39 protein-coding genes (2 of these 39 cut by a window edge) are annotated in these 57,671 nt (G+C 74.1%); 23 read left to right on the top strand and 16 right to left on the bottom strand.

Annotated features, from left to right (window positions below):
• Positions 1–494, bottom strand: partial view of an adenosylmethionine--8-amino-7-oxononanoate transaminase gene (locus tag ACTWP5_RS13550; RefSeq protein ID WP_443221148.1) — the 5' end (the start) only. 865 nt of this gene lie to the left of the window's left edge; the window shows 494 of its 1,359 coding nt (coding positions 1–494); it begins with the start codon at positions 492–494; the stop codon falls past the left edge of the window.
• Positions 487–1,575: a biotin synthase BioB gene (gene bioB, locus ACTWP5_RS13555; protein WP_443221149.1), complete on the bottom strand. Its 1,089-nt coding sequence runs from the start codon at positions 1,573–1,575 to the stop codon at positions 487–489. Before bioB ends, ACTWP5_RS13550 begins: the two co-directional genes overlap by 8 nt.
• A gap of 136 nt (positions 1,576–1,711) precedes the next feature.
• On the opposite strand from bioB, the gene ACTWP5_RS13560 reads away from it, so the two are divergent.
• Positions 1,712–2,941, top strand: a complete 1,230-nt coding sequence (locus ACTWP5_RS13560) for an 8-amino-7-oxononanoate synthase (protein ID WP_443221150.1) — start codon at positions 1,712–1,714, stop codon at positions 2,939–2,941.
• A gap of 96 nt (positions 2,942–3,037) precedes the next feature.
• On the opposite strand, the gene ACTWP5_RS13565 is transcribed toward ACTWP5_RS13560, so the two are convergent.
• Positions 3,038–4,066, bottom strand: coding sequence for a GlxA family transcriptional regulator (locus tag ACTWP5_RS13565; protein WP_443221151.1), 1,029 nt, complete (start codon positions 4,064–4,066; stop codon positions 3,038–3,040).
• 70 nt (positions 4,067–4,136) lie between these two features.
• Here ACTWP5_RS13565 and ACTWP5_RS13570 point away from each other — a divergent pair, with 70 nt between their 5' ends.
• Positions 4,137–5,612, top strand: coding sequence for an APC family permease (locus ACTWP5_RS13570; RefSeq protein WP_443221152.1), 1,476 nt, complete (start codon positions 4,137–4,139; stop codon positions 5,610–5,612).
• A 68-nt stretch (positions 5,613–5,680) separates the two neighbouring features.
• On the opposite strand, the gene ACTWP5_RS13575 is transcribed toward ACTWP5_RS13570, so the two are convergent.
• Positions 5,681–6,574, bottom strand: a complete 894-nt coding sequence (locus ACTWP5_RS13575; RefSeq protein ID WP_443221153.1) for an LLM class F420-dependent oxidoreductase — start codon at positions 6,572–6,574, stop codon at positions 5,681–5,683.
• A 104-nt stretch (positions 6,575–6,678) separates the two neighbouring features.
• Positions 6,679–7,698 (bottom strand): non-homologous end-joining DNA ligase, encoded by a 1,020-nt coding sequence (gene ligD, locus ACTWP5_RS13580; RefSeq protein WP_443221154.1) that lies wholly within the window; start codon positions 7,696–7,698, stop codon positions 6,679–6,681.
• A 64-nt stretch (positions 7,699–7,762) separates the two neighbouring features.
• On the opposite strand from ligD, the gene ACTWP5_RS13585 reads away from it, so the two are divergent.
• Complete coding sequence (locus ACTWP5_RS13585) at positions 7,763–8,848, top strand: ATP-dependent DNA ligase (protein WP_443221155.1); 1,086 nt, start codon at positions 7,763–7,765, stop codon at positions 8,846–8,848.
• Here the strand turns inward: ACTWP5_RS13585 and ACTWP5_RS13590 are convergent.
• Positions 8,814–9,257: an HIT family protein gene (locus tag ACTWP5_RS13590; protein ID WP_443221156.1), complete on the bottom strand. Its 444-nt coding sequence runs from the start codon at positions 9,255–9,257 to the stop codon at positions 8,814–8,816. The genes ACTWP5_RS13585 and ACTWP5_RS13590 overlap by 35 nt on opposite strands.
• A 54-nt stretch (positions 9,258–9,311) precedes the next feature.
• Between ACTWP5_RS13590 and ACTWP5_RS13595 the strand changes: the two genes are divergently transcribed.
• The 3 genes from ACTWP5_RS13595 (at position 9,312) to ACTWP5_RS13605 (ending at position 11,921) form a co-directional block, all read left to right on the top strand.
• Entirely contained in the window at positions 9,312–10,445 is a 1,134-nt protein-coding gene (locus ACTWP5_RS13595; protein ID WP_443221157.1) for an NAD(P)-binding domain-containing protein, read from the top strand.
• 77 nt (positions 10,446–10,522) lie between these two features.
• On the top strand, positions 10,523–11,356 hold the full coding sequence (locus tag ACTWP5_RS13600; protein WP_443221158.1) for an SAM-dependent methyltransferase: 834 nt from the start codon (positions 10,523–10,525) through the stop codon (positions 11,354–11,356).
• Positions 11,357–11,384: 28 nt separating this feature from the next.
• Positions 11,385–11,921, top strand: a complete 537-nt coding sequence (locus tag ACTWP5_RS13605) for an NUDIX domain-containing protein (RefSeq protein WP_443221159.1) — start codon at positions 11,385–11,387, stop codon at positions 11,919–11,921.
• A gap of 21 nt (positions 11,922–11,942) precedes the next feature.
• Here the strand turns inward: ACTWP5_RS13605 and ACTWP5_RS13610 are convergent, their stop codons facing one another.
• The 4 genes from ACTWP5_RS13610 to ACTWP5_RS13625 form a co-directional block, all read right to left on the bottom strand.
• On the bottom strand, positions 11,943–13,088 hold the full coding sequence (locus tag ACTWP5_RS13610; RefSeq protein ID WP_443221160.1) for a type III polyketide synthase: 1,146 nt from the start codon (positions 13,086–13,088) through the stop codon (positions 11,943–11,945).
• Positions 13,089–13,329: 241 nt separating this feature from the next.
• Positions 13,330–14,535 carry a cytochrome P450 gene (locus ACTWP5_RS13615; protein ID WP_443221161.1) on the bottom strand — a complete coding sequence of 402 codons (1,206 nt, stop codon included), beginning with the start codon at positions 14,533–14,535 and terminating at the stop codon, positions 13,330–13,332.
• Positions 14,536–14,739: 204 nt separating this feature from the next.
• Positions 14,740–16,023 (bottom strand): ROK family transcriptional regulator, encoded by a 1,284-nt coding sequence (locus ACTWP5_RS13620; protein ID WP_443221162.1) that lies wholly within the window; start codon positions 16,021–16,023, stop codon positions 14,740–14,742.
• Between the two features lie 123 nt (positions 16,024–16,146).
• On the bottom strand, positions 16,147–18,321 hold the full coding sequence (locus tag ACTWP5_RS13625) for an alpha-galactosidase (protein WP_443221163.1): 2,175 nt from the start codon (positions 18,319–18,321) through the stop codon (positions 16,147–16,149).
• A gap of 115 nt (positions 18,322–18,436) precedes the next feature.
• Here ACTWP5_RS13625 and ACTWP5_RS13630 point away from each other — a divergent pair, with 115 nt between their 5' ends.
• Complete coding sequence (locus ACTWP5_RS13630; protein ID WP_443221164.1) at positions 18,437–20,959, top strand: glycoside hydrolase family 2 protein; 2,523 nt, start codon at positions 18,437–18,439, stop codon at positions 20,957–20,959.
• Positions 20,956–21,885 carry a LacI family DNA-binding transcriptional regulator gene (locus ACTWP5_RS13635; RefSeq protein WP_443221165.1) on the top strand — a complete coding sequence of 310 codons (930 nt, stop codon included), beginning with the start codon at positions 20,956–20,958 and terminating at the stop codon, positions 21,883–21,885. Before ACTWP5_RS13630 ends, ACTWP5_RS13635 begins: the two co-directional genes overlap by 4 nt.
• Before the next feature lie 133 nt (positions 21,886–22,018).
• Here ACTWP5_RS13635 and ACTWP5_RS13640 read toward each other — a convergent pair whose 3' ends face one another.
• Complete coding sequence (locus ACTWP5_RS13640) at positions 22,019–23,296, bottom strand: ATP-grasp domain-containing protein (RefSeq protein WP_443221166.1); 1,278 nt, start codon at positions 23,294–23,296, stop codon at positions 22,019–22,021.
• Positions 23,297–23,341: 45 nt separating this feature from the next.
• Positions 23,342–24,832: an MFS transporter gene (locus ACTWP5_RS13645; protein ID WP_443221167.1), complete on the bottom strand. Its 1,491-nt coding sequence runs from the start codon at positions 24,830–24,832 to the stop codon at positions 23,342–23,344.
• Between the two features lie 100 nt (positions 24,833–24,932).
• Here ACTWP5_RS13645 and ACTWP5_RS13650 point away from each other — a divergent pair, with 100 nt between their 5' ends.
• Positions 24,933–25,334 carry a tetratricopeptide repeat protein gene (locus tag ACTWP5_RS13650; RefSeq protein WP_443221168.1) on the top strand — a complete coding sequence of 134 codons (402 nt, stop codon included), beginning with the start codon at positions 24,933–24,935 and terminating at the stop codon, positions 25,332–25,334.
• A gap of 94 nt (positions 25,335–25,428) precedes the next feature.
• On the opposite strand, the gene ACTWP5_RS13655 is transcribed toward ACTWP5_RS13650, so the two are convergent.
• Entirely contained in the window at positions 25,429–27,291 is a 1,863-nt protein-coding gene (locus tag ACTWP5_RS13655) for a transketolase (protein ID WP_443221169.1), read from the bottom strand.
• Between the two features lie 311 nt (positions 27,292–27,602).
• Here ACTWP5_RS13655 and ACTWP5_RS13660 point away from each other — a divergent pair, with 311 nt between their 5' ends.
• The 4 genes from ACTWP5_RS13660 to ACTWP5_RS13675 all read left to right on the top strand — a co-directional run bounded on the left by ACTWP5_RS13660 (position 27,603) and on the right by ACTWP5_RS13675 (position 32,890).
• Positions 27,603–29,006: an arylsulfotransferase family protein gene (locus ACTWP5_RS13660; RefSeq protein WP_443221170.1), complete on the top strand. Its 1,404-nt coding sequence runs from the start codon at positions 27,603–27,605 to the stop codon at positions 29,004–29,006.
• A gap of 578 nt (positions 29,007–29,584) precedes the next feature.
• On the top strand, positions 29,585–31,141 hold the full coding sequence (locus tag ACTWP5_RS13665; protein ID WP_443221171.1) for an arylsulfotransferase family protein: 1,557 nt from the start codon (positions 29,585–29,587) through the stop codon (positions 31,139–31,141).
• Between the two features lie 14 nt (positions 31,142–31,155).
• Entirely contained in the window at positions 31,156–32,196 is a 1,041-nt protein-coding gene (locus tag ACTWP5_RS13670; protein WP_443221172.1) for a type III polyketide synthase, read from the top strand.
• Between the two features lie 52 nt (positions 32,197–32,248).
• A complete protein-coding gene (locus tag ACTWP5_RS13675; protein WP_443221173.1) occupies positions 32,249–32,890 on the top strand; it encodes a sulfotransferase family protein in 642 nt (213 codons plus the stop codon).
• 115 nt (positions 32,891–33,005) lie between these two features.
• On the opposite strand, the gene ACTWP5_RS13680 is transcribed toward ACTWP5_RS13675, so the two are convergent.
• Positions 33,006–34,580, bottom strand: coding sequence for an MFS transporter (locus ACTWP5_RS13680; protein WP_443221174.1), 1,575 nt, complete (start codon positions 34,578–34,580; stop codon positions 33,006–33,008).
• A 340-nt stretch (positions 34,581–34,920) separates the two neighbouring features.
• Between ACTWP5_RS13680 and ACTWP5_RS13685 the strand changes: the two genes are divergently transcribed.
• From ACTWP5_RS13685 to ACTWP5_RS13705, 5 genes are all read left to right on the top strand, one after another.
• Entirely contained in the window at positions 34,921–35,280 is a 360-nt protein-coding gene (locus ACTWP5_RS13685; protein WP_443221191.1) for a GntR family transcriptional regulator, read from the top strand.
• A 202-nt stretch (positions 35,281–35,482) separates the two neighbouring features.
• Positions 35,483–36,286 (top strand): DeoR/GlpR family DNA-binding transcription regulator, encoded by an 804-nt coding sequence (locus tag ACTWP5_RS13690; RefSeq protein ID WP_443221175.1) that lies wholly within the window; start codon positions 35,483–35,485, stop codon positions 36,284–36,286.
• A gap of 22 nt (positions 36,287–36,308) precedes the next feature.
• Positions 36,309–37,601, top strand: a complete 1,293-nt coding sequence (locus ACTWP5_RS13695) for an ABC transporter substrate-binding protein (protein WP_443221176.1) — start codon at positions 36,309–36,311, stop codon at positions 37,599–37,601.
• Positions 37,602–37,604: 3 nt separating this feature from the next.
• Complete coding sequence (locus ACTWP5_RS13700; protein WP_443221177.1) at positions 37,605–38,618, top strand: carbohydrate ABC transporter permease; 1,014 nt, start codon at positions 37,605–37,607, stop codon at positions 38,616–38,618.
• A complete protein-coding gene (locus tag ACTWP5_RS13705) occupies positions 38,615–39,442 on the top strand; it encodes a carbohydrate ABC transporter permease (protein ID WP_443221178.1) in 828 nt (275 codons plus the stop codon). The genes ACTWP5_RS13700 and ACTWP5_RS13705 overlap by 4 nt, the downstream gene beginning before the upstream one ends.
• A gap of 51 nt (positions 39,443–39,493) precedes the next feature.
• Here the strand turns inward: ACTWP5_RS13705 and ACTWP5_RS13710 are convergent, their stop codons facing one another.
• Entirely contained in the window at positions 39,494–40,321 is an 828-nt protein-coding gene (locus ACTWP5_RS13710; protein WP_443221179.1) for a phytanoyl-CoA dioxygenase family protein, read from the bottom strand.
• 56 nt (positions 40,322–40,377) lie between these two features.
• Here ACTWP5_RS13710 and ACTWP5_RS13715 point away from each other — a divergent pair, with 56 nt between their 5' ends.
• A complete protein-coding gene (locus ACTWP5_RS13715; RefSeq protein ID WP_443221180.1) occupies positions 40,378–41,238 on the top strand; it encodes a helix-turn-helix domain-containing protein in 861 nt (286 codons plus the stop codon).
• A 6-nt stretch (positions 41,239–41,244) separates the two neighbouring features.
• Here the strand turns inward: ACTWP5_RS13715 and ACTWP5_RS13720 are convergent, their stop codons facing one another.
• Entirely contained in the window at positions 41,245–42,255 is a 1,011-nt protein-coding gene (locus ACTWP5_RS13720) for a LysR family transcriptional regulator (RefSeq protein ID WP_443221181.1), read from the bottom strand.
• Between the two features lie 70 nt (positions 42,256–42,325).
• On the opposite strand from ACTWP5_RS13720, the gene ACTWP5_RS13725 reads away from it, so the two are divergent.
• The 4 genes from ACTWP5_RS13725 to ACTWP5_RS13740 all read left to right on the top strand — a co-directional run.
• Positions 42,326–43,111: a CTP synthase C-terminal region-related (seleno)protein gene (locus tag ACTWP5_RS13725; RefSeq protein WP_443221182.1), complete on the top strand. Its 786-nt coding sequence runs from the start codon at positions 42,326–42,328 to the stop codon at positions 43,109–43,111.
• A gap of 50 nt (positions 43,112–43,161) precedes the next feature.
• Positions 43,162–43,650 (top strand): MarR family winged helix-turn-helix transcriptional regulator, encoded by a 489-nt coding sequence (locus ACTWP5_RS13730; RefSeq protein ID WP_443221183.1) that lies wholly within the window; start codon positions 43,162–43,164, stop codon positions 43,648–43,650.
• Positions 43,651–43,725: 75 nt separating this feature from the next.
• Positions 43,726–45,303: an MFS transporter gene (locus ACTWP5_RS13735; RefSeq protein ID WP_443221184.1), complete on the top strand. Its 1,578-nt coding sequence runs from the start codon at positions 43,726–43,728 to the stop codon at positions 45,301–45,303.
• A gap of 97 nt (positions 45,304–45,400) precedes the next feature.
• Positions 45,401–57,671, top strand: partial view of an SDR family NAD(P)-dependent oxidoreductase gene (locus ACTWP5_RS13740; RefSeq protein ID WP_443221185.1) — the 5' portion only. The gene runs 6,695 nt beyond the window's last position; the window shows 12,271 of its 18,966 coding nt (coding positions 1–12,271); the start codon lies at positions 45,401–45,403; the stop codon falls past the right edge of the window.

A 57,671-nucleotide genomic window follows, 5' to 3' on the forward strand; every position in this document is an offset into this window, starting at 1 on the left:
AGCCGCCGCTTGGCGGGGCGGCCGACCGACACCCAGTGCTGGAGGCACATCTTCAACGCCACCTCGACGGCCACCGAGCCCGAGTCGGAGAGGAAGACGTGCCGCAGCGGCGCGGGCGTGACGTCCACCAGCCGCTTCGCGAGCCGTACCGCCGGCTCGTGGGTGAGCCCGCCGAACATCACGTGACTCATCCGGGTCAGCTGCTCACGGACGGCCTCGTCGAGCACCGGGTGGCGGTAGCCGTGGATCGCCGACCACCACGAGGACATGCCGTCGACCAGCTCGTTCCGCCCCTCGGCGGGCTCGGCCAGGCGCAGGCGCACGCCCGAGGCGGAGGCCACGACCAGCGGCTCCTCCCGGCCGGGCATCGGGCCGTAGGGGTGCCACACGTGAGCCCGGTCCAACGCCCGCAGGGCGGCGGGCGACAGCGGCGACGCGTCGTCGCCGCCGGTGTCCGTGACCGTCGCCGCCCCGGCCCCGTCCGCCTCAGGCATTGGGCGGCAGCTCCGTGCCGGCGCCGCGCCGCCGCACCGCGACGGCCTCGCCGCGGTGCGCGGGCAGCGTCGTGGTGTCGGCGCCCTCCACCGTGAACCCGGCGTCCGCGATCATCTCCAGGTCCGCCTTCCCCGCCTGGCCCTCGCTGGTGAGGTAGTCGCCGAGGAAGACCGAGTTGGCCAGGTGCAGGGCGAGCGGCTGCATCGACCGCAGGTGCAGCTCCCGGCCTCCCGAGAGCCGCACCTCCACGTCGGGGCAGACGAAGCGCACCATCGCCAGGATCCGCAGTGCCCGACCCGGCGTCAGCTCCCAGGTGCCGGCGAGCGGGGTGCCCTCGAACGGCATGAGGAAGTTGACCGGCACCGAGTCGGGGTCGAGCGCGCGCAGCGCGAACACCACGTCGACCAGGTCCTCGTCGCTCTCGCCCATGCCGGCGATCAGTCCGGAACAGGCCGACAGGCCGGCGTCCTTCGCGCGCCGCACGGTGTCCACCCGGTCCTCGAAGCCGTGCGTGGTGCAGATGTCGGCGTAGGTGGCCTCGGAGGTGTTGAGGTTGTGGTTGTAGGCGTGGACGCCGACCTCGCGCAGCCTCTCCGCCTGCCCGTCGCCCAGCAGCCCGAGGCAGGCGCAGACCTCCACCTCCGGGTGCCGCTCCCGGATCGCCGTCACCGTCTCGCAGACGCGGTCCACGTCACGGTCGGTGGGACCGCGCCCGCTCGCGACCAGGCACACCCGCTTCGCGCCGCCCGACACGCCCGCGTCGGCGGCGGCCCTGGCCTGGTCGGCCGTCAGCCACGTGTACTTCAGGACCTCGGCCTTCGAGCCGACCCGCTGCGAGCAGTAGAAGCAGTCCTCGGGGCACAGCCCCGACTTGAGGTTCACCAGGTAGTTCAGCTTCACCCGACGGCCGAACCAGCGGCGGCGCACCTTCCCCGCCGCCGCCACCACGTCCAGCAGCTCGTCGTCGGAGGTGGCCAGCACCGCCAGCGCCTCCTGACGCGTGACCGGCGTGCGCGGGTCGGCGCGCAGCCCCTTGTCCACGAGGGTCGACAGCAGCTCGGTCAGCTCTACGGGGTCCATGGCGCCTGATCCTTTCCCAGCCCACCCTCCGCGGCCAAGGGGGAAAGCCACAACGGTGGCGGACGCCCGTGTGTGCATCGCGACATGACAGCCGTGCCGAGCTGCGGCTACGGTCGGCCGGGAGCGAGGAGACGTTATGGGAAGCCGACAATCCAACGGCGACGGGACACCGGCGCGCGCCCCCGGCGAGGCGGTCTTCGACTGGCTGGACGACGACCGCGAACGCCGCCGCGCCGCCGGCCTGCTCCGCACGCTGAGCCCCCGTGCCGCGGGGCCCGCCCCGCTGGACCTGGCCAGCAACGACTACCTGAGCCTCACCCACCACCCCGAGGTCGTCGAGGCCGCCGCCGAGGCGGCCAGGACCTGGGGGGCCGGCGCCACGGGCTCGCGCCTGGTGACCGGCTCCACCGAGCTGCACGCCCGCCTGGAGGCCGAACTCGCCGCGTTCTGCGGCGTCGAGGCCGCCCTCGTCCTCGCCTCCGGCTACGCGGCCAACCTCGCCGCGCTGACCGCGCTCTCCCCGCCCGGCACCCTGCTCGTGTCCGACGCGGCCAACCACGCCTCCCTCATCGACGGCTGCCGTCTGGCCCGCGCGACCACCCGCGCCACCACGGCCGTCGTCCCCCACGCCGACCCCGACGCGGTGGCCGCGGCGCTGCGCGGCCACGCGGGCCGGGCGCTGGTCGTGACCGACGGCGTGTTCTCCGTCGACGGCGACGCCGCGCCGCTCGCGGGCCTGGCCGACGCCTGCCGTGAGCACGGCGCGGCGCTGCTCGTCGACGACGCCCACGGCCTCGGCGTGATCGGCGAGGGCGGGCGCGGCACGCCGTGGGCGGCCGGCCTCGCGGGCGCGCCGGACGTCGTCGTCACCGTCACCCTCTCGAAGTCCCTGGGCGCGCAGGGCGGCGCGGTGCTCGGCCCCGCGCGGGTCGTCGAGCACCTGGTCAGCGCCGCCCGCACCTTCATGTTCGACACCGGCCTCGCCCCGTCCGCGACCGGCGCCGCGCTGGCCGCGCTGCGGGTGCTGCGGCGCGAGCCGGAGCGTGCGGCGCGGGTCCGCGACGCCGCCGTCGGGCTCAGCCGACGGCTGACGGCGGCGGGGCTGGCCGCCACCCGGCCCGACGCCGCGGTGGTCTCGGTCCCGGCGCGCTCGGCGCCGGCCGCGGTGGAGTGGGCGGCGCGCTGCCGCGAGGCGGGCCTGGCGGTGGGCTGTTTCCGTCCGCCCTCGGTGCCGGCGGCGCGGCTGCGGCTGACCGCCCGCGCGGGGCTGACGGACGATCAGCTCGACTGGGCGGCCGAGGTGATCGCGAGGACGGCCGCCGGCCTCGACGCGGGGCCCGTGACGCCCGCCGCCGCGACGGCGTAGCGGCCGGGCGCTCGCCCGCGTCGCGCGGCGGCCCGGCAGGGGCCCGCGGGCGCGTCGGGGCAACGGCGGGCGCTTCGGGGACCGGCGGGTCCGGCCTCAGCCGCCGCTGCGGAAGACGTGCCGGTAGGTCATCGGCGGGACGCCGGCGACGCGGTGGAAGTGGTGGCGCAGGTTCGCGGCCGTGCCGAAGCCCGTGCGGCGGGCGATCGACTCCACCGGCTCGTCGGTGGTCTCCAGCAGCTCCTGCGCCAGCCGCACCCGCTGCTGCACCAGCCACCGCAGGGGCGTCACCCCGAGCGTGTCGCGGAAGCGGCGGGCGAAGGTGCGTTCGCTCAGGTGCGCCACGCGGGCCAGGCGGCGCACCGTCAGCGGCTCGTGGAGCCGCTCGCGGGCCCAGGCGAGCACGAGGGCCAGGCCGTCGTCGGCCGTCGTCGCGCGGACGGGGGGCCGGACGTACTGGACCTGACCGCCCTCCCGGTGCGGCGGCACGACCATCCGGCGGGCGACCTCGTTGGCCACGGCCGCGCCGTGGTCGCGGCGGACGAGGTGCAGGCACAGGTCGATGACCGAGCCGGTGCCGGCCGAGGTCAGCAGGTCGCCCTCGTCGACGTAGAGCGGGCCGGGGTCGAAGCGGACCTCCGGGTAACGGTGGGCGAAGTCGGCGGCGTTCATCCAGTGCGTGGTGGCGCGCCGGCCGGCCAGCAGCCCCGCGGCGGCCAGCACGTACGCGCCCGCGCAGAGCGACACGACGCGGCGCCCCAGCTCGTGGGCCTTGCGCACGGCCGCGACCAGGCCCGGCGGCGGGTCGAGCTGCCGGGACCTGGCGCAGGCCGCCACGATGACCGTGTCGGCCGCGACGAGGTCGTCGAGGTCGTACGGCGTGGGCACCACCAGGCCCGTCGCGGTCCGCAGCGTGCCCTCCTCGCCCGCGCACATCCGCAGCTCGTACCACGGGTCGACGAGGTCGGAGCGGTCGATGCCGAAGACCTCGCAGGGGACCGCGAGTTCGAAGGTGGGGGTGCCGTCCGTCACCGCGAGGGCGATGACGTGGGGGCGTCGGCTCGCGTCGGCCCCGCCCGTCGCGTAGGCGCCCCTCCTCGTGCGGGCATCGCCTTCCGTCGTCATGGCAGGAATTTAGCGCACCATGGCGTTTCTGCCGATGGTCCGGGAGGACGCCGCCGGTGAGGCTGGCCCCATGCCCCACACGCCCACCTCTCCGTCCGCCCCTCCGTCCACCTCCGCGTCCGCCGCCGCGCACCTCTCCGCCCCCGCGCCGGGCACGGCACCGGCCGTGGCGGCCCCGGCGCCCGCCGAGACGGGCGGCCGGCTCACCGCCGCGCAGGGCACCGCCCTGTACGTGGGCGCGGTGCTCGGCACCGGCGTGATCGCGCTGCCGGCGCTCGCGAGCGAGGCGGCGGGGCCCGCCTCGCTGCTGGCGTGGCTGGCGCTGGTCGTCCTGTCGGCGCCGCTGGCCGGCACCTTCGCCGCGCTCGGCGCCCGCCACCCCGACGGCGGAGGCGTCGCCACGTACGCGCGGCTGGCCTTCGGCGACCGCGCCGCGGCCGTCGTCGGCTGGTGCTTCTACCTGGCCGTGCCGCCGGGCGCGACGGCCGCGGCGTGCTTCGGCGGCGAGTACGTGGCCGCGGCCACGGGCGGCGGCACGACCACGGTGGTCGTCACGGCCGCCGCGCTGATGGCCGTCGTGACCCTCGTGGGGGCCGTGGGCCTGCGCCTCGGAGGGCGCCTCCAACTCCTCCTGGCCGCCCTGCTGGTGGTGCTGCTCGCGACGGCCGTGCTGCTGTCCCTGCCCGACGCGCGGCTGGACAACCTGACGCCGTTCGCCCCGCACGGCCTCGCGGCGGTCGGCTCCGCCGCCACCCTGCTGGTGTGGAGCTTCGCCGGCTGGGAGGCGATCACCCACCTGGCGGGGGAGTTCCGCCGCCCCGCCACCGACCTGCCCCGGGCGACGGCCGCCGCGGTCGTCCTCGTCGGGGTGCTGTACCTGTCCGTCGCCTTCGCCGTCGTCGTCGTGCTCGGTGCCGGCGCGGCAACGGAGCGGGCGCCGCTCGGCGAGCTGATGGCCCACGGCCTGGGCGGCGACGCCCGGGTGCTGGCCGCCGTCGTCGCGCTGCTGTTGACCTTCGGCGCGATGAACACCTACTACGCAGGGGCCGCCAACCTCGGCGCGGCCCTCGCCCGCGACGGCGCGCTTCCCCGTGGCCTGGCCCGGGGCGGCGTCGCGGGACAGGTGCCGCGCCGCAGCCTCGCCGTCGTCGCGACCCTCGCCTTCTGCGTGCTGGGCGTGGTCGCCGTGACCGGGGCGGACACCGGCCCGTTGGTGATGCTCGCGACCGGATCGTTCGTGACGGTCTACGCGATCGGCGTGGCCGCCGCCCTGCGGCTGCTGCCCCGGGGCAGCGCGGGGCGGCGGGCGGCGGCCGTCTCGCTCGTCGCGGTCCTGGCGCTGCTGCTGATGACGGGGCGTTACCTGCTGTGGCCGCTGGCCCTGGCCGGCGCGGCCCTGGCCTACCTCAGGCTGAGCCGGCGTGGCCGCGCCGCCGCCGCACGCCCCGCCGCACGCCCCGCCGACGCCCGCGCGGGGTCCTCCGGCGTCTGCCGTCCGGATCCCCGCGCGGCGCCGGCCCACGAGGATCCGGACGCCAGCCTCTGAAGGTCCTCCCGCCCTCCCACCAGCGGGCTCACGACGCCGCGGCCCCGGCGGGGCTGTGCGGACAGCCCTCAGACCCGGCCGAGTTCGGCCAGCCGCGGCACGGCGGGCGCGCAGACCCGCTCGATCCAGGCCGGCCGGTCCTCGCCGCGCCCGGCCATCAGGATCACGGTCTCGATGCCGAGGCCGGCGTAGCCGCGCATCTCCTCCACGAACTCCTCCAGGTCGCCGCGGGCCAGCGACTCGCCCTCGTACAGCACGGTCTTGCGGATCTCCGACTCGTCGCGGCCGACCTCCTCGCAGTGGCGCCGCAGCACGTTCAGCTTGTGGGCGACGACCTGCGGGTCCTCGGCGAAGAGGTTGCAGGCGTCGCCGTACTGGGCCACCAGCCGCAGCGTCCTGCGCTCCCCGCCGCCGCCGATGAGGATCGGCGGGTGGGGGCGGCTGACGGGTGGCGGCGAGCAGAGGGTCTCGGCGAGCTCGTAGTGCGTGCCGACGAACGGCCCGTTGTTCTCGGGGTCCCACATCTGCCGGCAGATCCGCAGCGTCTCCTCCAGCCGGTCGAACCGCTCGGGCACGGCGGGGTACGGCACGCCGAGGCCCCGGTGCTCGCGCTCGTACCAGGCGGCGCCGATGCCGAGCACGGCCCGGCCGCCGGAGAGGACGTCGAGCGTGGTGACGGCCTTGGCCAGCAGGCCGGGGTGGCGGTAGGTCACGCCGGTGACGAGGAGGCCCAGCTGGACGGTGCTGGTGTGGCCGGCGAGGAAGCCGAGCGTGGTGTAGCCCTCCAGCATCGGGTCCTCCGCCGGAGCGACGGCGTCCATCTGGAAGTAGTGGTCCATCACCGACAGCCAGCCCACCCCGGCCGCCTCGGCGGCGTGGGCGACCCGCACGAGGTCGTCCCCGATCGCGGCGGGGCCACCGTCCCCGCCGCTGAAGTCCCACACGTGCACTCCGAGTCGCATTCCGTGCTCCTTGCTCGCTGGTTGGAGGGGAGGCTATGTGCTGGAGCGGACTCCACGGCAAGCGCCGCCGACGGCACCGCGTCCCGCGCCGCCGGCCGGAAGGGCTACGACTCCGGGCGGTCACGCCGGGCACGGCTCGGCTGGACGCGCCGTGGCTCGCCCTCCGCCTTGGGGTGGTCCGGCGGGTACGGCAGCTCGCCGACGCCGTGGTCGCGCTCGTCGCGCTCGTACCACTCCAGCACCGTGTCCAGGCGGTACACCTCGCGCTCCATCTCGGCGTGGACGTCCCCCTCGGCGGCGTAGCGCTCCTGCATGGTGGTCAGGGTGAAGTCCTCGGGCCGCGCGTCGGGCACCTCCTCCCAGCGCAGCGGCGCCGACACCGTCGCGCGCGGCCTCGCCCGCACGGAGTAGGCGCTGGCGACGGTGCGGTCGCGGGCCATCTGGTTGTAGTCGACGAAGATCCGCTCGCCGCGCTCCTCCTTCCACCACGCCGTGGTGACCCGGTCGGGGTCCTCCCGTTCGAGCGCCCGGCCCAGGGCGATGACCGCGTGCCGTGCCTCGGTGAAGGTCCACTCGGGCGCGATCGGCACCAGCACGTGCAGGCCCCTGCCACCGGAGGTCTTCGGCCAGCCCTTCATCCCCGCCTCGGCCAGCAGCTCCCGGAGCCGGAGCGCGGCCCTGGCCGCGTCCTCGTAGTCGGTGCCCGGCTGCGGGTCGAGGTCGATGCGCAGCTCGTCGGGGTGGTCGGGGCGCTCGCGCCGCACCGGCCAGGGGTGGAAGGTCAGGCATCCGAGGTTGGCGCACCACACCACGGCCGCCGGCTCGGTCGGGCAGATCTCGTCGGCGAAGCGACCGCTCGGGAAGCCGATGCGCGCCGTGGGGATCCAGTCGGGGCGGTTGCCGGGGGCCCGCTTCTGGTAGAACGACTCGCCCGTCACGCCGTCGGGATGGCGTTGGAGGGTCGTGGGGCGGTCCCGCAGCGCGCGCAGCGCGCCCTCGCCGACCGCCGCGTAGTACCGCACGACGTCCAGCTTGGTGTAGCCGGGCTCCGGAAAGTAGATCTTGTCCGGGTTCGACACGCGAACGGTGCGTCCGGCGACCTCCAGTTCGACGGCCTTTGCCATAGCCACACCATAGGACAGCTGTCCATTATCGGACAATCCAAGACAAATTTGGGACGATTCCGCTATGGATCTTCCCGTGATGCCGCCCGTCAAGCCGATGCTCGCCCGCTCCGCCTCCGAGATCCCGCCCGGCATGCACTACGAGGCCAAGTGGGACGGCTTCCGCGCCATCGTCTTCCGCGACGGCGACGAGGTCGAGATCGGCAGCCGCACCGGCAAGTCCCTGGTCCGGTACTTCCCCGAGCTGGTGACGGGCCTGCGCGAGCACCTCCCCGAGCGCTGCGTCCTCGACGGCGAGATCGTCATCGCCGTCGAGGGGCGCCTGGACTTCGACACCCTCACCGAGCGCATCCACCCCGCCGCCTCCCGGGTCCGCACCCTGGCCGCGCGCAACCCGGCCAGCTTCGTGGCCTTCGACCTGCTGGCCCTCGGCGACGACTCCCTGATGGAGTCCCCGCTCAGCGAGCGGCGCGCCGCCCTCGCCGAGGCGCTGCGCGACAGCCACCAGCCCGTCTTCCTCGCCCCCGCCACCGACGACCTCGCCCTGGCGCGCGACTGGTACGACCGCTTCGAGGGCGCCGGCCTCGACGGCGTCGTCGCCAAGCGCCTCGACCTCCCCTACCGCCCCGGCCAGCGGGTCATGGTGAAGACCAAGCACGAGCGGACCGCCGACTGCGTCGTGGCCGGACTGCGCCACCACACCAGCGGCCCCGTCGTCGGCTCGCTGCTGCTCGGCCTCTACGACGCCGGCGGCACCCTCCAGCACGTCGGGGTCTGCGGCGCCTTCCCGATGCGCCGGCGGCGCGAGCTGATGACCGAGCTCCAGCCGCTCGTCATGGACTCCGTCGCCGGCCACCCCTGGGAGTCGTGGACGCGGGAGGAGGCCCACGAGACCAGCCGCATGCCGGGAGCCCCGAGCCGCTGGTCGGGGAAGAAGGACCTCTCCTGGGTGCCCCTGCGTCCCGAGCGCGTCTGCGAGGTGGCCTACGGCCACATGCAGGGCGACCGCTTCCGCCACACCACCCAGTTCGTCCGCTGGCGGCCGGACCGCGAGCCGCGCGAGTGCACCTACGAGCAGCTGGAGGAGCCCGTCAGCTACAGCCTCGGCGACGTCCTCAGCCCCCGCCCCCACCACCCGGACCGTCCCTGAGCGCCGCGCGCAGCCGCGCCGCGACCCCCGCCGCCTGGGCCGCGTCGGCGTAGCGCGTCCGCGGCCAGAAGAAGCCCCGCAGTCCGTCCCGCGGCGTGCGCGGCACGACATGCACGTGGAGGTGGGGCACCGACTGGCTGACCCGGTTGTTGGCGGCGACGAACGAGCCCGCCGCCGCCATCCCCCGCTCCACCGCGCCGGTGACGCGCCGCACCCGGGAGAAGAACGGCCCCACCGCCTCCTCCGGCAGGTCCGTCAGCGTCGCCACGTGGCGACGGGGCAGCACCAGCACGTGCCCGGGGAACAGCGGACGGTGATCGAGGAAGGCCACCGCCACCTCGTCGTCGAGGACCCGGTGGTGCTCCACCTCGCCGTCGATGATCGCGCAGAACAGACAGGACCCGGCCACGCCACCAGTGAACCCCCGGGGAAGCCACGGCGCCCCCGGATGGTTGGTAGAAGCATGAACCAGTCGCGGGACGTGGCGGTCGTGGTCGTCGGCGCCGGCCAGGCCGGCCTCTCCGCCGCCTACCACCTGCGCCGTCGCGGCGTCGAGCCCGGCGGCGGCTTCGTCGTCCTCGACCACGCGCCGCGCGCCGGCGGCGCCTGGCAGTTCCGCTGGCCGACCCTGACCTACGGCAGGGTGCACGGCATGCACGCCCTGCCCGGCATGGAGCTGACCGGCGCCGACCCCGACCGCCCCTCCTCCGAGGTCATCGCCGAGTACTTCACGGCCTACGAGCGTGCCTTCGCCCTGCCCGTGCTGCGCCCGGTCGACGTGCGCGCCGTACGCGAGGCCGGCGACGGCCGCCTGCTCGTGTCCACCAGCGCGGGGGAGTGGCGCACCCGCGCCCTGATCAACGCCACCGGCACCTGGGAGCGCCCGTTCTGGCCCCACGTGCCGGGCCGGGGCGACTTCCTCGGCCGTCAGCTGCACACCGCCCAGTACCCGGGGCCGGCGGCGTTCACCGGCGAACGGGTCGTGGTCGTCGGCGGCGGCAGCTCGGGCGTGCAGCACCTGATGGAGATCGCCGAGGTCGCCGCCGCGACCACCTGGGTCACGCGCCGGCCACCGATCTTCCGGGAGGGCCTCTTCGGCGAGGTGGAGGGCAGGGAGGCCGTCGCCATGGTCGAGGAGCGGGTCAGGGAGGGGCTGCCGCCGCGCAGTGTCGTCTCCGTCACCGGCCTGCCGATGACGGAGGAGATGCGCCGCGCCCGCGCCGCGGGCGTCCTCGACCGGCAGCCGATGGTCGACCGGATCACCCCCACCGGGGTGGCCTGGGACGACGGCCGCGAGGTCGCGGCCGACAGCATCCTGTGGGCCACCGGCTTCCGCGCCGCCCTCGACCACCTCGCCCCGCTGCGCCTGCGCGAGCCGGGCGGCGGCGTCCGGGTCACCGGCACCCGCGTGGTGCGGGACCCGCGGATCCACCTCGTCGGCTACGGGCCCTCGGCCAGCACCGTCGGCGCCAACCGCGCCGGCCGCGCGGCCGTCGCCGACCTCCTGCCCCTCCTCGCCGCTCCCGACCACGAGACGCCGGCGGCCGTCCCGTCGCTGGCCTCCCGCGCCACGGGATCGGAAGCTGACGCCGCGTAAGCGCCCCTGGTGGCAACGGAGTTGACGCGCGACTACCCTGGGGTGCTCGTGCACGCGAGGGTGTGAGGAAGGTCACGGTGGCGGAGGAGAAGAGCGGGTCGGCGATGGTCGCGGGGGACCAGGAGGCCCCACCCGGTGTCGACCTGAGCAAGCCGAGTATCGCCCGGGTCTACGACGCGGTACTCGGAGGGAAGGACAACTACGAGGTGGACCGCGCCGTCGCCGACGCGGTGCGGCGCGACATGCCCCACATCAGCGACGTGGGCTGGTTCAACCGCGCGGTCCTCGGCAGGGCCGTGCGGTACCTGACGACGGAGGTCGGCATCGACCAGTTCGTCGACCTCGGCGCCGGCCTGCCGACGCTGGAGAACACCCACCAGGTGGCGCAGCGCCACAACCCCGGGGCCCACGTCGTCTACGTGGACAACGACCCGATCGTGCTCGCGCACGGCCGGGCCCTGCTGGAGGAGAACGAGCGGACGGCCGTCATCACCGCCGACCTGCGCGAGCCGGAGTCCGTGCTGTCCCACCCCAGCCTGCGGCGGCTGGTCGACCTCTCCCGGCCCGTCGGCGTCCTGCTCGTGGGCATCCTGCACCACCTGCACGACGACGAGGACCCGCGCGGCATCGTCGAGGCGTACATGCGCGCCGTGCCGCCCGGCAGCCACCTGCTGATCACCTGCTTCAGCGACACGGGGCCCGAGGCGCGCGCCGTGGAGGAGACCATGCTGGAGTTCCTCGGCACCGGCCGCTTCCGCACGGTGGCGGAGATCGAGGCGTACTTCGAGGGCTTCGAGATGCTGGAGCCCGGCGTCGTGCCGCTGCCGCTGTGGCGCCCGGACGCGCCCGTCGCCGAGCCGCTGACCATAGCCCAGCGCCTCATGGTGGGAGGCATGGCCCGCAAGTCCTGAAGCGGCCCGCGCCGCGCCATCATGGACCATGACCTACACCTACGGCCGTCACGTCACCCACTGCCCCTTCTGCGGCGTCCCGTACGACGGGACGGCCGGCTGGCCCCGGGACTGCGCGGGCTGCGGCGAGACGCTCTGGCTCAACCCGCTGCCCGTCGCCGTCGCCCTGCTCCCCGTCGAGCGGGAGGGCCGGACGGGGCTGGTCGTCGTGCGGCGGGACATCGAGCCGTTCCGTGGCGAGCTGGCCCTGCCCGGTGGGTACATGGAGCTGGGTGAGACCTGGCGGGAGGCCGCGGTGCGGGAGTTGCGGGAGGAGACGGGGCTGGTGGCGTCGCCGGACGACGTCACGCTCGTCGACGTGCGGGAGGGCGACAGGACGCTGAACGTCTTCGCCCTCCTCGCACCCCGTCGCGCGGACTCGCTGCCCGAGCCGGCCGCGACCCCGGAGGCCACCGAGTGGCTCGTGATCGACGCTCCGGTCCCGCTCGCGTTCCCCACCCACCAGGCGGTGGTCGAGGCGTACTTCGCGGGCGAGGGGGCGGTCGGCCGGCCCGCCCTCGGGTGAGCCGGCCGACCGCCCGTCGTGCTACCCGACGCCGGCCTGCTCCTCGGCCCGCCGCCCGTGGGCGACGTGGTCGAGGCGGGGCCGCGCCGCGCGCGGCGCCGCGTCCGGGCTCGCCTCGGGGCTCGCGACCCAGCGGCCGAGCACCATCTCGGCGGTGATGCCGGGACCGAAGCCGGCGATGAGCCCGCGGGCCGCGTCGGGGACGCCACCGTCCGCGAAGAGCCGCTCCAGCGCGTCGAAGACGACGCAGCTGGCGATGTTCCCCCGCTCGGTCAGGGTGGCCCGGCTGTAGCGGAACATCTCCGGGTCGACCTCGAGGAAGGTGCACAGGTCGTCGAGGATCCGTGGGCCCCCGGCGTGCACGATCTGGAAGTCGAGCCGCGAGACGTTCCAGCGGTGCTGCTCGCTGAGCGCCCGCAGCGCCGGGGCCAGCATCTTCATCGTGGTGGGGACCCGCTTGTCGAGCTGGAAGTGGAAGCCGGTGTTCCGCACCGCGTAGGAGATCCAGTCCTCCGTGTCGGGGACCAGGTGCGAGCCGTTGCGCTCCAGCGCGACCCCGGTGCCGCCCCGGCCCCGGACCACGGCGGCGGCCACGCCGTCGCCGAAGAGGCCGTTGGACAGCAGCGAGCCGACGCCGAGGTCGGTCGGCTGGTAGCACAGGGAGCAGAACTCGCAGGCCACGATCAGCGCGTTGGCCTCCGGGTAGGCCAGGCAGAAGTCGTGCGCCCGGTTGATGGCCGCGCCGCCGGCCGCGCAGCCGAGCTGCGCGATCGGCAGCTGCCTGGTCTCCGCCCTGAACCCCATCTCGTTGATGATCCACGCCGTCAGCGACGGCATCATGAAGCCGGTGCACGAGACGTAGACGATCAGGTCGATGTCGCGGACGCCGACGCCCGCGTGCTCCAGGGCCGACTCGATGACGGGTGGCACGAGCCGTTTGGCCTCCCGCTCGTAGAGCAGGTTGCGCGTCTCGAAGCCGGGATGCTGGAGCGTCTGTTCGATGGGCTGGATGAGGTGTCGGGTGCGGACCCCGGTGTTGCTGATCAGCCGCAGCACGAGTCCGAGCTGCGGGTGGTCGGCGTGGTGCGTGCGTGCCAGGCGGAGCGTGTCCTCCATGGTGATGACGTGGTCCGGAACGGCGATGGCCGGTCTGCACAGTGTTGCCATGATCCCCTCCCACACCGCGGACGGCGTGTCGCGCCGACGCCGCGGCATCGATGGCTGTTGGTTGGGTGGTGTGGTGTCGTGGTGTCCGCGGTGACGCGGTGTCCGCGCTCAGGCGCGGCGGTCGGGTGGTCCCCGGTGACGTGCGCGTGGTGCCGGACGACGGCGGGCGGACCCCGCGGGGGTCGCCGGTGCCGGTGCCTCCAACCGGCCGTGACGCCCCGCCGTGCCGTCCGCCTCCGGATCACCAGGCGATCGGGAGCTCCAGCGGGTAGCGCCAGATGGACTCGGTGTTCCAGCGAACCTCCTCGGGCGGGATGGCCAGGCGCAGCCCCGGGAAACGCGAGAAGAGGCTGCGGAGGGTGAGCTCGATCTCCATCAGCGCCAGCGGCGAGCCGATGCAGTGGTGCGACCCCCAGCCGAAGGTCATGTGGGGCGACGGCGGCCGGTCGAGGTCGAGCTCGTCGGGCCGCTCGAAGCGGCACGGGTCGCGGTTGGCCGCCAGGTACGAGACGTGCACGGTCTCGCCGGCGCGGATCATGACGCCACCGACCTCGACGTCCTCCGTGGCGATGCGCGGGATGCCCACGCCCTTGCGGAACGGGATGTACCGCAGCATCTCCTCCAGCGCGCGCGGCAGCGCGTCGGGGTTCTCCCGGAGCCTGGCCAGGTCGGCGGGGCGGGTCAGCAGCAGGTAGGTGACGTTGCTCAGCTGGTAGGTGCTCGTGTCGTGACCGGTCATCAGCAGGACGATCGCCATCACGGTCAGCTCGTCGGGGCTGAGGACGTCGTCCCCGTCCCGGGCGGTGGCCAGCGAGCTGATCAGGTCGTCGCCCGGGTTCTCGCGGCGCGCCCGCGTCAGCTCGCCGAAGTACGACCGCAGCTCGGCCTTCGCGAGCACCGCGGCCTCCCGGCTGCCCGCCCCGATCGACTGCATCGACGCCAGGCGGCGCCGCAGCTCGGACCGGTCGTCGTGCGGGATGTCGAGGACCTCGCAGATGGTGGTGAGCGGCAGCTGCATCGACACGTGCTTGACGAGGTCGGCGGGCGAGCCGTGGTCGGCCATCTCGTGCAGCAGCGCGTCCACGATCCGCTGCGTCTTGGGCCGCATCGCCTCGACGCGCGGGGTGGTGAAGGCCTGCGAGACGAGCTTGCGCAGCCGGCTGCTCTGCGGCGGGTCCATGAGGTTGATCGACTCCGACTGCACAATCGGCTCGGGGGTCATCCGGGGGAAGTCCTGCCCGATCACGGCCGCGCGGCTGAAGCGGCGGTCGGTGGTGACGAACCGCACGTCCTCGTACCGGGTGACCAGCCACGCCTCGCCCTCGCCGAAGGACATGCGGATCCGGGCGACGGGCGCCTCGGTCATCAGACGCCGTAGGTGAGGGTCGAACTCCAGGCCCTCGGCGAAGTCGAAGGGACAGCTCCACACGGTGTCGGAGGGTTCCACTCCAGCACTCCAGGATCACTCGGAACATGACGAGCAGCCGCGGCGCGGCTGTTCGCCCGGACGACCGATCTGTCCCCGCCCGTCCTGACCGTCATGTACACGTGCTGACGAATTAACCCGTAAGAGGACAGGGGAGGGGAGAGGCTGACGCCGCGTGACGTGTCCCGGCCACAGAGCGCTTCCGGCTCCCGTCGTGGCGGCCGCTCAGCGGGCCTCGGGCTCCGGATCGCGGGCGGTGGGCTCCGCGTCGGCGAGGTTGTCCGGCAGCCGCAGGCCCTCGCGCAGCGGGACGAGTTCGGACTGCAACACCATGGCCGCCGCGCCGATCGCGGGCGCGGTCGCCGCCGAACGCGACAGGCGCACCGCGACCGTGTGGGTGGCGCGGGAGAAGAAGGAGCGGTCCAGCTCCTCGCGGACCACCGGCAGGTAGATCGAGCCGGCGATGGCGAGGCTCGGGCCGGTGAGCACGACCTGTTGCAGGTCCATGACGTTCGCCAGGGTCCGGGTGGCCACGGCGAGGTAGCGGGCGGAACGCTCCAACAGCGCCCGCGCGCGCGGCTCGCCCCCCAGCGCGGCGCGTGTGACGGCCGCGAAGTCGGCGACGCGCCGCGCGCGCTCCGGCGTGGGGGAGAGGCCGACCGCCCGCATCAGGTCCGGGTCCCGGCGGGCCGCGGCCACGACGGTGCGCGGTCCGGCCAGCACCTCGGTGCAGCCGCGGGCGCCACACCAGCACTCGGGTCCGGCCGCGTCGAGGCAGATGTGGCCTATCTCGCCCGCGTTGCCGCTCGGGCCGCGGTACGGGATGCCGTTGATCAGCAGGCCGGCGCCGATGCCCGTGCCCATGTAGACGGCGGCCAGGGTGGCCGCGGCCTCGACGCCGCCGGACCAGTGCTCGCCGAGGGCCGCCGCGGTGGCGTCGTTGTCCAGCACGACCGGCAGGCCGGTGGCCGCGGCCAGCTCCCCCTCCAGGGGGAAGTCCTCCCAGCGCCGCATGGCGGGTGGGAGCACCTGCATGCCCGTGGCCTGGTTGAGCGGCCCCGGGGCCACCAGGCCGAGTCCGAGCAGGCGCGTGCGGTCGATGTCGGCGCCGTCGACGAGGGCCTTGACCTCCTGCGCCATCCGGGCCACCACGACGGCGGGCTCCTGCGCGCCGAAGCCGGCACGCGTCATGCGGGTGACGACGGAGCCGCCGAGGTTGGTCAGGACGTAGGTGAAGCCGGCGTCGTCGAGGTGGACCCCGACGGCGTAGCGGGAGTCCTGGTTGAGCTGGAGCAGGACGCGGCGCTTGCCGCCGGTGGACTCCGCGCGCCCGGTCTCCACCACGAGGCCGTCGTCGATCAGCCGTCGGACCACGGTCGAGATCGTGGCTCCCGTGAAGCCCGTCGTCCTGACGAGTCCGACGCGGCTGATCGTCCCGGCGGCCCGGATGACGTCGAGCACGGCCGCCTGGCTGCTGGCGTGGGGGGTGGCTCCCGCCGGACCACTCACTTGCATCCTCCCTGCCAGCGCTCTGTCACGCAGCGCTAAGTGACGCTGGGCTACGCATAGTTTAGGCGCGCTCTGATGTTCGGCCCCGACGTGGCCTCGCGGTGCGTCCCCGCGCCGGCCGCCTCACACGCGGGTGGCGCGCAGCAGCACCAGCCGTTCGGGGAAGAGGACCGGCGTCTGGAGGCCGGCCGTCTCCAGCACGCGGCCCGGCAGCCGGACGCCCTCGTCGGTCCACCACGGCAGCGCCACGCCCCAGCGGTGGGCGTTGCCGTCGGGCACCTCGCCCGGTGGCTGCGGCCTGACGTGGTAGACGGCGTCCGCCGCGAGGCCGGGCAGCCGGACCGGGCCCGGTGGGTAGGCGGCCGAGGTGGCGGTGGCGACGAGGGCGAACAGCGCGTCGGAGGCGTCCTCGGCCACCACGCCGTGGAGCTCGAACGCCGGGTCCTGGTGGTCGCCGTGGACCGCGACCCCGCCGTGCAGCAGTGGGCGCAGCTCCTTGTAGAGCGCGACCCACTCCGTGAGCCGGGCCAGCTCCTTGGGGGTGGCGCGGGTCAGGTCCCACTCGATGCCGAAGTGGCCGAAGAGGGCGGTGCCGGCGCGGAAGTCCACCGGGTGGCGGCGGTCGGTGGTGTGCGCCAGGCCGGCCCCCACGTGGGTGCCCATCAGCTCCAGCGGGATGAGCGCGTTCGTCCAGCGCTGGATCCGCTGCCGCTCCAGGGCGTCGATGCAGTCCGAGACCCAGACGCGGTCGGTGCGCCCGAGGATCTCCAGGTCGACCCGCCCGCCGCCGGAGGAGCAGGACTCGATCTCCAGGCCCGGGTGGCGGCGGCGCAGTTCGTCCATCAGCCGGTAGACGGCGAGGGTCTGGTCGTGGACGCCGGCGTGGCCGCCGGGCTGGTGGCCGGCCTCGACCAGGTCGCGGTTGTGGTCCCACTTCAGGTACGCGATCGGGTACGCGGTCAGCAGCGCGTCCACCCGCGCGAGGATGTGGGCGAACGCCTCGGGGCGGGCGAGGTCGAGCACCTGCTGGTGGCGGGCGGCTCCCGGCAGGCGGTCGCCGGTCGCCATGATCCAGTCGGGGTGGGCGCGGGCCAGTTCGGAGTCCTCGTTGACCATCTCCGGCTCGACCCACAGCCCGAACTCCATGCCCAGGCCCGTGACGTGGTCGATCAGCGGGGTGAGGCCCTCGGGCCAGACCTCGGGTGAGACGTACCAGTCCCCGAGCCCCCGTCGGTCGTCGCGGCGCGAGCCGAACCAGCCGTCGTCCAGGACGAAGCGCTCGGCGCCCACCGCGGCGGCGGCGTCGGCGAGCCGGCGCAGGCGGTCGAGGTCGTGGTCGAAGTAGACGGCCTCCCAGGTGTTGACGACGACGGGGCGGGGGCGCGAGGGGTGCTCGGGCCTGGCGCGCAGCTCGCGGTGGAAGCGGGCCGACAGCTCGTCGAGGCCGTTCGCGGCGTAGGAGGCGAACTGCCAGGGTGAGGCGTAGCTCTCGCCGGGGCGGAGCAGGATCTCGCCGGACAGCAGCAGTTCCCCCGATCCCAGGAGCGCCACCGCGTGGAAGGTGCGTTCGGCGACGGTGCGGTGGTTGCCGGACCACGCGGTGTGGACGCCCCAGACCTCGCCCGTGCGGTTGCCGAAGCCGGCGGTGCCGGCGACCAGGAGATAGGCCGCGTCGTAGCCGGTGCGGCCCGTGCGGTTCTCCCGCACCCGCAGGCCCTGGCTGAACGGCGCGCGTTGCGGGGTGCGTTCCCGCAGGTGGTGTCCCGTGAAGTCGAGCAGCTCCGTGGCGTGGGTGGGCACCGGCAGCGTGAGGTGGAGGGCGTCGAGGGAGAACGGCGTGGTGCCCTCGTTGGTGAGGGTGGCGCGCTGGCGCACCAGGCCGGCCGGGGTCAGCTCGACGGTGAGCGTCAGGCTCAGGCCGGCGACGTCGTCGCGGGCGGTGACACGGAGGTGGCCGCCCTCGCGGGCGACGTCCTCGGTGACGTCCCCGGTGATCTCCTCGGTGACGAAGGCGGTGGAGAAGTCGGCGCCGCCGCGGTTGCCCACCAGGCCCGGCGTGCCGAGCCAGCCGGCGGACTGCTCGGGCAGCACGGCGACGGGCACCGGGCCGTCCACGGAGAAACCGATGGGCTGGGGCCGTTGGGCGAGGTGGAGGGCGGCCAACTCCTCGGGGGCGAGCGGCCCGAGGTCGGCGCCCCAGTGCACGACGCGGGGCAGGCGGCGGCCGGAGAGGTCCAGGACGAGGCTGACGCCGGCCGCGCGCAGGTGGAGGAGATGGTCGGAGCTGTCGGGTGCCATGGTGTCGGAGCCCCTCCGGATGTCGTTGTTGACTTACTTTGTTCAGCTGAATAAGAATCGCACGCTGGTGCGTGGAGAATGAAGAAGCACCCGAGACGCTGGGAGTGGCGCCACGATGATCCGTCGTACCGTGCACGAGGGCTGGCAGTTGACGGCGGTCGCGGGACCGGTCCCCGGGGAGATCGCCGGCCGCACCGTGCCGGCGCGGGTGCCCGGCAGCGCCCACCTCGACCTGCTCGCCGCGGGGCTCGTCCCCGACCCGTACCTCGACCGGAACGAGGAGGCCCTGGCCTGGGCCCACCGCGCGGAGTGGCGCTACACCACGACCCTGGCCGCCGAACCCGCCGCTCCCGACGAGCGGGTCGACCTCGCCTTCGACGGCCTCGACACCGTCGCCACCGTCGAACTCGGCGGCCACCTCCTCGGCCGGGTCGCCAACATGCACCGCTCCCACCGCTTCGACGTCCGCGCCCTCCTCGGCGCCGACGGCGACGGCGGGCCGCTGGAACTCGCCGTCACCTTCCACTCCGCCCTCGCCCACGCCGAGGCCGTCGAGCGCGAGCTCGGCCGGCGCCCCCACGCCTACCAGCACCCGTTCAACATGGTCCGCAAGATGGCCTGCTCCTTCGGCTGGGACTGGGGACCCGACCTCCAGACCGCCGGCATCCACCGGCCCGTGCGGCTGGAGCGCTGGCACACCGCCCGCCTCGCGCGCGTGCGGCCCCTGGTCACCGTCGACCCCGACGGCACGGGACGCGTCGAGGTGCACGCGGAGGTCGAACGCGCCGGCCTCGGCGAGGAGACCGACCTCGCCCTCGCCGTCACCGTGGCCGGCCACCAGGCCCACACCCACCTCCCGGCCGGCTCCACCACGGCCCTCGTGGACCTCGCCGTCCCGGGCGTGCGCCTGTGGTGGCCGGCCGGCCACGGCGACCAGCCGCTGTACGAGCTGCGCGTCGAGCTCACCACCCGCGCCACCGCCTCCCCCCTCGCACCGCGCCCCGCGCCCCTCGACGCCGAACCCCTCGACAGCCTCACCCGCCGCGTCGGGTTCCGCACCGTCACCGTGGACACCACCCCCGACGACGTCGGGACCCCGTTCACCCTCGTCGTCAACGGCACGCCGATCTTCGCCAAGGGCGCCAACTGGATCCCCGACGACCACTTCCTCACCCGCGTCACCCGCGAGCGCGTCGAGCGCCGCGTGGCGCAGGCCCTGGGCGCCCACATGAACATGCTCCGCGTCTGGGGCGGCGGGATCTACGAGACCGACGCGTTCTACGACGTCTGCGACGAGCGGGGCGTCCTCGTCTGGCAGGACTTCGCCCTGGCCTGCGCCGCCTACCCCGAGGAGGAGCCGCTGTGGAGCGAGATCGAGGCCGAGGCGAGGGAGAACGTCTCCCGCCTCGCCTCCCACCCCTCGCTCGCGCTGTGGAACGGCGGCAACGAGAACCTCTGGGGCCACCAGGACTGGGGCTGGCGTGAGGAACTCGGCGACCGCAGCTGGGGCGGGCGCTACGCCACGGAGCTCCTCCCCGCCGTCGTCGCCGAACTCGACCCCACCCGCCCCTACACCGACAACAGCCCCCAGACCCCCCGCTCCACCGCCCCCGACGGCCACCCCAACGACGCCCACCACGGCACCCGCCACGAGTGGGACGTCTGGAACCGCCGCGACTACACCACCTACCGCGACCACGTGCCGCGCTTCTGCTCGGAGTTCGGCTTCCAGGGCCCGCCCACCTGGACGACGCTCACCACCTGGATCCACGACGACCCCCTGACCACCGCCTCGCCCGGCTTCCTGCTCCACCAGAAGGCCGTCGACGGCCAGGACAAGCTCGACCGGGGCATGGCGGGCCACCTGCCCCCGCCGGCCACCTTCGCCGACTGGCACTGGGCCACCCAGCTCAACCAGGCCCGCGCCGTCGCCTTCGGCGTCGAGCACTTCCGCTCCCACTGGCCGACGACGGCCGGCGCCCTGGTCTGGCAGCTCAACGACTGCTGGCCGGTGACCTCCTGGGCCGCCGTCGACAGCGAGGAGCGGCCCAAGCCGCTGTGGTACGCCCTGCGTCACGCCTTCGCGCCCCGCCTGCTGACCGTCCAGCCCCGCGAGGGCCGGCCCACGCTGCTCGCCGTCAACGACACCGGCGTCCCCTGGCGTGGCCGCCTGCGCTGCCGGCGCGTCACGTTCACCGGCGAGACCCTCGCGAGCGCCACGCTCTCCCTCGACGTGCCCACCCGCGCCGTCGCGGCCCTCGAACTCCCCGCGCCCCTGGTCGATCCCGCCGACCCCGGCGGCGAACTGCTCGTGGCGGACGCGGGCGCCGCCCGCGTGGTCCACCTCTTCGCCGAGGACCCCGACCTCGCCTACGACCCGGCGCCGCTGGACGCCTCCGCCGTCGCCGTGCCCGGCGGGTACCGGGTCGAGGTGCGCGCGGCCTCCTTCGCCAGGGACGTGGCCCTCCTGGCCGACCGGGCGGCGCCCGACGCCGTCGTCGACGACATGCTCGTGCCGTTGCTCGCCGGGGAGCGCCGCTCCTTCACCGTGCTGACCTCCGCCTCGCTGGACCCGACGAGCCTCACCGCCCCGCCGGTGCTGCGCAGCGCCAACTCGCTCGCCGCGGGGGACAGGTGAGCGTCCCGGGGAACGCCAGGGAGCCCAGGGGCGCCAGGGAGCCCAGGGACTCCAGGGACGAGGGTCTGCCGTTGGGCGCCGTCGGCCTGGTGCTCGCCCGGCCGGCGCGTCAGCTGGGCGCGGAGCCGTTCTTCATGGAGTTCATCGCCGGCATCGAGGAGCGGTTGGCCGAACGCGGGCTGTCCGTCCTGCTGCACGTCGTCCCGACGCGGGAGGAGGAGATCACCACCCACCGCCGGTGGGCGCGGCGGCACCTGGTCGACGCGGTCGTCGTGGTCGATCTCACCGTCGGGGACCGGCGGCCGGCCGTGCTGCGGGACCTCGGCCTGCCCGCGCTGCTCGTCGGCGCCGGGGACGACGAGGAGGCGCACGACGTCCCGACCATGGCGGTGGTGCGGACCGACCACGCGACCCCCGTCCGTGAGGCCGTCGCCCAGCTGCTGGCCCTCGGCCACCGCCGTATCGCCAGGGTCACGGGCCCGGCGCGGCTGCTGCACACCCACGCCAGGAGCGCGGCGTTCCGCGCGGCCTGCCGCGAGGCCGGGGCCAGGCCGTCGCTGGTCGAGGGGGACTACACGGCGGAGGCGGGGGCGGAGCTGACGGCGCGGCTGCTGGCGCGCGAGGAGCCTCCCACCGCGATCCTGTACGACAACGACGTGATGGCCGTGGCCGGCCTCGCCGCGGCCACCGGCGCGGGAGTGCGCGTCCCCGAACGCCTCTCCCTCCTCGCCTGGGACGACTCCACGCTCTGCCGGCTCGCCTCGCCCCCGCTGAGCGTGATGAGCGTGGACGTCCACCACTTCGGCCTCGTCGTCGCGGAGTCGGTGCTGGAGCTGGTCGACGGACGGCCGGTGGACCGGCGCGTCTCCCCGCCGGCGCGGTTCGTCGCCCGGGGGACGACGGCGCCGGCTCCCGCGCCCGCGTGATCCGAGGAGCCGCCGGCTCACGAGGGCCGGGCCGGGCGACCTGACGCGGGTCCGCCGCGGTGGTTTCCCCCCGCGGCGTCTCCTCGGCCTCCCGCGCCGCCCCCGCCGCCACCGCGCGTCGGCGGCGGCAGCGTCACACGGGCGCCGCGGGCAGTCGTCCCGCCGGCCGGCCCGGCCGGGCCGGCCGTGAGGCTGTCCCCGTCAGGACCCCGGCCGCGGCGTCGCCGACGGCGCCGGTGTCACCGCCCGCGCCCTCGGTGACGCGGCCGGCCGCCTCGCCCCGCCCCGCCTCCCCGCCGACCTCGGTGGCGGTCTCGGTGACCGCGACCCGTCCCCCCAGGCGCAGCGGCCCGAGCGGCCCCGCGTCGCCCCACAGCGACAGCCGCACGGCGGCCCACGGCAGGTTCACCCCCGCGAAGGCCGTCTGGAAGACGCCCGCCGAGGCACGGGGGTTGGCCTCCAACAGCACGGGCCTGCCGTGCCGGTGGCGCAGCTGCACGTTGGACAGGTACGCCAGCCCGAAGTGGCTCACCAGCCGCTCGGCGATGCCGATCACCTCGGGGTCCGCGAACAGCCGCCGATAGCGGCCCTGTTTGGCGCGGGCCACCCCGGTCAGCAGGGTGCCCCCCGGCGTGGAGAGACAGTCCACGCTCACCTCGGGGCCGTCGAGGTAGGGCATCACCACGAACCGCGGCACCCGCTCGTTCGCGTCCGCGGCGCGCTTCAACGCCTCCGCCACCGCCGCCACGGAGACCAGCGGCCGGGCGGGGGCGAGCAGGTCGGCCAGGCGCGGCGGCGCGTCGTCGAGGATGCGGAACCCGAAGGCGGAGTACTCGCCCGCGGGCTTGATGCAGATCGTCTCGGCGGTGGGGGCAAGCTCCTCCACGGCCTCCCGCAGCCCGTCGGCGTCCGAGACGACCCGCCACTCGGGCACCGGCACGCCGATGGCGCGCGCCACCTCGTAGGTGCGGTTCTTGTCGGTCAGCACGGCGACCGCGGAGGGCGGGGAGCACATCAGGCGGGTGCCGACCGCCGCGAACGCGTCCGTGTGCCCGGCGAGCGCGTCCAGGCGGCGGGGTGGGATCAGGACGTCGATCCGGTGGCGGCGGCAGAAGTCCACCGCGAACTCGGCGTAGACGTCGTTGTGTACTCGGTGGGGTTCGACCTCGGCCACGTCGCAGGCCGTGAGCGCGGGCGCCGCGGCATCCACGTTGGTGCCGTAGATCCGGACGGGCGCGGCGTCGGGGTTCTCCCGCAGCATCCGCATCACCTGGGGCGTGGCCGCTCCCGCGCTGCTGAGCCATATCCGTAGAGCTATCGCGACACTCCTTCCACGGTCGTCACGTCCGTGACTCTCCTGGGTGTCCCGCCACCGTCGGCCACGCGGGCGGGGCCGGCCGACGGAAGTCACCGGGGCCGGGGCGCGCGTGGCGGGGGTGGGGTGCTCGGAGCATAGTCAGGGCCGATGACGCCCGTGTTTCCCCGATGCGTGCGGCGTGGTTCTCTTCTGCCCGCTTCCCCGCTCCGCCCGCTCACGAGGCCTCCGGGCCCGGGACGGGCGCCGGCTGCGCGGCGTGGTCGCCGCGCCGAGCAGCACCAGCGCGCCGCAGCAGACCAGGACCCACCAGCCGGCGGACCGCGAGCCGGCGGCCAGCACCGCGCCGGCCACGGCGATGCCCAGCGCCGAGCCGACCTGCCGCCCGGTGGACGCCAGCGAGGCCGCGACCCCGGCCCGGGCGCGCGGCATGCCGGTCACGGCCGTGTTGGTGATGGGGGCGTTGACCAGGCCGAACCCGATGCCGAACAGCACGTAGGCCGTGAACAGCCCCGCCAGGGAGTCCTCGGCGACACCCGCGACGAAGAGCACCCCGCTGGCGGTCAGCGCCGTCCCGGCCCACAGCACCGGCAGACGGGGCCCGAGGAGCCCGGTCAGCTGCCCCGACAGAGGGGAGAACACCAGCGTCGTGGCGGCCATCGGCAGCAGGTGGACCCCGGCGGCGAGCGGGTCGAGGCCCCGCTCGTTCTGGAGGTAGAGGGTGTTGAGGAAGAGGAAGCCGCCGAGGCCGGCGAAGGCGGCCACGGCGATGGCGATGGCGCCGGTGAACGGCGCGCCGCGGAAGAGGCCGAGCTCCAGCAGGGGCTCCTCCCGGCGCGGCTCGTACCAGCCGATCGCCGCCACCGCGCACAGCGCCACGGCGAACGCCCCCAGGATCAGCGGCGAGGCCCAGCCCGCCCCGCCGCCCTCGATGATGCCGAAGGTCACCGAGCCGAGGAGCACGATCACCAGCAGTTGACCGACGGGATCGACGCGGCGCGGGCGCGGCGCGCGGGACTCCGGCACGTACCGGGCGGTCAGGACCAGCGCCAGCAGTCCGATCGGCAGGTTGAGCCAGAAGATGGCCCGCCAGTCCAGCGCGTGCACGAGCGCCCCGCCGAGGATCGGGCCGGCCGCCATCGAGATGCCGACGGTGCCGCCCCAGATCCCGATCGCCCGGGCCAGCTCCCTGCGGTCGCGGAAGGTGTTGGTGATGATCGACATCGCCACCGGGTTCAGCATCGAGCCGCCCAGCGCCTGGAAGGCCCTGAAGGCGACGAGCCAGCCGAGCGACGGGGCCAGCGCGCACAGCACGGAGCCGGTGGTGAAGACCACCAGGCCCGTCCGGAAGACCCGGCGCCGCCCGATCCGGTCGGCCGTCGAACCGGCCAGCATCAGGAACGACGCCAGCACCAACGTGTACGCGTCGAGCGTCCACTGCAGGCCCGACACCCCCGCGTCCAGGTCCCGCTGCAACGAGGGGAGCGCCACGTTGAGCGCGGTCACGTCGAGGCTGACGATGAGCAGGCTCAGGCAGCACACCGCGAGCACGACGTGGCGGCGGCGCCGCGACAGCGGCTCGGGCTCGGCGGCGGAGGGCGGGCCGGCGGACGTCGCGTTCTCGGCGGGCATCCCGTTCAGGGTCCCCCGGGCCGACCGCACCGCACAAGCGGGGAATACCTCAAGGGTCCCCGGCGTTGGGTCGGGGCGTACGGAAGCCAAGGAGTGTGCCGTGACCCACGCCTCCCCGGAGACCCACGTCATCGCCTACCGCGCGGCCGAGCAGCTTCTTCGGGCCCGCGACCCGCGGGGTGCCGTACGGCTGCTCGACCCGGTCGTGACGGCCCACCCGGAGAACACCGCGGCCCGGCTGCTGCGGGCCCGCGCGCACTTCCTCGCCGCGCAGCTGCGGTCGGCGGAGGAGGACTTCCGCCTCGTGGTGGAGCGCGAACCCGACAACGCCTACGCGCACTTCGCACTCGCCCGCACGCTTCAGCGCGGCAGCCGCGACGAGGAGGCGCTCGCCCACTTCCGGCTCGCCGCCGCGCTCGACCCGCGTCCCGACTTCGTCGCGGCGGCCCGCTTCGAGCACCGCGGGCCGGGGGAGCGCGGGGAGGGCGAACGGGGCGCCTGACGCGGCTCCGCCGCCGGGCGCCCGCCTCCCGGCGGCGCCGGCGGGCCGTGCCCCGACCGGGGACTCGGGGACCGGACGCTCAGGGACCGGTCGCTCAGGCGGGGAGCAGCGCGCGGCGGGCGGCGTCGGCGATGGACCGCGCGTCGATCCCGGCCTCCCGCAGCTGCTCGTCGGCGGTGGCCGACCCCGGCATCGTGCGGACGGCCAGGCGCACCAGCCGCGGCACCGGCCGCCCGTCGGTGAACGCGTCCAGCACGGCGTCGCCGAGCCCGCCCTCGGGGCGGTGGTCCTCGACCGTGACGAGGCAGCCGGTGTCCTCCGCGGCGGTCCTGAGCGTCGGGACGTCCACCGGCTTCACCGAGTACAGGTCGACGACCCGGGCCGCGATCCCGTCGCGTTCCAGCTCCCGCGCCGCCGCCAGCGCCTCGTGCACGGTCACCCCGGCGGCCACCAGCGTCACCTGGTCCCGGTCACTGGCCCGCAGCAGCCTGCTGCCGCCGATGTGGAAGCGCTCCTCGGGTCCGTAGATCACCGGGGAGGCGCCGCGCGTGGTGCGCAGGTACCGCACCCCGGACACCTCGGCCATGGCGGCGGTGAGCTGGGCGGCCTGGTGGGCGTCGCAGGGGTAGAGCACGGTGGCGTCGTGGACGGAGCGGAAGAGCGCGAGGTCCTCCAGGCCCATCTGGGAGGGCCCGTCCTCGCCGATCGCCACGCCCGCGTGCGAGCCGGCCAGCGCGATCGACGCCCTGCTGACCGCCGCCATGCGCACCATGTCGTGGGCCCGGGTGAGGAAGGCGGCGAACGTCGCCACGAACGGCACCAGACCCCTGACCTGGAGGCCGACGGCGGCGGCCACCATCTGCTGCTCGGCGATGTAGCACTCCTGGAAGCGCTCGGGGTGCTCGGTGGCGAAGGCCTGCGTGCGGGTGGAGTCGCTGACCTCCCCGTCGAGCACCACGATCTCCGGGCGGGCCGACCCCAGCGCGGTGATCGCCCGGCCGAAGGCGTCCCGCGTGGCGACCTTCTCGCCGACCTCGAAGCGCGGCAGCGCCACGGGCGCCGACTCGGGCCGGCGCGGCGCGGTCGTGGCGGCCGGTGGCCGCACCTCGACGCGGAGCGTGCGGACGCCGCCGAGCTCCTCGACGGCCTCCCGCTCGTCGGGCACGGGCTTGCCGTGCGCGCCCTCGCGGTCCTCCACCGCGGAGACCCCGCGGCCCTTCAGCGTCCGCGCGATCACGACGGTGGGGCGGTCGGTGACGGCGACGGCCTCGGCGTAGGCGGCGTCGACGGCGGACACGTCGTGCCCGTCGATCTCGATGGCGTGCCACCCGCAGGCCCGCGCGCGGCGCCCGTAGGCCTCCAGGTCCCACTGGTGGCGGGTGGGCCCGCGCTGCCCGAGGCGGTTGACGTCGATGATCGCGGTCAGGTTCGCGAGCCGCTCGTAGCCGGCGTGCTCGAACGCCTCCCACATCGAGCCCTCCGCCATCTCGCTGTCGCCGCACAGCACCCAGACCCGGGGGGGCGTGCCGTCCTCGGGCCGTTGCAGCATCCGGTCGGCGAGCGCGAGGCCGACGCCCACGGGCAGGCCCTGTCCGAGGGAGCCGGTGGCGACGTCGACCCAGGGCAGCCGGGGGGTCGGATGGCCCTCCAGCCGGCTGCCGAGCTGGCGGTAGGTGAGCAGTTCCTCGTCCGTCAGGGCGCCGGCGGCCTTCCACAGGGCGTACAGCAGGGGCGAGGCGTGCCCCTTGGAGAACACCAGCCGGTCGTTGCCCGGGTGGCCCGGCCAGTTGACGTCGTACCGGAAGTGGCGTGCCAGCAGGACGGCCATCAGGTCGGCCGCGGAGAGGGACGAGGTGGCGTGGCCCGAGCTCGCCAGGGAGGTGGCGCGCACGGCGTCCACCCGCAGCTGCTGCGCGAGCTCGGTCAGGTCCTGGTCGGTGGCGTCGGTGACGGTCATGCGCGCCGGGTACCCGGAGGTCCCGGCCTCTAACGGGGCGCACGGGTCGGTGGGGGCGTGAGGGGTCACTCACCGAGCGTTGTTTCGCGCGTCGTGTGCGGGTGCGGAGCGGACGTGTGAAGCCCCGGCGGTGATGTCCGTGGGTTACGGGTACTTTGCTGTCTCTTGAACAGTGTTGCGGGTACATTGAGCAGCCACGCGCAAGGTGAGTTCTGAGGGGGCTGGGACGCCTCAAACCCACCTAGGAGATTCCCGTGCATCTCTTGAGGGGCAAGCCCCTGCTCCGGTGTGGCGTCACGGCATTAGCTGGCGTGACACTGATCGTTCCCCTCGCCCTGACGGCCAGCGCCGCCGAGGGCGGGACCACACCCACCCTCGTGCCGCTCGGCGCCACCGAGCCGGGCGAGTACGTCACCCTCGACCAGCCCATGCAGGCTCCCACCCTGACCACCTCGACGACGGGCCAGGAGGACCCGGGGCTGCTGCTGACCACCCCGGGCAACCTCGGCACCGGCGCCGGGCCGGCGGTCATCTACGACAACAACGGCCAGCTGGTCTGGACCCGGTCCGGCTCCTTCTACAACCTGGAGGCCGTCGAGTACCGGGGGCAGCCGGCCCTCGCGGTCTTCGACAACCAACGCGGCGCCCACGTGATCCTGGACCAGTCGTACAACGAGATCGCGACCGTCGCGATGCGGAACCAACCGACCGACCCCCACGACATCGAGTTCAGCCCCGACGGCTCCCGCGTCCTGGTGCAGGGCTGGGTGCCGACCCCGTTCGACCTGAGCCCCTGGGGCGGCGCGAGCAACGCCACGGTCCTGAACCCCGTGATCCAGGAGCAGATCGTGGGGACCGGCGAGGTCACCTTCGAGTGGAGCGCGCTGGACCACATCTCGCCGGACGAGACGACCGAGGCGATGACCGGCTTCGGTGACCTCTTCCACTCCAACTCGCTGGCGTACGCCCCGGACGGCGACATCGTCACCAGCTTCCGCAACACCAGCACCGTCTACAAGATCGACATCTCCTCCGGCGAGATCGTCTGGCGCCTGGGTGGTGAGCGGAGCGACTTCACCTTCTCCGGCGGCGCCGGCGCCGTGCCGAGCTACCAGCACGACGCGCGGCCCCTGCCCGACGGCTCGCTGACGATCTTCAACAACGGCAACACCCACGCGCCGCCGGAGTCCCGGGGCGTCACCTACACCCTCGACGAGTCGTCCATGACCGCCACGGTCACCGAGGACCTGCGGGCCAACCCGGCGGCGTACACCGCGTACATCGGCAACAACCGGCAGGTCGCGGGCGGCAACCAGCTCGTCTCCTTCGGCACCACCGGCCGGATGGTCGAGTTCGCCGGCGGCCAGGAGGTCTTCAGCGGCCAGTTCGCGCAGGGCTGGGCCTCCTACCGTGCCGACCGCGCCGCCGGCTGGACGGGCACCCCGGCCACCCCGCCGGAGGCCGTCGTCGGTGAGGCGGCCGAGGACGGCGGCCGGACGGTGCACATGAGCTGGAACGGCGCCACCGAGGTCGACGCCTGGCGCGTCGAGGCCGGCGCCAGCGCCGAGGCCCTGACCGAGGTGGGCACCACGCCGAGGGCCGGCTTCGAGACGGGCGTCCGCGTCGTCGTCCCCGACGACGCGGACGTCTTCCGCGTCACGGCGCTGGACGAGGAGGGCAGGGCGCTGGACAGCCGCACCCTGGCCGCCGACTGACCCCCGACTGACCGACGGCCGCCCGCTGGCCCACCCGGTCCCGCGAACCCTCGGAAGGACCACGGCGGCACCCGGTCGCCTCACCGCCGCGCACACGCGGCGGTGAGGCGACCGCCGTCGCGGGAGATGACCGTCCGGAAATCGCCGGGCAACGGTGGGAAACAGTCGCGGGGGCGGTCGGAGGCGGCCGAAAAGGCCGTGTTGACACCTCTTCCGGTAGCGAATGTTTTCGTTGGGTGTGTGACGTGACGGCGCCTTGGCGCGTCCTCGGAGGAGATCATCTGGTGATATGACGACACCGCCACGGCTTCTCCGTGGGGGTGAATAGCGGCAACGCCGAGCGGACGCCGGGAAGCGGCCTCCGCCGTTCGGCATGCCCGCGTTCTTCCCGGGGAAATCCCGAAAGACTTTAGGCCGAAACTGCTGATTGCTTTCCCCATCAACTCGGCGAAAATGGCGGCGCACCGTTCGCCCGGTGGGGAAGGCATCATGTGCGATGCGTGTGCAGAAAGGCACGCAATGCACCCGTAATGTCTCTGCAATCAGCAGAAATACATCGTAATCGGGAGGCACCTCACATGACCCAGTTAACTCGGCGATCACTCCTGGGTGGTCTCGCGGTGGTCGGCGCGGGCACGCTCGCCACCCAGACCGCACACGCCGACGCCACGGCCACCACGGCCGCCACGGCATCCGGCACATCCGGCCAACCCGGGACACCCACAGCGGCGCAGGCCTCGCCCGCGCCGCTCCAGGCCCCGAGCTTCACCGTCGTCACCCGCCAGCCGGGCACGGCGCCGGGGCTGATCTTCCTCACGACGCAGGGCTTCGCGGCCCCCACCTCGCCGCGCGGCCCCCAGATCGTCGACGAACAGGGCCGGACCGTCTGGTTCCGCTCGATCGCCCTGGGCACCTTCTCCGCGGACTTCCGCGTCCAGACCTACCAGGGCCGCCAGGTCCTGACCTGGTGGGAGGGCACGGCGGGCGCGGGCGGGATCGGCAACGGCGTCGGCTACATCGCCGACACCAACTACCAGATCATCGCCACCGTGCGGGCGCCCGGCGGCGGGTCCAACCTCGACCTGCACGAGTTCCGCCTGACCCCGGAGGGCACGGCGCTGGTCATCGTCTACCGCCAGGTCACCGCCGACCTCAGCTCCGTCGGCGGCCCGACGAACGGCCAGACCTACGACTGCGTCGTCTACGAGATCGACATCGCCTCCGGCCAGCCGGTCCTGGAGTGGCACGGCATCCAGCAGGTCCCGGTCAACGAGACGGGTCAGAACTACCAGGGCGCCTTCGGCGGCTTCGACTACCTCCACGTCAACGGCGTCGGCCTCGACACCGACGGGAACCTGCTCATCTCCGGCCGCCACACCAGCACCGTCTACAAGGTCGACCGGAGGACCGGACAGATCCTGTGGCGCCTGGGCGGCAAGGCCAGCGACTTCCAGATGGGGACCGGGGCGACCTTCGCCTGGCACCACGACGGACAGGGCGAGGGCGGGGGCGTCTACCGCGTCTTCGACAACGCCACCCACGGCACCCTCCAGGGCACGGAGACCCGCGGCACCCGCCAGTCCGACCAGTCCCGCGTCCTGTGGCTGGAGGTCGACGAGGCGCAGGGCACCGCCACCGTGCTGAACCAGTTCACCCACCCCCAGCGGATGCTGACCGTGGCCGAGGGCGGCGCCCAGCGGCTCCCCAACGGCAACACCATGGTCAGCTGGGGCCAGTCCTCCCGCGTCTCGGAGTTCTCTCCCAGCGGCCAGCTGCTGCTCGACGCCACGCTGCCGCAGGGCATGAGCACCTACCGCGCCTACCGCCACGAGTGGCAGGGACAGCCCGCCGGCGCCCCCGAGGTCGCCGTGGACTCCTCGACCGGCGAGCTCCACGCCGTCTGGAACGGCGCCACCGGCGTCGCCGCCTGGCGCGTCCTCGGCGGCCGTTCCGACGCCGGACTCAGGCCGGTCGCGCGGCTGGCCTGGGGCGGCTGGGACACCGTCCTGACGCTGCCCGACTCCCTCCGCCGGGACCTCGGCCACGTGCGCGTCCAGGCCCTGGACTCCCGGGGCAGGGTCCTGGGCACCTCACCGATCACCTCACTGGGTGACGCGGCGAACGCGGACCGGTGAGCACGATGAACGCCATGCCACACGCGCGCATCGCGCACCTCACCTTCCGCGCGCCACCCCTGGTGAAGATGGAGGAGTTCGTCACCCTGACGGCAGACGACGAGGGCGGCGACTCGGTGGCCCAGGTCATCGAGAACTCCGAGATCACCACCAAGGGCATGGCGGTGAACCCCCAGCAGGAGGACGCCAGGGACTGGTCGACCCGGCAGCGGATGCACCGTGGCCTCGTGGAGGCCAGGCGCCTGGGCCGCGAGACCATCACCCTCGCCCTCGCCAGGGCCGGCCTCGCCCCAAAGGACGTCGGGCTGCTGGCCACCGTCACCACCACCACGCACTCCGCCCCCGGCCTCGACGCGCTCGCGCCCGAGCTCGGCCTGAGCCCGAACGCGCAGATCCTCTCGCTCGGACCCATGGGGTGCTACGCAGCCGTGCCCGCGCTGGCCACCTGCGCGAACTGGGTGGCGGTCAACCAGCGGCCCGCGGTCCTGCTGGCCGTGGACCTGTTCTCCCCGCACGTCCAGCCGCCGCCCTACGACAAGGAGGCGGCGATCGTCCTCACCCTCTTCGGCGACGGCGCCGCCGCCGTCGTGCTGCGCCCGGGCGAGCCCGGACTGCCGGGGGCGGACATCATCGACTGCGAGCAGCTGACCGACCCGGCCCACGCCGCCGACCTCCAGGTCCACCTCGGCGAGCTGGGGCTGCACATCACGCTGAAGCCGTCGATGCCGGACGTCGTCGCCTCGTCCGTCGCGTGGCCGGCCAAGGCGCTGCTGGACCGGCACGGCCTGGCCTGGGACGACGTCGCGTGGTGGGCGGTCCACCCCGGTGGGCGCCGGATCCTCGACCGGGTCGAGGAGGCGCTCGACCTGCCGGAGTCCTCCGTGGCCGTCTCCCGCTCCACGATGCGCGAGTTCGGCAACACCGCCGCCCCGGCGGTGCTCGGCGTGCTCGAACGGCTCCAGGCCACCCGGCCGCTGGAGACCGGCCAGCACGGGGTCGCCCTGGCCTTCGGTCCGGGCGCCACGATCTGGGCCCTGCTGCTGCGGGGAGCGTGACGCGGCGTGGGCGGCGTTGGGCCCGCGCCTTCCCTCGGAGAAAGGAAACACCGTGCTTGACGTCCTCGGTGTCGGCGCCGGTCGCACCGGCACCATGTCCCTGAAGAACGCCCTGGAGATGCTGGGCTTCACCCCCTGCCACCACATGCTCCACATGCTGGAGCACCCCGAGGACATCCCCCTGTGGGACCGGGTGGCCTCGGGCGAGGAGGTGGACTGGCAGGAGGTGTACGCCGGGTACCGCGCCAGCGTCGACTGGCCGGGTGCCCGGTACTGGCGGGAGATCACGGCCGCCTTCCCGGAGGCCAGAGTGATCCTGACCCTCCGTGACCCCGACAGCTGGTACGAGAGCTGCCTGGGCAGCATCTACCCGGCGGCCATGAGCCCGGCCCCGCCGGGCGCCGCGCCCCAGTTCGAGGCGTTGCGGAAGGTGGCCGTGAAGACCGTCTGGGACGGTGTCTTCGACGGCAGGTTCTCCGACCGCGAGCACGCGCTGCGGGTCTACAGGGAGCACAACGAGGCCGTCGTGCGGGAGGTCGCGAGCGACCGGCTGCTGGTCTTCGAGGTGAAGCAGGGCTGGGAGCCGCTGTGCTCCTTCCTCGGCGTCCCGGTTCCCGACGCGCCCTTCCCTCGAAGCAACGACCGGGCGCAGTTCGCGACGATGGTCAGCGACCACACCGACGGCGACGTGTAGCCCCTGCCGCCGCCGTCGGGGGTGCGGCACGCGGGGGCCGTCCGCGCCCGCGCGTGCCGCGCCGCCCACGCCGTTCGGCGACGCCGCTCGCCGAACGGCGGCCGACCCGCGGCCGTCAGCCCGTCGACGCGGGCTGACGGCCGTCCGTCGTGTCGTCCGACGGGCCCGTCGCGCTCCCCGTCCTCGCCGGTGGGACACCCCCGGCGCCCTGGGCGCCGGGACGGCCGGCGCTGATGACGGTGAACGACAGCAGCGACGCCACCGCCAACAGCCCGACGCACCACCCGAGCGCCGTGGTGTAGCCGTGGACCAGGCTCTCCAGCTCCAGCCGGCGCGCTCCCGGCGGACCGCTCCTGGCAGCCGCGTCCGCGTGCGCGGCGCGGTGGGCGGCGGTGGCGCTGGTGGCGATCGTGTTGAGCAGGGCGGTGCCGATCGCGGCGCCCAACTGCTGTGAGGTGTTGGCCATGGCGGAGGCCACCCCGGCGTCGCGCGGGCCCACCCCGTGGGTCGCCAGGCTCATGGAGGGCATGAAGGTGAGGCCGAGGCCGAGCCCGAGCAGGACCTGCGCCGGCAGCACGAGCCCGACGTAGGAGGAGTCGACCTCCAGCCGCGTCAGCACGAGCATGCCGCCGGCACTGACCAGGTACGCCGGGCCCAGCACCAGACGCGGCGGCAGACGCGTCATCAGGCGCGGCGCGATCCGGGTGGCTCCGACGATCGTGCCCGCCGCCATCGGCAGGAACGCGAGCCCGGTCGCGATCGGCGAGTAGTCCCTGACGACCTGGAAGTAGTAGGTGAGGAAGAGCAGGCTGCCGAAGAGCGTGACGAACGCCAGGGCCAGCGCCCCGTAGACGCCGCCCCTGGTGCGGTCGGCCACCACGCGCAGCGGCAGCAGCGGCGCCGCCACCCGCGACTCCAGCAGGACGAAGCCGGCCAGCGCCAGCACGGACGCGCCGAGGCTCGCCAGCGTCAGGGCGTCGCCCCACCCCGCCGACTCGGCGCGGGCGAAGCCGTACACCAGCGCCACCACCCCGGCCGTGGCCAGGGCCGCGCCCGGGACGTCGAGCGGCGACCGGCCGCGCGCCGCGGCGGGCTCGCGGACGAAGCGGGCCACGCCCAGCACGGCGACGGCGGCGAGGAGGACGTTGACGAAGAAGGTCCACCGCCAGTCGAGGTACTCCGTCAGCACCCCGCCCGTCAGCATGCCGACGGCTCCGGCGCTGCCGGCGACCGCCCCGTAGACGCCGAACGCCCGCGCCCGCTCCCGCGGCTCGGTGAACGTCACGGCCAGCAGGGACAGCCCGGCGGGCAGCAGCAGCGCGCCGAACAGACCCTGGAGGGCGCGGCCCGAATAGAGCATGGCCTCGTTCTGCGCGGCGCCGCCGAGAATCGGGGCGGTCCCGAAACCGACCAGGCCGGCCAGGAGCGCGCGTTTGCGCCCCCACAGATCGGCGATTCGGCCACCGAGAAGCAGCAGCCCTCCGAAGGCGATCGTGTAGGCGGTGATGACCCACTGTCGGTTGCCGTCGGAAATTCCGAGGTCGAGTTGGGCGGAGGGCAGCGCGATGTTCACGATGGTGCCGTTGAAGACGACCATCAGCTGTCCGAGACAGACGAACCACAGCGCTTTCCAGCGGGCGGGATCGGGCCGCTTCGTCAGGGGTGCCGGGTCGGGGGGAGGTGGCGACATGGAGGTACCTCTCTGGCCTGTGGGGAGGGCGCGGCGGCGAGGCACTGCTTATTGTCGACCGGTGGCCGCCTTTCCGTTCATGCCCCCGCGACATCTCCGCGAAATCCCTCCGGCCGCCGGGCCCGGGAGGGGCGCACCGACGGCGTCCGCACCGCCGCCCACTGCCTGAAGGTCGCCCACGTCAGCGACACCTGGCGCGACACCTGGGCCCACACCTCGCCCGGCCGCGGCGAGGTGGACCTCGCCTCCTCCGCCGACGCCCCGCGCGAGGTCGCCCACACCGGCCCCACCATCTACGAACTCCTCGACATGGAGCCGCCGGGGCCCGTCTCGCCCGGACATCGCGACCACCGTCGACGAGCAGATCCGCGAGGCGATCATCGCGGGCAGGCTGCTGCCCGGCAGCGCACTCGGCGAGAAGGCGCTCGCGACCCAGTTCGGCACCTCCCGCACGCCGGTGAGGGAGGCACCGCACCGGCTGGAGATCGAGCGGCTCAACTCCCACCTCTTCCTCGCCTCCCAGACGATGCTCGGCGTCGAGGACCGGTGGCAGACGGCGCTGCGGGAGCACGACGAGCTGATCGCCGCCATCGAGTCCCGCGACGGCGACGCCGCCCGCCGGATCGCTGAACACCACATGCTCGGGGCGCGCGACGTCCGCATGCGGCTCTACGCGGAGGCCGACGACGGCCGTCGGTGAGCCCCGCGGCGCCCTCCTTGCGCGAGATGTATCGCTGAGAGATGTGAACTTATAACGCGTGAGCGTGATTTTGGTCCCTGCACACGTCTTGACCGGCGGCCTGCGCGTGTTCCAAGCTCCCTGCGACAAGGTGACGTCGCGATGTTAAGAAAACATCCCGGCGTGTTATGTCTGCCGCCGCATGCTCAGGGAGGATCGGGCCATGACCACAGACAGCAGCGCCCGCCGCAGCCCCGAGCGACGCCGGGGAGACATCGCCGAACTGATCCTGTCCCAGGGCACGGTGACGGCCGCCGAGCTCTCCGCGCGGTTCGACGTCAGCCTCATGACGATCCATCGCGACCTCGACGAGCTGGAGCGCCAGGGCATCGTCCGCAAGTACCGGGGCGGCGTCACGGCGCAGCCCTCGGGGGTCTTCGAGAGCAACGTCGCCTACCGCATGAAGTCGATGGTCGCCGCCAAGGACGCCATCGCCGAACAGGCCGCCGCCCTCGTCGAGCCGGGCATGGCGGTCATGCTGGACGACTCGACCACCGCCCTGGCCCTGGCCCGCCGCCTCACCGGCGTCGGCCCCCTGACCGTCGTCACGAACTTCCTGCCCGCGATCAACCTGCTGGCGGGAGAGCGCGACATCCGCCTCATGGCGCTCGGCGGCGACCACGACCCGCTGCACGACTCCTTCCTCGGCGTCTCGTGCGTGGACGCGATCGAGGCGCTCAACGTCGACCTGTGCTTCGTGTCGACCTCGGCCGTCTCCGGCGGATTCGCCTACCACCAGGAACAGCACATCGTGTCGGTCAAGCGCGTGATGATCCGCGCCGCCGCCCGCTCGGTGCTGCTGATCGACCACACCAAGCTCAACCGCGTGGCCCTCCACCGGGTCGTCCCGCTCTCCGCCCTCGACCTCGTGATCGTCGACGACGGCGCGGACGCGGGATCCCTGCGCGAGCTCGACGAGCAGAAGGTCACCTACGAGGTGGCGCGCGGGGGCGGCGACGCGGAATGACGCGACACCCTACGGAGGAACCATGACCACGTCGTCAACGAGGACGACCCTCAGACGCCGCTCCTTCCTGCGGCTGTCCGGCGCGACCGCCGCGGCGGCCGCGCTGCCCGCGGCGTTGACCGCGTGCGGCGGCACCTCGGGCGGCTCGGGCGGCGGGCTCCGCCTCGTCGGCGTCTCCGACCAGCAGGCGCCGCTCGACCTGCTCACCGAGGCGTACACCAAGGACACCGGAACGGAGTTCAACACCACCTACTCCCCGACCGACCAGGTGCAGACCTCGCTGCGCACCCAGCTGGGCGCCGGCAACGCCCCCGACCTCCACGTCGTCTTCCCGGGCAACGGCAGCGCCATGAGCATGGCGCAGATCGCCCGCGCCGGGCTGCTGGCCGACCTCAGCGGGCAGGAGTGGACCGGGCGGGTGCCGGGGAACTTCTCCGAGGCGTTCCAGCTCGACGGGAAGACCCACCTGTTCTCGGCCGGGAGCAGCGTGATCGGCGCCATCTACAACACCCGCGTCTTCCAGGAGGCGAACGTCGAGCCGCCCGACACCTGGAGCGGCTTCCTCGACGTCTGCGAGCGCCTGAAGCGGGCCGGCACCATCCCCATCGCGCTGGGCGCGCAGACCCAGTGGGTCACCCAGCTCATCACCTACGCGCTCGTGCCCTCCACCGTCTACGCGCCGACCCCGGACTTCGACAGCCGCATGCGCGACGGCTCCGCCACCTTCGCCGGCTCCGGCTGGGCCGAGGCCTTCGCGATGTACCTGGAGCTGCGCGACCGGGGCTACTTCAACGACAACCCCAACGGCACCACCTTCGAGCAGCAGACCTCCATGGTGGCCACCGGCGAGGCGGCCATGGCCGTCCAGGTCTCCGCGGTGCTGCCGGACTACCGCGAGGCCGCCGCGAACCCCGACGAGCTCGCCATGTTCCCCCTGCCGGGCGCCGACACCGCCTCCGGGGTGTGGATCCCCGCCGGCGTCGTCGTCGGCCTCGGCGTCAGCGCCGGCAGCGACCGCGCCGAGGACGCCCTGGCGTTCGTCGAGTACCTCGCCCGGCAGGAGAACGTCAACCGCTGGGCCGAGACCGTCGCCTGCGTGCCGCTCTTCCGCGACGACTCCTCCCGCATCGACCCCGTCCTCGACCCGTTCCTGCCCTACCTCGACGAGGACCGCGCCGTGCCCTTCATGGACCAGGCGTGGCCCAACGCCGAGGTGCAGCCGACGCACTTCGCCGTCGTGCAGCAGCTGCTCGGCGACGAGATCACCATCGACGAGGCGCTCGGCCGGCTCGACGAGGCGTACGGGAAGGAGTAGGTGGTGACGGTGACTCCCCACCGCGCCGCCACGGCACCGGACGGGAAGGCCCCGCCCCAAAAGGCCCCGTCCCGTCGGGCGGGCTCCCCCGCCCCGGGCCGTGCCGGGGGCCGGGGCCGGGGGAAGGGCCTGGGGCGCCGGCGCGGCGGATTCCTCATCCCGCCGTGGTGGTTCGTGCTGCCCGCCCTCGGCGTCTACGCCCTCGTGGTGCTCTACCCGAGCGTCAGCGGCATCGTCTACGCCTTCACCGACTGGAGCGGCATCGGCGACCGCTCCTTCAACGGCCTGGACAACTTCCGCACGCTCTTCGAGGACGAGGCCGCCCGCGGCGCGCTGCGCAACACCCTGCTGCTGACCGCCGCGATCGTCCTCGTCCAGAACGGCGTCGGCCTGCTGCTGGCCCTCGGCGTCCACACCCACATCAGGTCCCGCGCGGTGCTGCGCGTCGTCTTCTTCGCCCCGGCCGTCGTCAGCCCCGTGATGATCGCCTTCCTGTGGAAGTACATCTTCAACCCGGCGCCCGACGCCGGGCTCAACGCGGTCCTCGGCGCGGTCGGCCTCGACGGCCTGCGCCAGGACTGGCTCGGAGACCCCTCCCTGGCGCTGTGGTCGGTGGCCGGCATGGTCGTGTGGCAGTTCGCCGGATACTCGATGGTCATCTTCCTCGCGGGCCTCACCGCCATCCCCGACGAGCTGCACGAGGCCGCCCTGATCGACGGCGCCGGCCGCCTGCAACGCTTCCGCCACGTCACCTGGCCCCTGCTGGCGCCCGCGCTCACCGTCAACCTGATGCTGTCGACCATCGGCGGCCTCAAGCTCTTCGACCAGGTCTACGCGGCCACCGGCGGCGGTCCCGGGTACTCCACCGAGACGCTCTCCACCGTCCTGTACAAGCAGGCCTTCGTCTACGGCTCCTACGGCTACAGCACCGCGATCGCGCTCGTGCTGGCGCTCTTCGTCGCCGCCGTCTCCCTGGTCCAGCTCCACTACCTGCGTCGCCGGGAGGTGACCGCGTGAGACTCCGTTACCGGCCTCGCACGTTCCTGCTGGAGCTCGTGATGGTCGCCGTCGCCGTGGCCTTCCTCTTCCCGGTGTACGCGCTGGTCACGCTCTCCCTGAAGGACCCGCGCCAGGCCGCCGACGCGCCCCTGTCACCGCCCACGGACCCGACGTTCGACAACTTCTCCCACGCCTGGCATCGCGCCGAGCTCGGCCCGGCGCTGTTCAACAGCACCGTCGTCACCGTCCTCAGCCTCGTGGCGCTGATCGCGCTCGGCTCGTTCGCGGCCTACTTCCTCGCCCGCTGTGCGACGGGCCTGGGCTACGGGCTGTACGTGCTGTTCCTGCTCGGCATCGTGCTGCCGTTCCAACTCGGCATGATCCCGCTGTTCAAGCTGGTCGACTCGATGGGCATGCTCGGCAGCTTCCAGGGGATGGTGCTGTTCTACACCGGGATCCAGCTGCCCTTCACCGTCTTCCTCTACACCGGCTTCATCCGGGCGCTGCCCGCCGAGTACGCCCACGCCGCGCTCATCGACGGCGCCGGCCACGTCACGGCCTTCACCCGGGTGGTGTTCCCGCTGCTGCGGCCCATCACCGGGACGGTGTTGATCCTCAACGCCGTCTTCATCTGGAACGACTTCTTCACGCCGCTGCTCTACCTCGGGGGTTCGGCGCGGGAGACCGTCCCGGTGCGGGTCTTCGCGTTCGTCGGCCAGTACGTCTCGGACAACGGCCTCGTCTTCGCCGGCCTGGTGCTGGCCGCGCTGCCGATCGTCCTCGCGTTCCTGCTCCTCCAGCGCTACGTGATCAAGGGCTTCGCCAGCGGCCTGAAGGGCTGAGGGCGAGCGGACCGGACAGACAGGAACCGGCGGAACGGAGGCGCCATGACGTCAGGCCGCGGCGGTCGCGGGCTCCCAGCCCTCCCCGCAGGCGCCGCCCTCGGCCGCCGCCGCGACCGTGACCTCGTCTCCCTCCGGGGTGAGCAGCGGGTGGTAGAAGGCCGCGATCTCCGTGCTCGACGCCGGCACGTAGTGGAAGATCAGCGAGCGGCGGAACCGGTCGGCGGTCCTGTTGGGCTCCGAGCCGTGCACCAGGCTGCCGTGGAAGAACAGCACGTCGCCCGCGCGCATCTCGGTCTGCACCGCCGCCATGCCCTCCGGCAGGGTCAGGCCCACGCTGGTGAACGACTCCGAGGGGTCGGCCTCCTGCGGGCACACCAGCTCGTACCGGTGCGTGCCGGGCACCACCCTGAGGGCGCCGTTCTCCCCGTCGCACGCATCCACGGCGATCCACGCCGCCAGGCACGTCTCGGGGTGCGCCTGGAGGAAGAGGTTGTCCTGGTGCAGCGCCTGACCCCGGGCCGTCGGCGGCTTGAAGTAGAACATCGACTGCGCCCCCAGCGGGGAGCCGATCAGCTCCCGGACCACGTCGAGGATCCGGGCGTCGAGCATCCAGCGGCGCGCCAGCCGGCCCGCCGCCGTGTCCGCCCGGCGGTGGGGGTGGACGAAGCGTGGGTAGCGTGCCAGCACGTCGTCGGCCGGGAGGTGGTCGTCGTAGCCGAGGGAGCGGTCGCGCTCCACCTGCTCGGTGAACACCTCACGGATCTCGGTGGCCTCCGCCTGCGACAGCAGGCCACGCATCTGCACCACGCCGTCCCGCGCGTACGCGTCGGCGGTCTCCTGACGGGACGTCCGTCCCGGTTCGAGCACGATAGTCATACCGGTGAGTCTGGGGACCGCGCCGGTCCCCGACCATGGCAGAACGCGGCCTCAACATGGAACATTCCGCACTCGTCCGCCACAGGCCCGGCGCCCGCCCCGAGTCCCGCACCCCCGTCGTCCGGCAGGTGCTCGGCGGGCACCTCGCCGAGGGAGCCGACTACGCCACCTACCGCAGCCGCGGCACCGACGACTGGCTCCTGATCCACACCATGGCCGGCTCCGGCGCGTTCGCCGGAGCCGACGGCACGCTGTGCACCGCGCCCGGCGACGCCGTGCTGCTGCGCCCCGCGACGCTGCACGACTACGCGACGGCCCCGCAACCGGGCCGCTGGGAGATCGTCTTCTCCCACTTCCGCCCCCGGGCCGAGTGGCTGCCGCTCCTGACGTGGCCCCAGCCCGTGGCGGGCGTCGGCCACATCGCGACCACGGGCGAGGTCCACCAGCGGATCACCGCCGCCCTGCTGCGTTCCGCCCGCGCCGGCACGGGCGCCCTGCGGCGGGCCGAGGCGTTCGCGATGAACGCCCTGGAGGAGGCGCTGCTGTGGTACGACACGCAGAACCCGCCCCCGCGGGCCGGGGGACCGCCGGCCGGCCGCATCGACGAGCGCCTGCTGCGCGTGCTGGACCACATCGACGACCACCTCGCCGAGCCGCTGACGGTGACGCGGCTCGCGGCGGGCGCGCACCTGTCGCCGTCCCGGCTGACGCGCCTGTTCCGCGAGCACCTCGGGACCACGCCGCAGCGCTACGTCGAGGACCGCCGCATCACGCTCGCCAAGCAACTCCTGGACCTCACCAGCCGCCCCGTCTCCGCCATCGCCCACGAACTCGGCTGGCACGACCCGCTCTACTTCTCCCAACGCTTCCGGCGCGCCACGGGCCTGAGCCCCACGGAGTACCGGCAGCGGCGTTGACGAAGGTCACCCCGCCGTCACGGGGCGGTGGGCGGACGCCGTCTCCGGGACCGCCGTCTCCGGGATCGCCGCGGCCGGGATCGCCGTCCGTGGTGCCGCCGTCCCGGGGGTTGCCGTCCCGGGGGTCGCCGCCGGCGCCAGGCCGGCGGCCAGGAGCGCGGCGGGCCCGTCGAGCGTCCCGCCGTGGAGGGCCTCGGTGCGGTGGACCAGCTGTGGCGAGGAGAGGGGGACCGCGCGGACGCCGGCCGCGCCGTCCACCACCGGCAGCGGCAGCACCGTGAGCCCGTGCCCGGCGGCAGCCAACGCGAGGAGCCCGCGCACGTCGCCGCCGTCGTACCGCATCGAGGCGCGGAAGCCGTCGTAGCCACTCGCGGCTCGCAGCCGCGCGAGCGGAACGCCGGTGTCGGGCGCGTCGATCCAGCGGGCGTCTGCGAGGTCGGCCAGGCCCAGGCCCGTCCGCCCGGCGAGCGGGTGACCGTCGGGCAGCGCCACGGCGAGCGGCTCCTCGGCGACGGCCACCGCCGTCAGTGGACCGAGGTCGGGAAGGGGCAGCGGGTCGCTGGGCGCGGCGACGCCGTCGACGAGGCCGAGGTCCACCGTCGCGGTCGCCACCTCGGCCGCGACGGCCTCGCGTCCCACCCCCCGCACGGTCACCGCCACACCGGGGTGGGAGCGCCGCACCTCGGCCAGGCGGCGGGCCAGGCGCGCCGTCGCGGCCAGCGGCGTGACGCCGACGACGACGCGGGTGGCGGGCTTCGCGGTCAACCGCGCGACGTCCGCGCGGGCCGCGTCCAGACGCAGCAGCAGGGGAGCGGCGTGCTCCAGCAGGCGGGCGCCAGCCCTCGTCGGGGTGACGGGGCGCCGCAGCAGCAGGGCGGCACCGAGGTCGCTCTCCAGCGCGGCGATCTGCTGCGACACCGCCGACTGCGTGTACCCCAGCTCGTGGGCGGCTCGGGAGAACGAGCCGTGGCGTGCGACCGTGACGAAGGTGCGCAGAAGGTGAGGATCCACGTCCATCAGTATCACTGATGGACGGGTCACACATCATCGTTGGCGCTGAAGGCGGGGCGGCGGTCAGGATGTCCCCATGTCCGACTCCGTCAGCTCCGTGACAGCCCGCCTCGCCCTGGTCGGCGACCGATCGCCCAGTGTCCGTGCCCACGCCCGCGTGCCCGCCCAGCTCGACGCGCTCGCCGAGCGCGACCACCTGGTCCTCGACGCGTACTGGATTCCCACCCCCGACGCCGAACCGGCCGGCGCGCTCGACGGGTTCGACGCCGTCTGGCTCCTGCCCGGCAGCCCGTACCGCAGTGAGGCGGGCGCGGTCGCGGCGGTTCGCGCCGCGCGCGAGCGGCGCGTCCCGTTCCTGGGCACCTGCGGCGGCTTCCAGCACAGCCTGCTGGAGTTCGCGCGGTCGGTGTGCGGGCTCGGCGAGGTGCAGCACGCGGAGAACCGGCCGGAGGCGGAGGAGTTGCTGATCGTCCCGCTGGCCTGCTCCCTCGCCGGCCACGAGGGCACGGTCACCGTGGAGCCGGGGTCCCTGGCGGAGCGGGTGCTGGGGGCGGCGCGGACCGTCGAGCGCTACCACTGCTCCTACGGCCCCAACCCGGAACACCTCGACGTGCTGCGCGCGCACGGCCTGCGCTTCAGCGGCACCGACGAGGCGGGCGAGGTGCGCGTCGCGGAGCTGCCGGGCCACCCGTTCTTCCTCGCCACCCTCTTCCAGCCCGAGCTGGCGGGCGACGGCACCCGGGCCCACCCGATCATCCGGGCGCTGGCCGCCGCGGCCGTGACACACGCCGCCGAGCGTCGCGGGGAGGCCGGCGAGGTCGCCGACGCGCAGGCGACCGACGCGCAGGTGGTCGACGCATAGGTGGCTTGCGGATAATCCGCCTCTCCACGGCCCGGGGCTACGCTGGGGGCATGACCGCACTCGCGCCCTCCCGTGACGAGCCCGACCTGTCCTTCCTGTTGGACCACGCCGGCCACGTGCTGCGCTCGCAGATGACGGCGGCCCTCGCCGAGATCGGCCTCACGCCGCGCATGCACTGTGTGCTCGTCCACGCCCTGGAGGAGGAGCGCACCCAGATCCAGCTCGCGGAGATCGGCGACATGGACAAGACGACGATGGTCGTGACGGTGGACGCGCTGGAGAAGGAAGGGCTGGCCGAGCGCCGCCCCTCCCGCACCGACCGCCGGGCGCGGATCATCGCGGTCACCGAGAAGGGCGCCCGGATCGCCGAGCGGAGCCAGCGGATCGTGGACGGCGTGCACGCGGCGGCGCTCGAGGCGCTGCCGAGCTCCGAGCGGAAGGTGCTGGTGCGCGCGCTGGAGCGGCTGGTCGGGGGGCATCTGGCCACGCCGGCCGAGGGCGCGGCCGCGGCGCGTCGTTCGCGTGAACGCAAGAGTTAGATCCACAGAAGATCGTCTACAACAAAACTATCTGCTACTGTCTCTCCTGTTGCCCTCCCGAACAGGAGAGACCCCATGTCGCCATCCGCGGCCCCCACTTCCCCCGCCTCCCCGTCGGTGCGCTCGCGAGCCCTCGCCCTGGCCGTCCTCTGCGCCGGGACGCTGATGATCATCCTCGACGGCAGCATCGTCACCGTCGCGCTCCCCGCCATCCAGCAGGACCTCGGCTTCAGCCCCTCCGGGCTCAGCTGGACCGTGAACGCCTACCTGCTCTCCTTCGGCGGACTCCTGCTCCTCGCCGGCAGACTCGGCGACCTCCTCGGCCACCGGCGCGTGTTCCTCGCCGGGCTCGCGGTCTTCACCGCCGCCTCCGTCCTGTGCGGCCTGGCCACCGGCCCCGAAGTCCTCGTCGCCGCCCGGTTCCTCCAGGGCGTCGGCGGCGCCCTGGCCTCCGCGGTCAGCCTCGGGATGATCGTCACGCTCTTCCCCGAGCCCGCCGAACGGGCCCGCGCGCTCGCCGCGTTCGCGTTCACCGGAGCGACCGGGGCCTCGATCGGTCAGGTCCTCGGCGGCGTGCTCACCGACGCGCTGAGCTGGGAGTGGATCTTCCTCATCAACCTGCCGATCGGCCTCGCCGCCCTCACCCTGGCCGCACGCGCCCTGCCCGCGGACCGTGGCACCGGCCTCGGCGGCGGCGCGGACCTGCCCGGCGCGGTCCTCGTCACCAGCGGCGCCATGCTCGCCGTCTACACCATCGTCCAGACCGAACACCACGGCTGGGCCTCCCCGCGCACGCTGGGCCTGGCGGCGCTCGCCGCCGTCCTGCTCGCGGCCTTCCTCGCACGCGAGGCCACCGCCGCGACCCCCCTGCTGCCCCTGCGGCTTCTTCGCTCCCGCAACATCTGGGGCGCGAACCTCGTCCAGGTGCTGATGCTCGCGGCCATGTTCAGCTTCCAGGTGCTCATCGCGCTCCACCTCCAGAACGTCCTCGGCTACGACGCCACCGCCACCGGCCTCGCCATGCTCCCGGCCGCGATCGCCATCGGAGGGACCTCCCTCGCCCTGTCCGCCCGACTGATCGGCCGCTTCGGCGAACGGGCCGTCCTGCTCGCCGGACTGACGCTCCTTCTGGCGGCGCGCCTGCTGCTCGTCCGTCTCCCGGCGGGCGGCTCCTACGTCGTCGACCTGCTGCCCGTGATGCTCCTGACGAGCGGCTTCGGACTGGCCATGCCCGCGCTCACCGGCATCGGCATGGCGGGCGTCCGCCCGTCGGACGCCGGCGTGGCCTCGGGCCTGTTCAACACGACCCAGCAACTGGGCGCCGCCCTCGGCGTCGCCGCCCTGTCCACCCTGGCCGCCACCCGCACCGCCGACCTGGCCGCCGACGGCGAGCCCGTCGCCACCGCCCTGACCGGCGGCTTCCACCTCGCCTTCGGCATCGGCGCCGTGCTGCTGGTGGCCGCGACCCTGCTGACCGTCCTCGTCCTGCGCCGCCCCACCGCCACGGGGTCCGCGCGCGACGTGCCCCGGCGGCCCGCCGGGGGCGTCGCCATGAACACGCCGCGGGACGCGGTCCACGAAACCCTCCCGGCCCCGCCCCACGGGCCGGACCCGCGCGGGAGCGGCCACCCGGCAAACCCCACGCTCCTGTGAGCCCAATCACAATCTTAATTACCGTCGGTCTCATGCGACACACCTAGGATGATCAGAAGACCAAGCAGTAAGACCGTGTGATCAACGGGGGCAATGCGTGATCTCACCGTCGGGCGGCGCTTCGTCGCGCCCGCTTCCTTCGCCGACTCCACCCACTCCACCAGCAGAGGCGATCGCCGTCGTCGGGCTCGCCTGCCGCCTGCCACAGGCTCAGAACCCGGGCGCCTTCTGGGAGTTGCTCTGGGGCGGCCGCAGCGCCATCACCCAGGCGCCCGCCGACCGCCCCGGACTCGGCGCCGGTGGCTACCTCGACGCCATCGACCGCTTCGACGCCGCGTTCTTCGGCATCTCGCCACGCGAGGCCGCCGCGCTCGACCCCCAGCAGCGGCTCGTCCTCGAACTCGGCTGGGAGGCGCTGGAGGACGCCGGCATCGTCCCCGGACACCTGCGCGAGGCCAGCCACGACGGCACCGCCAGCGTCGGCGTCTTCGTCGGAGCCGTCGCCGACGACTACGCCACGCTCCACCACAGGCGCGGCACCGCCGCCGTCACCCACCACACCCTGACCGGCCTCCACCGCGGCATGGTCGCCAACCGCCTCTCCTACGCCCTCGGCCTCAACGGCCCCAGCATGACCGTCGACTCCGGCCAGTCGTCCTCGCTGGTCGCCGTCCACCAGGCCTGCCAGAGCCTGCGCAGCGGCGAGTCGACCCTCGCCCTCGCCGGCGGGGTCCACCTGAACCTCGCCGAGGAGAACGCCCTCGGCGTCCAGGCGTTCGGCGCCCTCTCGCCCGACGGCCGCTGCTACACCTTCGACGCCCGCGCCAACGGATACGTGCGGGGCGAGGGCGGCGGCCTCGTCGTCCTCAAACCGCTGGCCGCGGCCCTCGCCGACGGCGACACCGTCCACGGCGTCATCCGCGGCAGCGCCGTCAACAACGACGGCGGCGGCGACGGCCTCACCGTGCCCCGCCGCCAGGCACAGGAAGCCTGCATCCTGCGGGCCCACCGTCAGGCCGGCGTCGAACCGGGCGACGTCGCCTACGTCGAACTCCACGGCACCGGCACCCGCCTCGGCGACCCCATCGAGGCCGCCGCCCTCGGCGCCGCCCTCGGCACCCGGCGCCCCACGGGCGCCGCGCTCGCCGTCGGATCGGTGAAGACCAACATCGGCCACCTCGAAGGCGCCGCCGGCATCGCCGGCCTCCTCAAGGTCCTGCTGGCGCTCCGCCACCGCGAGCTGCCCCCCAGCCTCAACTTCAGCACGCCGAACCCCGCGATCCCCCTCCAGGCGCTCAACCTCCGCGTCGTCACCGAACGCACGGCGCTCGACGACACCCCCCACCACGCCGACGGTGCCGCCACGCCCCCGCTGGCCGGCGTCAGCTCCTTCGGCATGGGCGGCACCAACTGCCACGTCGTGGTCGCCGGCTGGCACACCGCACCCGACGGCGCGACGCCCGCCCGCCCGGCGTCCCCCGCCGCCACGCCCCTGCTGCTGTCGGGCGCCACCGAACCGGCCCTGCGCGAGCAGGCCGCCCGCCTGGGCCACCACCTCGCCACCCACCCCGAGCTCGGCATCGCCGACGTGGCCCACACCCTGGCCACGGCCCGCACCCACCACCCCCACCGGGCGGCGCTCGTCACCACGGGAGGCGGACACGACGACGACCGCGACGAGCTGCTGCGCGCGGTGGAGGCCCTGGCCACCGGCCGCTCCACGGCCGGCCTCGTCACCGGCACACCCGACCCCGCCGGGCCCGGCGGCCTGACCCTGCTCCTCACCGGGCAGGGCAGCCAGCGCCCCGGCATGGGCCTGGCGCTGCGCGAGGCGTTCCCCGCGTTCCGCGCCGCCTTCGACGAGGCGTGCGCCGCCGTGGACCGCTGGCTGGACCTCCCCGTCCAGCACGTGATCGCCGAGCGCCCCGAACTGCTGGACCAGACCCGCTACGCCCAGCCCGCGCTCTTCGCGCTGGAGACCGGCCTGTTCCGTCTGGTCACCTCGTGGGGTCTCCTCCCCGACGCGCTCCTCGGTCACTCCGTCGGCGAGATCGCCGCCGCCCACGCCGCCGACGTCTTAACGCTCGACGACGCCGCGGCACTCGTCACCGCGCGCGGTCGCCTCATGCAGGCGATGCGCGGCGACGGCGCCATGGCCGCCCTCCAGACCTCCGAGGACGAGATCCAGCCCCACCTGGCCGCCCACGCCGGCCGGGTCGACCTGGCGGCGGTGAACGGACCCCACGCCGTCGTGGTCTCCGGCGACGCCGACGCCGTCGCGGAACTCGCCGACCACTGGGCGCGTCAGGGCCGCAAGACCAAGCGACTGCGCACCTCCCACGCCTTCCACTCCCACCACCTCGACGACATGCTCGCCGCCTTCGGCGACGTCGCGGCCGGGCTGAGCTTCCACAGCCCCCGGCTCACCGTCATCTCCAACGTCACCGGCCGCCCCGCCGACGCCGACGAGATCCGCACCCCCGAGTACTGGGTGCGACAGGCACGTCTGCCCGTCCGTTTCGCCGAGGGAGTGGCCCACGCGCACGCCGAACGGGGCACGGGCAGCTTCCTCGAACTCGGCCCCGCCGCCGTCCTGTCGCCGATGGGCCGTGAGTGCCTGCCCGCCGACGCCCGAGCGGTGTGCGTGCCGCTGCTGCGACACGACCGGCCCGAGCCGCAGACGGCGGTCACCGCCGTCGCCCGCCTCCACACGCGGGGACACCACGTCGACTGGGGTGCCTTCCCATTCGTCGCCCAGGCCGAGGGTCGCGAGAGCGAAGGCGAGGGCGGCGAGGTCGCGGCCGCCCGCCGGGTGCCGCTGCCCACCTACGCCTTCCAGCGCGAGCGCCACTGGCTGGCGGAGGTGCCCGCCTTCCGGACCGCCGACGGCGAGCGGGACGGAAGCGTGCCGGCGCCGGAGCCGGCGGACACGGCGCCCGCGCCGAGCCCGTCGCCCGATGACGACGGCGATCACCGCCGCGGCGAGCGCGTCAGGGGCGACGAGCGGGACACGCTCCGGCGCGTCGTCGAGGAGACGGCGTCGGTCCTGGGATTCCCCTCGTCCGACGCGGTGCGGACCGGCGTCACCTTCCGCGACCTGGGCTTCGACTCCTTCATGGCGGTCGAACTCCGCGACCGCCTGCGGGACACCACCGAACTCCCGCTGCCCAGCACGATCCTCTTCGACCACCCGACTCCCGCCGCCCTCGCCGCCTACCTGGCACACGGGCCGGAGGACACGGCGGGTGGCGACGCCTCCCCGGCTGTCGCGGGCGCGAGGCTGGACGAGCCGGTCGCGATCGTGGGGATGGCGTGTCGGTATCCGGGTGGGGTGTCCTCGCCGGAGGAGTTGTGGCGGTTGGTGGTGGAGGGTGGTGACGCGATCTCGGCGTTTCCGACGGATCGTGGGTGGGATGTCGGGTCGTTGTTCGATCCGGACCCGGATGCGGAGCGTCCCGGGACGTCGTATGTGCGGGAGGGCGGTTTCCTCGACGGTGCCGGTGACTTCGACGCGGGGCTGTTCGGGATCTCGCCGCGCGAGGCACTCGGCATGGACCCGCAGCAGCGGCTGCTGCTGGAGACGTCGTGGGAGGCGTTCGAACGGGCCGGGATCGACCCGCTGTCGGTGCGCGGCAGCCGAACCGGCGTCTTCGCCGGCGTCACGGCACAGGACTACGGGCCACGCCTGCACGAGGCTGACGACACCCTGGGCGGCCACCGCCTGACGGGCACCACCCCGAGCGTCGCGTCTGGCCGCGTCGCGTACTCGTTCGGTCTTGAGGGTCCTGCGGTGACGGTGGACACGGCGTGTTCGTCGTCGTTGGTGGCGTTGCATCTGGCGGTGCAGGCCCTGCGGCAGGGCGAGTGCGACCTGGCCCTGGCCGGCGGCGCCACCGTCATGGCGTCCCCCGGCATGTTCACCGAGTTCAGTCGGCAGCGGGGGTTGGCGGCGGATGGTCGGTGTAAGCCGTTCGCGGAGGCGGCGGACGGTACGGCGTGGGCCGAGGGTGTGGGTCTGCTGTTGGTGGAGCGGCTGTCGGACGCGCGGCGCAACGGGCATCGGGTGCTCGCGGTCGTGCGCGGCAGCGCGATCAACCAGGACGGCGCCAGCAACGGCCTGACCGCCCCGAGCGGACTCGCGCAGCAACGCGTCATCCGGGCCGCGTTGGCGAGCGCGAACCTGACCAGCTCCGACGTGGACGCGGTGGAGGCGCATGGTACGGGGACGACGTTGGGTGATCCGATCGAGGCGCAGGCGTTGTTGGCGACGTATGGGCAGGGTCGGGTGGAGGGTCGGCCGTTGTGGTTGGGGTCGTTGAAGTCGAACATTGGGCATGCGCAGGCGGCTGCGGGTGTGGGTGGCGTCATCAAGATGGTGGAGGCGATGCGGCGTGGGGTGTTGCCGCGGACGCTGCACGTGGATGAGCCGTCGTCGCATGTGGACTGGACGGCTGGGGACGTCCGCCTCCTGACCGAGGAGCAGCGGTGGCCGGAGGTCGAACGGCCACGGCGAGCTGCCGTGTCGTCCTTCGGAGTCAGCGGGACGAACGCGCATGTGGTGATTGAGGAGGGCGAGCGGTCGGCTCCCGTTGAGGGGGGGAGTGAGGCTCCTGGCGGTGTGGTGCCGTTGGTGGTGTCGGCTGCGGATGAGGGTGGTTTGGACGCGTTGGTGGAGTGGGTGGTTGGTGTGGGGGAGGGGTTGGTGGATGTGGGGTGGTCGTTGGCGACGGGTCGGGCGGAACTGACGCACCGCGCTGTGGTGGTGGGTGGGGATGTGGTGCGGGGCCGGGTTGCGGTGGGTGGGGATCGTCCGGTGTTTGTGTTTCCGGGTCAGGGGTCGCAGTGGGTGGGGATGGGGCGGGAGTTGTTGGGTGTGTCGCCGGTGTTCGCGGAGTGGATCGGGGCGTGTGAGGAGGCGTTGTCTGCGTTTGTGGAGTGGTCGTTGGTTGAGGTGTTGGAGTCGGAGGAGGAGGGGTGGTTGGGGCGGGTGGATGTGGTGCAGCCGGTGTTGTGGGCGGTGATGGTGTCGTTGGCGGGGTTGTGGCGCTCGGCCGGGGTGGAGCCGGCGGCGGTGGTGGGTCATTCGCAGGGGGAGATTGCGGCGGCGGTGGTGGCGGGTGGGTTGTCGTTGTCGGATGGGGCGCGGGTGGTGGCGTTGCGCAGCCAGGCGATCCGGGCGGCGCTTGCGGGTCGTGGGGGGATGGTGTCGGTGAACGAGCCGGTCGATGCGGTGGAGACACGCATCGGGGGGTGGCCGGGTCGGTTGTCGGTGGCGGCGGTGAATGGTCCGCGGGCGACGGTGGTGTCGGGTGAGCCGGCGGCGTTGGACGAGTTGGTGGCGGCCTGTGAGTACGACGGGGTACGGGCACGCCGCATCCCTGTGGACTACGCGTCCCATTCCTCGCAGGTGGAGGAGCTGCGGGACCGGATCCTCTCAGACCTTTCGTCGGTGGCGCCGGTGTCGGGTCGGGTGCCGTTCTACTCGACGCTGACGGGTGGGCCGCTGGACACCTCCGAGTTGGGCGCGGGGTACTGGTTCGAGAACCTGCGGCGCCCGGTGCGGTTTGATCGGGCGCTTGAGGCGGTGGTGGGGGACGGCTCCGGTGTGGTGATCGAGGTGAGTGCCCATCCGGTTCTCGCGGTGGGGATCGAGGACGCCGTCGCCGTCGGGACGTTGCGGCGGGGTGAGGGCGGCTGGGAGCGGTTCCTCGCCTCGTTGGGTGAGGCCTGGGTCAACGGCGTACCCGTCGAGTGGGCCAAGGTCCTGCCAACCGGCCGCCAGGTCGACATACCGACCTACCCCTTCCAACGCCAGCGGTTCTGGTTGGTTGGCGATGTGTCGACAAGTAGCCCTGATGCCCTGGGGTTGGGTGAGACGGGTCATCCGTTGGTCGGTGCTGGCGTGGAGTTGGTGGACAGCGGCGGCCACTTGTTCACCGGGAGCGTGTCGTCGCGGTCGGTTCCGTGGGTGGTGGATCACGCCGTGGGCGGCGTGGTGCTGGTGCCGGGCACGGCGCTGCTGGAGCTCGCGGTGCACGCGGGTGACCGGGTCGGCTGTGGGCGCGTCGAGGAGCTGACGCTGGAGGCGCCGTTGGTGGTGCCCGAGGTCGGCGAGGTGCGGCTCCAGGTGGTCGTGGGCGCACCGGACGACGACGGCCGACGCGCCCTCACCGTGCACTCGCGCCAGGCCGATCAGGACTGGCTGCGGAACGCGACCGGGACCCTCGCCGTCCATCCCTCGCCGGAGACGCCGGCCCCTGCCTCCTGGCCGCCGGTGCCCAACGCCGAGGAACTAGGTGTCGCGGCGCTCTACGAGCACCTGGCCGACGGTGGCTTCGGCTACGGCCCCGCGTTCCGCGGGCTGCGGCGCGTCTGGCGACACGGCGACGACTGGTTCGCGGAGGTCGTTCTGCCGGACGAGGCCGCTCCAGCTCCGGGCCCGGAAAGCGAGGACACGGGCTTCGCCCTGCATCCCGCCCTGCTGGACGCCGCCCTCCACGCTCTCGGCGAGGACATCCTCGTCGGCGAGCGCCTCACCTGCCTGCTTCCGTTCGCCTGGCAGAACGTCACTCTCCACGCCTCGGGCGCCACCGCCCTCCGTGTCCATCTCCGACGCCGCCACGGTCAGGGTGTGTCGCTCGCGGCCTTCGACGCCGCGACCGGAACGCCGGTTGTCAGTGCTGAGTCGCTGCGCTTCCGGCCCGTCTCCGCGGGACAGCTCCGCGAGCCCGACAGCCGGGACGGTGGGCTGTTCCGCGTGGTGTGGACGCCGTTCGTTCCCGACGAGGCGAACGAGGCGGACGAGCAGAGAGAGGGCACGCCTCCGGACGCGTCGGTGGACGTGGTGGAGTTCTCCGGTTCCGGCGCGGCGCTTCCCGCGGGCGACGACCTGCCGGCTGCCCTGCACTCCCTGGCCACCCGCGCCCTGGCGACGGTTCAGGAGTGGTTGGCCGATCCGGCGCACGACGAACGGCGGCTGGTCGCGGTCACGCGCGGCGCGGTCGCCGCGGGCGGCGGCGACGACGTCACCGACCTGCCCGCGGCTGCGGTGTGGGGGTTGCTGCGCACCGCGCAGACCGAGAACCCGGGACGCCTCGCGCTGATCGACGTGGACGGCGACCCGCACGGCGACCCCGTCGGCGACCTCGACCTCGACCTCGACCCGCGCGGCGCTGGGGCGTCGCGTGCCGCGCTCCTCTCCGCCGTCGCCGCCAGCGCCACCGAGCCGCAGCTGGCCGTCCGGTCCGGGACCGTCCTCGTGCCGCGCGTGGAGGTCGTGCCCACACCCGCCGAGACGACGGGCGAGGACCCGCCGTTCGCCGCCGGGGGCACCGTCCTGATCACCGGCGGCTCCGGGACCCTGGCCCGCCGCGTCGCCCGACACCTCGTCGACGAGCACGGCGTCCGTGACCTGCTGCTGGCCTCGCGCCGTGGGCCCGAGGCCCCCGGGGCGGAGGAGTTCGCCGCCGAGCTCGGCGCGTCCGGCGCCCGCGTCCACCAGGTGGCGTGCGACGTCTCCGACAGGGCGCAGCTCGCCCGCCTGGTCGAGGGCCGCCGCCTGGCCGCCGTCGTGCACACGGCGGGCACCCTGGACGACGGGGTGCTCGGCTCGCTGACGCCCGAGCGGCTCGCGGGCGTCCTCCGGCCCAAGGCCGACGCGGCCTGGCACCTGCACGAGCTGACCCGCGACCACGGGCTGTCGGCGTTCGTGCTCTTCTCCTCCGTCATCGGCACCCTCGGCGGCGCCGGCCAGGCCAACTACGCCGCCGCCAACGCCTTCCTCGACGCCCTGGCCCACCACCGCCGTGCCCAGGGCCTGCCCGCGGTGTCCCTGGCGTGGGGGCTGTGGGCCGAGAGCAGCGGCATGACCGGAGGCATGAGCGAGGCCGACCGGTTGCGGATGAGCAGGGGCGGCGTCGCCCCGCTCGACACGGAGCGCGGGCTCGCCCTGTTCGACGCGGGGTGCGGCTCCGGCGAGGCGGTGGCCGTGGCGGCGGCGCTCGACGTCGACGCGCTCGTGCACTCTGCGGCGGCGGCCGAGATCCCGCCGCTGCTGCGCGGCCTCGCCCGGCGCGCGAGCCTGGGCGGCGGAGCGGGTGGGCCCTCGTCCGTCGCGCGCCGTCGCCTCACCGCTTCGCCCGCGGACGACCGCGGCGAGTTGGCGCGCCGACTGGCGCCGCTGTCCATGGACGGGCGGCGGGAGCTGCTGGTCGAGTTCGTCCGGTCCCACGCGGCGAACGCCCTGGGCCACGCCTCCGACGCGGCCGTCGACGCGCGGCGTTCGTTCCGCGACATCGGCTTCGACTCGCTGCTCGGGCTGGAGCTGCGGAACCGGCTCAACGCGGCGAGTGGGCTGCGGCTGCCGGCCACGGCCGTCTTCGACTACCCGACCCCCGAGGCCCTCGCGGGATTCCTGCTCTCCCAGCTGGTGCCGGACGGCGACGGGGCCGCGAACCCGCCGGAGCGGGCCGCCGCCGTGCCGGGCGCCGCCGGCCAGAGCCAGGCCGTCGCGGACGATCCGGTGGTGATCGTGGGGATGGCGTGTCGGTATCCGGGTGGGGTGTCGTCGCCGGACGAGCTGTGGCGGTTGGTGGTGGACGGGGTCGACGCGGTGTCGCCGTTCCCGACCGACCGCGGTTGGGACCTGGCGTCGCTCTACGACCCCGACCCCGAACGGGTGGGGACCTCCTACACCCGCGAGGGTGGGTTCCTGCACGGGGCGGCTGAGTTCGACGCGGAGTTCTTCGGGATCTCGCCGCGTGAGGCGTTGGCGATGGATCCGCAGCAGCGGCTGCTGTTGGAGGCGTCGTGGGAGGCGGTGGAGCACGCCGGGATCGATCCGCACAGCCTGCGGGGCGAGGCCGTCGGCGTCTTCGCCGGCCTGATGTACCACGACTACGCCGCCCGCCTGTCGACCGCGCCCGAGGGCTTCGAGGGCCACCTGCTCACGGGCAGCACCGGCAGCGTGGTCTCCGGCCGCATCGCCTACACGCTCGGCCTCGAGGGGCCTGCGGTGACGGTGGACACGGCGTGTTCGTCGTCGTTGGTGGCGTTGCACCTGGCGGTGCAGGCGGTGCGGCAGGGTGAGTGCTCGATGGCGCTGGCCGGCGGCGTCACGGTCATGGCCACCCCCCACACCTTCGTGGAGTTCAGCCGGCAGCGGGGGTTGGCGGCGGATGGCCGGTGCAAGCCGTTCGCGGAGGCGGCGGACGGCACCGGGTGGGGTGAGGGTGTCGGCGTCCTGGTGGTGGAGCGGTTGTCGGACGCGCGGCGCAACGGGCACCGGGTGCTGGCGGTGGTGCGGGGTTCGGCGACGAACCAGGACGGCGCGTCGAACGGCCTGACGGCGCCGAACGGGCCGTCGCAGCAGCGGGTGATCCGGCAGGCGTTGGCGAGTGCGGGCCTGTCGACGGCGGACGTGGACGCGGTGGAGGCGCACGGCACCGGAACGACCCTCGGCGACCCCATCGAGGCGCAGGCGCTGCTGGCGACCTACGGCCAGGGCCGACCGGAAGACCGGCCGTTGTGGTTGGGGTCGGTGAAGTCGAACATCGGTCACACGCAGGCCGCGTCGGGCGTGGCCGGTGTGATCAAGATGGTGCAGGCCATGCGCCACGGCGTCGTGCCGGGCACCCTGCACGTGGACGCGCCGTCCTCGCACGTCGACTGGTCGGCGGGCGAGGTGCGGCTGGCCACGGAGGCGGTGGCGTGGCCGGAGGTGGAGGGCCGGCCGCGGCGGGCGGGTGTGTCGTCGTTCGGCATCAGCGGCACCAACGCCCACGTCGTCCTCGAACAACCCACCCCCGACCTCGTCCCCGAAGCCGAAGCGGGGTCCGAGCCGTCGCCGTCACTTCCCTGGCTCCTGACCGCCAGGTCGGACAACGCGCTGCGCGCCCAGGCCGCCCGCCTGCGCGACCACCTCGGCGCCCACCCCGAGCTGCGGCCCGCCGACGTCGCCCACGCCCTCGCGACGACCAGGAGCACGTTCGAGCACCGCGCCGTCCTCCTCGCCGGGCCCGCCGGTCTCGACGCCCTCGCCGACCACGACGCCGCCACCGACACGGACGCGACGGTCGTCCGCGGCACGGCGCTGCCCGGCCCCAGGGTCGTCTTCGTCTTCCCCGGGCAGGGCTCGCAGTGGGCGGGCATGGCGCTCGACCTCGCCGAGCGTTCGCCCGTCTTCGCCGCCCGACTCCGCGCCTGCGCCGACGCCCTGGCGCCGTACGTCGACTGGTCCCTCACCGAGGTGCTCGCCGAGCCGGGCGCGCCGCTGCTGGAGCGCGTCGACGTCGTGCAGCCCGCCCTCTTCGCCGTCATGCTGTCGCTGGCGGAGCTGTGGCGTGCCCATGGCGTGGAGCCGTCCGCCGTCGTCGGCCACTCGCAGGGGGAGATCGCCGCGGCCTGCGTCGCCGGGGCGCTGTCGCTCCAGGACGCCGCCAGGATCGTGGCGCTGCGCAGCCAGGCGCTGCGCGCGCTCTCCGGGCGCGGCGGCATGGTGTCGGTCGCGGCCCCCGAGGCCGAGGTGCGGGAGTGGTTGGCCGCCCACTGGGACGGACGCCTCGCGGTGGCCACGGTCAACGGCCCCGGCGCGGTCGTCGTCTCCGGCGACCCCGACAGCCTCACCGAGCTGCTGGCCGCGTGCGAGGCGCGGGAGGTGCGCGCGCGCCGCATCCCCGTCGACTACGCCTCCCACTCCCCGCAGGTCGAGGCGATACGCGACGAGATCCTGGCCGCGCTCGACGGCGTCCGGCCCGGCCGGGCCACCGTGCCGTTCCACTCCACCGTGACCGGGGAGATCCTCGAAGGTCCCGAGCTGGACGCCGGCTACTGGTACCGCAACCTGCGGCAGACGGTCCGCTTCGGGGAGGCCGTCGAACGGCTCCTGGCGGGTGCCGACACGATCTTCGTCGAGGTCAGCCCGCACCCGGTGCTCACGGCGGGAACGGCCGAGTCCGCCGACCGCGTCGAGGGGCGGCAGGCCGCCATCGTGGACACCCTCCGCAGGGGTGAGGGCGGACTCGAACGGTTCCGGCTGGCCCTGGCCACGGCCTACGTGAACGGCGCGCCCGTCGTCTGGACCCCGACGGCGACGGCCGGGACGACAGCTACCGGCACCGGGCATGGCTCTCGCTCCGGCTCCGGCGACGAGGCCGCCGCCGGACGGCCCGTCCCCGTCCCGCTGCCCACCTACCCGTTCCAACGGCAGCGCTACTGGCTGGAGCCCGCCACCCCGCCACGCGACCGCTCCGAACTCGACTCCTGGCGCTACCGCGTCGGCTGGATCCCCACCCCCGCCCGCCCCGCCCGCGCCGAGGGCCAGTCACTCCTCACCGGGCACTGGCTGGTCGTCCTGCCGCAGGAACAGGTGGCGGACGAGCCTGCGCTCGCCGTCACGCGGGCCCTGACCGAGCACGGCGCCCACGCCGTACCGGTCACCGCTCCCGTGGACGCCGACCGCGAGGACCTGGCCGCCCGCCTGCGCGCGGCCATCGGCACCCTGCCCGAGGGCACCCACCCGGCCGGCGTCCTGTCGCTGCTCGGCCTGCACGAGGCCCACCTGCCGGCCCACCCCGCGGTGCCCGGCGGCCTGGCCGCCACCGTCGCCCTCGTCCAGGCCCTCGGCGACGTCGGCGACGCCGCCGTCGGGGCGCCGCTGTGGCTCGCGACCCGCGGCGCGGTGTCCGTCGACCGCTCCGAACGCCCGGGAAGCACCACCCAGTCCCTGATCTGGGGCCTGGGCCGCGTCGTGGCCCTCGAACACGCCGACCGGTGGGGCGGCCTGCTCGACCTGCCGGTCACCCCCCTCGACGAGGCCGCGCGGCTCCGGCTGGCCAGCGCGCTCGCCGGCGTGCGCGGCGCGGACGCCAAACCCGCCGACGCGCCCGAGGACCAGCTCGCGCTCCGCCCCTCCGGTGTCTTCGTCCGCCGGCTGGCGCGCGCTACGACCCCCGCCCGGTCAACGCCCCGCTGGCAGCCCCGCGGCACCGTCCTCATCACCGGCGGCACCGGCGCCCTCGGCGCCCACGTCGCCCGCTGGCTCGCCCGCAACGGCGCCGCCCACCTCCTCCTCACCAGCCGCCGTGGACCCGAGGCGCCCGGAGCGGCGACGCTGCGGGCCGAGCTCGGCCAGCTGGGCGTCGAGGTCACCATCGCCGCCTGCGACGTCGCCGACCGCGAGGCGGTGGCCAGCCTCCTCGACGAGATCCCGGACGAGCACCCGCTGACCGCCGTCGTCCACACGGCCGCCGTCCTCGACGACGCCGTCGTGGACACCCTCCGGCCCGAGCAGATGAACCGGGCGCTGCCCCCCAAGGTCACCGCGGCGCTCACCCTCCACGAGCTCACCCGCCACCTCGACCTCGACGCCT

The organism is Streptomyces sp. 4N509B (assembly GCF_052245655.1).
Lineage (GTDB): Bacteria > Actinomycetota > Actinomycetes > Streptomycetales > Streptomycetaceae > Streptomyces.

Bases quoted from the DNA above. Each gene is read 5' to 3' on its own strand.
- bioB (WP_443221149.1), bottom strand. From the start codon at position 1,575: ATGGACCCCGTAGAGCTGACCGAGCTGCTGTCGACCCTCGTGGACAAG.
- ACTWP5_RS13560 (WP_443221150.1), top strand. From the start codon at position 1,712: ATGGGAAGCCGACAATCCAACGGCGACGGGACACCGGCGCGCGCCCCC.
- ACTWP5_RS13565 (WP_443221151.1), bottom strand. From the start codon at position 4,066: ATGACGACGGAAGGCGATGCCCGCACGAGGAGGGGCGCCTACGCGACG.
- ACTWP5_RS13570 (WP_443221152.1), top strand. From the start codon at position 4,137: ATGCCCCACACGCCCACCTCTCCGTCCGCCCCTCCGTCCACCTCCGCG.
- ACTWP5_RS13575 (WP_443221153.1), bottom strand. From the start codon at position 6,574: ATGCGACTCGGAGTGCACGTGTGGGACTTCAGCGGCGGGGACGGTGGC.
- ligD (WP_443221154.1), bottom strand. From the start codon at position 7,698: ATGGCAAAGGCCGTCGAACTGGAGGTCGCCGGACGCACCGTTCGCGTG.
- ACTWP5_RS13585 (WP_443221155.1), top strand. From the start codon at position 7,763: ATGGATCTTCCCGTGATGCCGCCCGTCAAGCCGATGCTCGCCCGCTCC.
- ACTWP5_RS13595 (WP_443221157.1), top strand. From the start codon at position 9,312: ATGAACCAGTCGCGGGACGTGGCGGTCGTGGTCGTCGGCGCCGGCCAG.
- ACTWP5_RS13605 (WP_443221159.1), top strand. From the start codon at position 11,385: ATGACCTACACCTACGGCCGTCACGTCACCCACTGCCCCTTCTGCGGC.
- ACTWP5_RS13610 (WP_443221160.1), bottom strand. From the start codon at position 13,088: ATGGCAACACTGTGCAGACCGGCCATCGCCGTTCCGGACCACGTCATC.
- ACTWP5_RS13625 (WP_443221163.1), bottom strand. From the start codon at position 18,321: ATGGCACCCGACAGCTCCGACCATCTCCTCCACCTGCGCGCGGCCGGC.
- ACTWP5_RS13630 (WP_443221164.1), top strand. From the start codon at position 18,437: ATGATCCGTCGTACCGTGCACGAGGGCTGGCAGTTGACGGCGGTCGCG.
- ACTWP5_RS13645 (WP_443221167.1), bottom strand. From the start codon at position 24,832: ATGCCCGCCGAGAACGCGACGTCCGCCGGCCCGCCCTCCGCCGCCGAG.
- ACTWP5_RS13655 (WP_443221169.1), bottom strand. From the start codon at position 27,291: ATGACCGTCACCGACGCCACCGACCAGGACCTGACCGAGCTCGCGCAG.
- ACTWP5_RS13665 (WP_443221171.1), top strand. From the start codon at position 29,585: ATGACCCAGTTAACTCGGCGATCACTCCTGGGTGGTCTCGCGGTGGTC.
- ACTWP5_RS13670 (WP_443221172.1), top strand. From the start codon at position 31,156: ATGCCACACGCGCGCATCGCGCACCTCACCTTCCGCGCGCCACCCCTG.
- ACTWP5_RS13680 (WP_443221174.1), bottom strand. From the start codon at position 34,580: ATGTCGCCACCTCCCCCCGACCCGGCACCCCTGACGAAGCGGCCCGAT.
- ACTWP5_RS13690 (WP_443221175.1), top strand. From the start codon at position 35,483: ATGACCACAGACAGCAGCGCCCGCCGCAGCCCCGAGCGACGCCGGGGA.
- ACTWP5_RS13695 (WP_443221176.1), top strand. From the start codon at position 36,309: ATGACCACGTCGTCAACGAGGACGACCCTCAGACGCCGCTCCTTCCTG.
- ACTWP5_RS13710 (WP_443221179.1), bottom strand. From the start codon at position 40,321: ATGACTATCGTGCTCGAACCGGGACGGACGTCCCGTCAGGAGACCGCC.
- ACTWP5_RS13715 (WP_443221180.1), top strand. From the start codon at position 40,378: ATGGAACATTCCGCACTCGTCCGCCACAGGCCCGGCGCCCGCCCCGAG.
- ACTWP5_RS13720 (WP_443221181.1), bottom strand. From the start codon at position 42,255: ATGGACGTGGATCCTCACCTTCTGCGCACCTTCGTCACGGTCGCACGC.
- ACTWP5_RS13725 (WP_443221182.1), top strand. From the start codon at position 42,326: ATGTCCGACTCCGTCAGCTCCGTGACAGCCCGCCTCGCCCTGGTCGGC.
- ACTWP5_RS13730 (WP_443221183.1), top strand. From the start codon at position 43,162: ATGACCGCACTCGCGCCCTCCCGTGACGAGCCCGACCTGTCCTTCCTG.
- ACTWP5_RS13735 (WP_443221184.1), top strand. From the start codon at position 43,726: ATGTCGCCATCCGCGGCCCCCACTTCCCCCGCCTCCCCGTCGGTGCGC.